Annotated in this window: 65 protein-coding genes, 1 pseudogene and 1 riboswitch (1 of these 67 only partly in view); of the genes and pseudogenes, 57 read left to right on the top strand and 9 right to left on the bottom strand. The window is 39.9% G+C overall.

What is annotated here, in order from left to right:
• The 34 genes and pseudogenes from HMPREF9421_RS09145 to nth form a co-directional block, all read left to right on the top strand.
• Positions 1–28, top strand: partial view of a DUF2829 domain-containing protein gene (locus HMPREF9421_RS09145; protein WP_000141913.1) — the 3' portion only. It extends 209 nt beyond the left edge of the window; only the last 28 of its 237 coding nucleotides appear in the window; its start codon lies off the left edge, out of view; its stop codon occupies positions 26–28.
• Positions 21–719: a 3-oxoacyl-ACP reductase gene (locus tag HMPREF9421_RS09140; RefSeq protein WP_006596737.1), complete on the top strand. Its 699-nt coding sequence runs from the start codon at positions 21–23 to the stop codon at positions 717–719. The genes HMPREF9421_RS09145 and HMPREF9421_RS09140 overlap by 8 nt, the downstream gene beginning before the upstream one ends.
• A gap of 27 nt (positions 720–746) precedes the next feature.
• On the top strand, positions 747–1,079 hold the full coding sequence (locus HMPREF9421_RS09135; protein WP_006596736.1) for a hypothetical protein: 333 nt from the start codon (positions 747–749) through the stop codon (positions 1,077–1,079).
• A gap of 177 nt (positions 1,080–1,256) precedes the next feature.
• A complete protein-coding gene (locus HMPREF9421_RS09130) occupies positions 1,257–1,826 on the top strand; it encodes a PepSY domain-containing protein (RefSeq protein ID WP_006596735.1) in 570 nt (189 codons plus the stop codon).
• 89 nt (positions 1,827–1,915) lie between these two features.
• Positions 1,916–2,590, top strand: coding sequence for a response regulator transcription factor (locus HMPREF9421_RS09125; protein WP_006596734.1), 675 nt, complete (start codon positions 1,916–1,918; stop codon positions 2,588–2,590).
• On the top strand, positions 2,562–3,920 hold the full coding sequence (locus HMPREF9421_RS09120; RefSeq protein ID WP_006596733.1) for a sensor histidine kinase: 1,359 nt from the start codon (positions 2,562–2,564) through the stop codon (positions 3,918–3,920). The genes HMPREF9421_RS09125 and HMPREF9421_RS09120 overlap by 29 nt, the downstream gene beginning before the upstream one ends.
• A 329-nt stretch (positions 3,921–4,249) precedes the next feature.
• A complete protein-coding gene (locus HMPREF9421_RS09115; RefSeq protein ID WP_006596732.1) occupies positions 4,250–4,810 on the top strand; it encodes a hypothetical protein in 561 nt (186 codons plus the stop codon).
• Positions 4,811–4,841: 31 nt separating this feature from the next.
• Complete coding sequence (locus tag HMPREF9421_RS09110) at positions 4,842–5,468, top strand: hypothetical protein (RefSeq protein WP_006596731.1); 627 nt, start codon at positions 4,842–4,844, stop codon at positions 5,466–5,468.
• Between the two features lie 73 nt (positions 5,469–5,541).
• On the top strand, positions 5,542–5,931 hold the full coding sequence (locus HMPREF9421_RS09105) for an Imm50 family immunity protein (RefSeq protein ID WP_006596938.1): 390 nt from the start codon (positions 5,542–5,544) through the stop codon (positions 5,929–5,931).
• A gap of 164 nt (positions 5,932–6,095) precedes the next feature.
• Positions 6,096–6,809, top strand: a complete 714-nt coding sequence (locus HMPREF9421_RS09100) for a hypothetical protein (protein ID WP_006596729.1) — start codon at positions 6,096–6,098, stop codon at positions 6,807–6,809.
• Positions 6,810–6,822: 13 nt separating this feature from the next.
• The gene (locus tag HMPREF9421_RS09095) at positions 6,823–7,263 is read left to right on the top strand and encodes a hypothetical protein (RefSeq protein WP_006596728.1); all 441 of its coding nucleotides are present in this window, start codon (positions 6,823–6,825) and stop codon (positions 7,261–7,263) included.
• Between the two features lie 99 nt (positions 7,264–7,362).
• A complete protein-coding gene (locus HMPREF9421_RS09090; RefSeq protein ID WP_006596727.1) occupies positions 7,363–7,647 on the top strand; it encodes a hypothetical protein in 285 nt (94 codons plus the stop codon).
• A 54-nt stretch (positions 7,648–7,701) separates the two neighbouring features.
• Positions 7,702–8,265, top strand: a complete 564-nt coding sequence (locus HMPREF9421_RS09085) for a hypothetical protein (protein ID WP_006596726.1) — start codon at positions 7,702–7,704, stop codon at positions 8,263–8,265.
• A 27-nt stretch (positions 8,266–8,292) separates the two neighbouring features.
• The gene (locus HMPREF9421_RS09080) at positions 8,293–8,988 is read left to right on the top strand and encodes an SMI1/KNR4 family protein (protein ID WP_006596725.1); all 696 of its coding nucleotides are present in this window, start codon (positions 8,293–8,295) and stop codon (positions 8,986–8,988) included.
• A gap of 152 nt (positions 8,989–9,140) precedes the next feature.
• Positions 9,141–9,725, top strand: coding sequence for a hypothetical protein (locus HMPREF9421_RS09075; protein WP_006596933.1), 585 nt, complete (start codon positions 9,141–9,143; stop codon positions 9,723–9,725).
• 238 nt (positions 9,726–9,963) lie between these two features.
• Positions 9,964–10,362 (top strand): NTF2 fold immunity protein, encoded by a 399-nt coding sequence (locus HMPREF9421_RS09070; protein WP_006596723.1) that lies wholly within the window; start codon positions 9,964–9,966, stop codon positions 10,360–10,362.
• Between the two features lie 88 nt (positions 10,363–10,450).
• Entirely contained in the window at positions 10,451–11,380 is a 930-nt protein-coding gene (locus HMPREF9421_RS09065) for a hypothetical protein (RefSeq protein ID WP_006596722.1), read from the top strand.
• Between the two features lie 83 nt (positions 11,381–11,463).
• Positions 11,464–11,850, top strand: coding sequence for a hypothetical protein (locus tag HMPREF9421_RS09060; protein WP_006596949.1), 387 nt, complete (start codon positions 11,464–11,466; stop codon positions 11,848–11,850).
• A 72-nt stretch (positions 11,851–11,922) separates the two neighbouring features.
• Positions 11,923–12,243, top strand: a complete 321-nt coding sequence (locus tag HMPREF9421_RS09055) for a hypothetical protein (RefSeq protein WP_006596937.1) — start codon at positions 11,923–11,925, stop codon at positions 12,241–12,243.
• A gap of 51 nt (positions 12,244–12,294) precedes the next feature.
• Positions 12,295–12,840 carry a DUF4304 domain-containing protein gene (locus HMPREF9421_RS09050; RefSeq protein WP_006596719.1) on the top strand — a complete coding sequence of 182 codons (546 nt, stop codon included), beginning with the start codon at positions 12,295–12,297 and terminating at the stop codon, positions 12,838–12,840.
• Between the two features lie 107 nt (positions 12,841–12,947).
• Complete coding sequence (locus tag HMPREF9421_RS09045) at positions 12,948–13,334, top strand: hypothetical protein (RefSeq protein WP_006596718.1); 387 nt, start codon at positions 12,948–12,950, stop codon at positions 13,332–13,334.
• Between the two features lie 271 nt (positions 13,335–13,605).
• Positions 13,606–13,965 carry a hypothetical protein gene (locus tag HMPREF9421_RS09040; protein ID WP_006596717.1) on the top strand — a complete coding sequence of 120 codons (360 nt, stop codon included), beginning with the start codon at positions 13,606–13,608 and terminating at the stop codon, positions 13,963–13,965.
• A 64-nt stretch (positions 13,966–14,029) separates the two neighbouring features.
• Complete coding sequence (locus HMPREF9421_RS09035) at positions 14,030–14,626, top strand: SMI1/KNR4 family protein (protein WP_006596716.1); 597 nt, start codon at positions 14,030–14,032, stop codon at positions 14,624–14,626.
• Between the two features lie 14 nt (positions 14,627–14,640).
• Entirely contained in the window at positions 14,641–15,192 is a 552-nt protein-coding gene (locus HMPREF9421_RS09030) for a hypothetical protein (protein ID WP_231911643.1), read from the top strand.
• Positions 15,193–15,251: 59 nt separating this feature from the next.
• On the top strand, positions 15,252–15,857 hold the full coding sequence (locus tag HMPREF9421_RS09025) for a DUF6707 family protein (RefSeq protein ID WP_006596714.1): 606 nt from the start codon (positions 15,252–15,254) through the stop codon (positions 15,855–15,857).
• Between the two features lie 40 nt (positions 15,858–15,897).
• Positions 15,898–16,378, top strand: a pseudogene (locus HMPREF9421_RS09020) (NUDIX hydrolase).
• Between the two features lie 7 nt (positions 16,379–16,385).
• Positions 16,386–17,114 carry a GNAT family N-acetyltransferase gene (locus HMPREF9421_RS09015; protein WP_006596712.1) on the top strand — a complete coding sequence of 243 codons (729 nt, stop codon included), beginning with the start codon at positions 16,386–16,388 and terminating at the stop codon, positions 17,112–17,114.
• 41 nt (positions 17,115–17,155) lie between these two features.
• Entirely contained in the window at positions 17,156–18,055 is a 900-nt protein-coding gene (locus HMPREF9421_RS09010) for a putative PEP-binding protein (RefSeq protein WP_006596940.1), read from the top strand.
• Positions 18,000–18,440 (top strand): ASCH domain-containing protein, encoded by a 441-nt coding sequence (locus tag HMPREF9421_RS09005; protein WP_006596710.1) that lies wholly within the window; start codon positions 18,000–18,002, stop codon positions 18,438–18,440. The genes HMPREF9421_RS09010 and HMPREF9421_RS09005 overlap by 56 nt, the downstream gene beginning before the upstream one ends.
• Positions 18,441–18,821: 381 nt before the next feature.
• Positions 18,822–20,201 (top strand): bifunctional UDP-N-acetylglucosamine diphosphorylase/glucosamine-1-phosphate N-acetyltransferase GlmU, encoded by a 1,380-nt coding sequence (gene glmU, locus HMPREF9421_RS09000; protein ID WP_006596924.1) that lies wholly within the window; start codon positions 18,822–18,824, stop codon positions 20,199–20,201.
• A 9-nt stretch (positions 20,202–20,210) separates the two neighbouring features.
• Positions 20,211–20,756, top strand: coding sequence for an NUDIX hydrolase (locus HMPREF9421_RS08995; protein WP_006596707.1), 546 nt, complete (start codon positions 20,211–20,213; stop codon positions 20,754–20,756).
• 11 nt (positions 20,757–20,767) lie between these two features.
• Positions 20,768–21,106 carry a cell wall synthase accessory phosphoprotein MacP gene (gene macP, locus HMPREF9421_RS08990; protein ID WP_006596706.1) on the top strand — a complete coding sequence of 113 codons (339 nt, stop codon included), beginning with the start codon at positions 20,768–20,770 and terminating at the stop codon, positions 21,104–21,106.
• Positions 21,107–21,133: 27 nt separating this feature from the next.
• On the top strand, positions 21,134–21,826 hold the full coding sequence (locus HMPREF9421_RS08985) for a 5'-methylthioadenosine/adenosylhomocysteine nucleosidase (protein WP_006596705.1): 693 nt from the start codon (positions 21,134–21,136) through the stop codon (positions 21,824–21,826).
• 114 nt (positions 21,827–21,940) lie between these two features.
• Positions 21,941–22,570, top strand: coding sequence for an endonuclease III (gene nth, locus HMPREF9421_RS08980; RefSeq protein ID WP_006596704.1), 630 nt, complete (start codon positions 21,941–21,943; stop codon positions 22,568–22,570).
• 25 nt (positions 22,571–22,595) lie between these two features.
• On the opposite strand, the gene HMPREF9421_RS08975 is transcribed toward nth, so the two are convergent.
• The 8 genes from HMPREF9421_RS08975 to HMPREF9421_RS08935 form a co-directional block, all read right to left on the bottom strand.
• A complete protein-coding gene (locus HMPREF9421_RS08975) occupies positions 22,596–23,189 on the bottom strand; it encodes a helix-turn-helix domain-containing protein (protein ID WP_006596703.1) in 594 nt (197 codons plus the stop codon).
• Between the two features lie 455 nt (positions 23,190–23,644).
• Entirely contained in the window at positions 23,645–24,418 is a 774-nt protein-coding gene (locus HMPREF9421_RS08970; protein ID WP_006596702.1) for a hypothetical protein, read from the bottom strand.
• 3 nt (positions 24,419–24,421) lie between these two features.
• Positions 24,422–25,297, bottom strand: a complete 876-nt coding sequence (locus HMPREF9421_RS08965; protein ID WP_006596701.1) for an ABC transporter ATP-binding protein — start codon at positions 25,295–25,297, stop codon at positions 24,422–24,424.
• Between the two features lie 53 nt (positions 25,298–25,350).
• Positions 25,351–26,100: a hypothetical protein gene (locus tag HMPREF9421_RS08960; protein ID WP_006596700.1), complete on the bottom strand. Its 750-nt coding sequence runs from the start codon at positions 26,098–26,100 to the stop codon at positions 25,351–25,353.
• Positions 26,101–26,300: 200 nt separating this feature from the next.
• Positions 26,301–27,638: a sensor histidine kinase gene (locus HMPREF9421_RS08955; RefSeq protein ID WP_006596699.1), complete on the bottom strand. Its 1,338-nt coding sequence runs from the start codon at positions 27,636–27,638 to the stop codon at positions 26,301–26,303.
• Entirely contained in the window at positions 27,635–28,372 is a 738-nt protein-coding gene (locus HMPREF9421_RS08950; RefSeq protein WP_040803104.1) for a response regulator transcription factor, read from the bottom strand. The genes HMPREF9421_RS08955 and HMPREF9421_RS08950 overlap by 4 nt, the downstream gene beginning before the upstream one ends.
• 440 nt (positions 28,373–28,812) lie before the next feature.
• A complete protein-coding gene (locus HMPREF9421_RS08940; RefSeq protein ID WP_006596697.1) occupies positions 28,813–29,199 on the bottom strand; it encodes a bleomycin resistance protein in 387 nt (128 codons plus the stop codon).
• A gap of 11 nt (positions 29,200–29,210) precedes the next feature.
• The gene (locus HMPREF9421_RS08935) at positions 29,211–30,038 is read right to left on the bottom strand and encodes an exodeoxyribonuclease III (protein WP_006596696.1); all 828 of its coding nucleotides are present in this window, start codon (positions 30,036–30,038) and stop codon (positions 29,211–29,213) included.
• 317 nt (positions 30,039–30,355) lie between these two features.
• Between HMPREF9421_RS08935 and pbp2b the strand changes: the two genes are divergently transcribed.
• The 10 genes from pbp2b (at position 30,356) to HMPREF9421_RS08885 (ending at position 42,198) form a co-directional block, all read left to right on the top strand.
• Positions 30,356–32,437: a penicillin-binding protein PBP2B gene (gene pbp2b, locus HMPREF9421_RS08930; protein WP_006596948.1), complete on the top strand. Its 2,082-nt coding sequence runs from the start codon at positions 30,356–30,358 to the stop codon at positions 32,435–32,437.
• A 10-nt stretch (positions 32,438–32,447) separates the two neighbouring features.
• Positions 32,448–33,044, top strand: coding sequence for a recombination mediator RecR (gene recR / locus HMPREF9421_RS08925; protein ID WP_006596694.1), 597 nt, complete (start codon positions 32,448–32,450; stop codon positions 33,042–33,044).
• A gap of 171 nt (positions 33,045–33,215) precedes the next feature.
• Positions 33,216–34,262: a D-alanine--D-alanine ligase gene (locus HMPREF9421_RS08920; protein WP_006596693.1), complete on the top strand. Its 1,047-nt coding sequence runs from the start codon at positions 33,216–33,218 to the stop codon at positions 34,260–34,262.
• A gap of 88 nt (positions 34,263–34,350) precedes the next feature.
• Positions 34,351–35,721 carry a UDP-N-acetylmuramoyl-tripeptide--D-alanyl-D-alanine ligase gene (locus HMPREF9421_RS08915; protein ID WP_006596692.1) on the top strand — a complete coding sequence of 457 codons (1,371 nt, stop codon included), beginning with the start codon at positions 34,351–34,353 and terminating at the stop codon, positions 35,719–35,721.
• Positions 35,711–36,322: an NUDIX hydrolase gene (locus HMPREF9421_RS08910; RefSeq protein ID WP_006596691.1), complete on the top strand. Its 612-nt coding sequence runs from the start codon at positions 35,711–35,713 to the stop codon at positions 36,320–36,322. The genes HMPREF9421_RS08915 and HMPREF9421_RS08910 overlap by 11 nt, the downstream gene beginning before the upstream one ends.
• Before the next feature lie 30 nt (positions 36,323–36,352).
• Positions 36,353–37,054 (top strand): YwaF family protein, encoded by a 702-nt coding sequence (locus tag HMPREF9421_RS08905; protein ID WP_006596941.1) that lies wholly within the window; start codon positions 36,353–36,355, stop codon positions 37,052–37,054.
• 28 nt (positions 37,055–37,082) lie between these two features.
• Positions 37,083–37,772: a YwaF family protein gene (locus HMPREF9421_RS08900; protein ID WP_006596689.1), complete on the top strand. Its 690-nt coding sequence runs from the start codon at positions 37,083–37,085 to the stop codon at positions 37,770–37,772.
• Between the two features lie 12 nt (positions 37,773–37,784).
• Complete coding sequence (locus HMPREF9421_RS08895; RefSeq protein WP_006596688.1) at positions 37,785–38,465, top strand: YwaF family protein; 681 nt, start codon at positions 37,785–37,787, stop codon at positions 38,463–38,465.
• 60 nt (positions 38,466–38,525) lie between these two features.
• Positions 38,526–40,451 carry a DUF2207 domain-containing protein gene (locus tag HMPREF9421_RS08890; protein ID WP_006596687.1) on the top strand — a complete coding sequence of 642 codons (1,926 nt, stop codon included), beginning with the start codon at positions 38,526–38,528 and terminating at the stop codon, positions 40,449–40,451.
• 202 nt (positions 40,452–40,653) lie between these two features.
• Complete coding sequence (locus tag HMPREF9421_RS08885) at positions 40,654–42,198, top strand: peptide chain release factor 3 (RefSeq protein WP_006596686.1); 1,545 nt, start codon at positions 40,654–40,656, stop codon at positions 42,196–42,198.
• Positions 42,199–42,692: 494 nt separating this feature from the next.
• Here the strand turns inward: HMPREF9421_RS08885 and thiT are convergent, their stop codons facing one another.
• On the bottom strand, positions 42,693–43,268 hold the full coding sequence (gene thiT / locus HMPREF9421_RS08880) for an energy-coupled thiamine transporter ThiT (RefSeq protein ID WP_006596943.1): 576 nt from the start codon (positions 43,266–43,268) through the stop codon (positions 42,693–42,695).
• A gap of 81 nt (positions 43,269–43,349) precedes the next feature.
• A riboswitch (TPP riboswitch) is annotated at positions 43,350–43,474 on the bottom strand.
• A gap of 101 nt (positions 43,475–43,575) precedes the next feature.
• Between thiT and HMPREF9421_RS08875 the strand changes: the two genes are divergently transcribed.
• The 13 genes from HMPREF9421_RS08875 to HMPREF9421_RS08815 all read left to right on the top strand — a co-directional run bounded on the left by HMPREF9421_RS08875 (position 43,576) and on the right by HMPREF9421_RS08815 (position 55,710).
• Complete coding sequence (locus tag HMPREF9421_RS08875) at positions 43,576–43,956, top strand: PH domain-containing protein (RefSeq protein WP_006596927.1); 381 nt, start codon at positions 43,576–43,578, stop codon at positions 43,954–43,956.
• Positions 43,957–44,037: 81 nt separating this feature from the next.
• On the top strand, positions 44,038–44,946 hold the full coding sequence (locus HMPREF9421_RS08870) for a magnesium transporter CorA family protein (protein WP_006596683.1): 909 nt from the start codon (positions 44,038–44,040) through the stop codon (positions 44,944–44,946).
• A 692-nt stretch (positions 44,947–45,638) separates the two neighbouring features.
• On the top strand, positions 45,639–47,213 hold the full coding sequence (cshA, locus tag HMPREF9421_RS08865; RefSeq protein ID WP_006596682.1) for a degradosome RNA helicase CshA: 1,575 nt from the start codon (positions 45,639–45,641) through the stop codon (positions 47,211–47,213).
• A 325-nt stretch (positions 47,214–47,538) separates the two neighbouring features.
• The gene (locus HMPREF9421_RS08860) at positions 47,539–48,285 is read left to right on the top strand and encodes a DeoR/GlpR family DNA-binding transcription regulator (protein WP_006596681.1); all 747 of its coding nucleotides are present in this window, start codon (positions 47,539–47,541) and stop codon (positions 48,283–48,285) included.
• A gap of 205 nt (positions 48,286–48,490) precedes the next feature.
• The gene (locus HMPREF9421_RS08855; protein WP_006596680.1) at positions 48,491–48,967 is read left to right on the top strand and encodes a PTS sugar transporter subunit IIA; all 477 of its coding nucleotides are present in this window, start codon (positions 48,491–48,493) and stop codon (positions 48,965–48,967) included.
• A 39-nt stretch (positions 48,968–49,006) separates the two neighbouring features.
• A complete protein-coding gene (locus tag HMPREF9421_RS08850) occupies positions 49,007–49,312 on the top strand; it encodes a PTS sugar transporter subunit IIB (protein ID WP_006596935.1) in 306 nt (101 codons plus the stop codon).
• A gap of 96 nt (positions 49,313–49,408) precedes the next feature.
• Entirely contained in the window at positions 49,409–50,884 is a 1,476-nt protein-coding gene (locus HMPREF9421_RS08845) for a PTS galactitol transporter subunit IIC (RefSeq protein WP_006596678.1), read from the top strand.
• Positions 50,885–50,987: 103 nt separating this feature from the next.
• Positions 50,988–51,872 carry an aldose 1-epimerase family protein gene (locus HMPREF9421_RS08840; RefSeq protein WP_006596677.1) on the top strand — a complete coding sequence of 295 codons (885 nt, stop codon included), beginning with the start codon at positions 50,988–50,990 and terminating at the stop codon, positions 51,870–51,872.
• A gap of 69 nt (positions 51,873–51,941) precedes the next feature.
• On the top strand, positions 51,942–52,367 hold the full coding sequence (lacA, locus tag HMPREF9421_RS08835) for a galactose-6-phosphate isomerase subunit LacA (protein WP_006596676.1): 426 nt from the start codon (positions 51,942–51,944) through the stop codon (positions 52,365–52,367).
• A gap of 16 nt (positions 52,368–52,383) precedes the next feature.
• Positions 52,384–52,899: a galactose-6-phosphate isomerase subunit LacB gene (gene lacB / locus HMPREF9421_RS08830; RefSeq protein ID WP_006596675.1), complete on the top strand. Its 516-nt coding sequence runs from the start codon at positions 52,384–52,386 to the stop codon at positions 52,897–52,899.
• A gap of 11 nt (positions 52,900–52,910) precedes the next feature.
• On the top strand, positions 52,911–53,840 hold the full coding sequence (locus HMPREF9421_RS08825; RefSeq protein WP_006596674.1) for a tagatose-6-phosphate kinase: 930 nt from the start codon (positions 52,911–52,913) through the stop codon (positions 53,838–53,840).
• Between the two features lies 1 nt (position 53,841).
• Positions 53,842–54,822, top strand: a complete 981-nt coding sequence (gene lacD, locus HMPREF9421_RS08820; RefSeq protein ID WP_006596673.1) for a tagatose-bisphosphate aldolase — start codon at positions 53,842–53,844, stop codon at positions 54,820–54,822.
• Between the two features lie 249 nt (positions 54,823–55,071).
• Positions 55,072–55,710 carry a GNAT family N-acetyltransferase gene (locus HMPREF9421_RS08815; protein ID WP_006596672.1) on the top strand — a complete coding sequence of 213 codons (639 nt, stop codon included), beginning with the start codon at positions 55,072–55,074 and terminating at the stop codon, positions 55,708–55,710.
• Positions 55,711–55,748: the final 38 nt, after the last annotated feature.

Genomic DNA, 55,748 nt, shown 5'->3' with positions numbered 1-55,748 from the left:
GACAGACTGGGTGGAAGTTCATGACTAAACGGGTCTTGATCACAGGCGTTAGCTCCGGGATTGGTCTGGCTCAAGCTCGACTCTTTTTAGAAAAGGGCTACCAGGTTTATGGGGTAGACCAGGGAGCGGATCCCCAGTTGTTGGGTGATTTCCGCTTCTTGCAGCGGGACTTGACTCTTGATTTGGCGCCGATTTTTGACTGGTGTCCAGAGGTGGACATCTTGTGCAATACGGCTGGGATCTTGGATGACTACAAACCACTTCTTGAGCAAAGCGCTCAGGAGATTCAGGAGATCTTTGAGATCAACTATGTGACTCCGGTAGAGCTGACACGGCATTATCTGACTCAAATGTTGGAGAAGAAGCAAGGGATCATCATCAATATGTGCTCCATTGCTTCTAGCCTAGCAGGAGGTGGCGGTCACGCTTATACTTCCTCCAAGCATGCTCTAGCAGGCTTTACCAAACAGCTGGCCTTGGATTATGCAGAAGCTGGGATTCAGGTCTTTGGCATTGCACCGGGAGCTGTCAAAACAGGCATGACTGCAGCGGACTTTGAACCAGGAGGCCTAGCAGACTGGGTGGCTAGTGAGACCCCTATTAAACGCTGGATAGAGCCAGAAGAAGTGGCAGAAGTCAGTCTCTTTTTGGCAAGTGGAAAGGCCTCTGCCATGCAGGGACAAATCCTGACCATTGATGGTGGCTGGAGTCTGAAATAGAGAACTGAGAAAGCAGGAGGTTAAAGCATGCACGAATATGATTTTGGTTTTTCCTTACCGAAAGGATATCAGGTATTTCTTGATGACTTAGGGGATCAGCCAGGTTATGACATTGGTGAGACGGGTATTTGTCTCTATGCTAAAGAAGATCTTACCGAACGCAATCAAACCTACCAGATTGATGAGGATGAACCAGATTTCTTTATGATCGGTCAAGATGGGGATCTGGCCTATTTCCTCAAAAAGAATGGGGACGATAGCATTTATGAAAATGATCTAGGTGCGCTAGGTTCTCTCGAAATGCAAAAGGTAGCTGAATCAATTGCAGACTTTATTAATCAGATCTTGCAGGAGGAGTAAGATAGAAATAGAAAGGGGACTGAGAAAGATAGCTGCAAAAAGCTCGTCGATTTACTCAGTCTTTTTTAAAAAATTTTTTAAAAAATCTTTTCTCATTCATTTTGGATTCATCTTTCTTAGATAAAATAGAATCATCAAGAAGAACTTGATAAGAAAAAAAGAAAGTTGGTAACTAACATGAAAAAATCAATTAAACAAAAAGCCGTTGCAAGTCTCGCAATCTTCTCTCTATCAACTGCCGCTCTAGGCTCTGTAGTAGCCTTTGCCGATACTGGAACAAGTAAAAAGACTACTTCTTCAACAGTGACTGCATCTGTCACCCTTGCACAAGCTCAAGAAAAAGCTCTGAAAGAAGCTAAGGGTGGAAAAGTGATTGGCTACGAGCAAGAAGAAAAACATGGAAAAGCAGTGTATGAAGTGACCATCTTGGATGGAAAAAATGAAAAAGAATATAAGATCGATGGCCAGTCTGGTGCTATCTTGAAGTCAAAAACTAAGGATCTGAGTCAGGATCGTGAAGATCAGCAATTAATCGGAGCAAGTGTTCAGTTGGACTTGGCTAAGGTAGAGAGCCAGCTGAAATCAAAATACTCGAATGCTAGTATCGAAAAAGTAGAGTTAGATGTAGAAGATGGTAAACTTGTCTATAGCGTTAGCTTGCGAGAAGGCAATCAAAAAATTGAGTTAGAGTTAGATGCCAATACAGGTACCGTATTGGAAGAAGATGTGGAGCTGGATCACGATTAACTAGAGTAAGATCTCGACTAGGCTTTTCCTAGCCGAGATTTTTTATGGAAGTATGGTATAATAAGGGAAGAAATTTGGAGTAAGTGGCTATGAAAGTATTAGTGATTGAAGACGAAGTAGATTTGAATCGTAGCATCGTTAAATTACTGAAAACCCAGCAGTATAGTGTTAATGCGGCCTATGATGGTCAGGAGGCCTTGGACTACATTCGTGTGTCCCAGTATGACGTGATTATTTCAGATATTATGATGCCGCAGCTAGATGGTTTGGGGGTATTGAGCTACTTGAGAAATCATCAGATTAAGACCCCAGTTCTGATGCTAACGGCTAAAGATAGCCTAGAAGACAAGGTAACAGGACTGGATGCTGGTGCAGACGACTACTTGGTCAAACCCTTTGAATTTGATGAATTACTGGCTCGGATTCGCGTCATGCTGAGACGAAATAATCGAGAAAACTTGACCAACCTGGTCCAATTTGGTGACTATTCCTTAGACTTGGCAAAAAAGACCATCCAACACAAGGGTGTTTTGGTTGACCTGACTTCCAAGGAGTATGAGTTACTAGAGTGTCTGGTGCGCCATCCCAATGTGGTTTTAAGTCGGGAACAGATTCGTGAGCATATTTGGGATTTTGATTATGTTGGAGAGTCTAATATCATTGATGTTTTAGTCAAGAATATCCGCAAAAAATTAGGTAATCCATCGATTATTCAGACAAAAAGGGGGATGGGCTATGTTTTCAAAAATGAAGAAGGACTCTAAGTCTCCCTCCATCGTTTCTAAGGTGACATTGTGGTATACCCTCTTTGTTTCTTTTCTCTTTGTTCTTATGTTTTGTGCTTCTTTTATCATTTCCGGAGCCTGGTCCAGCTATAGCTCACGTGGGGAACTGGAGCAGAAGACCATGGAAGTAGCTTCAGACCTTGAGGAATTTGAGCCCTTTGATGACGGCAATTATTTTGCACTCTACAATCAAAACATGAAGTTGGAGCAGGGTGCTCTGCCAAGTGGCTTTGATATCAATGCTGGCTTTGAGTCTGGGAAATTGTCGACGTATACCTCTTCCCAAGCAACCTATTATTATTTTGATGTCTATAATGAAAGTGAGGGCAAATGGATACGGGGCGTGCGCCTTGCTTCTGGTCTAGGAAGAGAATTAAGTATCTTTCTTCTTTCCTTGGCCATTCTAGCTCCTCTGTCCATCCTTGGGATGGCCTGGGGTGGACGTCGGATCCTTCGTAAGGCCTTTCTGCCGATCAGAGAGGTGACCCAAATGGCAGAGGAAATTGCAGAGAGCGGAGACTACAGTAAGCGCGTGTCGACCGAGCATCAGAAGGATTATGTAGAAACGTCTCGTCTTACCAAGGTCTTTAATAATTTGATTTCTTCTGTTCAGTCGACTTTTGAGAAAGAAAAGCAATTCAACCAAAATGTATCCCATGAGTTGCGGACCCCTCTGTCAGTCATCGTTTCGGAGAGTGAGTTTGGCTCCAAATATGCAGATAACCTAGAGGAGACCAAGGAATCTTTGACGGTCATTCATCGGCAGGCTAAATTAATGAAATCGATGACCGAGCAGATCTTGGAAATATCCAAGACCCAACACCTGCAGTGGTCGGATTTAAAACCCGTTTGTCTATCAACCCTGGTGTCAGATTATTGTCAGGGACAGGAAAGAAAGTGGGGCGAAAGCCCCATAGCCTTTGAAGTGAGCATTCAGCCGGACCTCTGGATTCAGGGGGATGCTGTTTTGGTCACTCGGATGCTGGATAATCTATTGAGCAATGCAGTGAAATTTACCAAGACCAAGGTTGCCATCCACTTGGTGGCTAGTCCAGCTGGTGCTGTTCTCAAGGTAGCGGATGATGGGATTGGGATAGCGCCAGACCATTTGAGCAAGATTTGGGATCGCTTCTATCAGGTGGAGGATTCTCGGAACAAGGGCCTCAATAGTGGTATCGGACTTGGGTTGTCCTTTATTAAGGACATTGCAGACCTCCATCGAGCAGAGGTGAAAATCATCTCTGAAGAAGGAAAAGGAAGTCTCTTTCGTGTGACTTTCCCACAGATCCAGGACAAGACTTCTGTCTAAGACGGTTGATTGAGCGATCAGTATGGGTTGAAAAGGGAAAATAATAAAGTGAAATAATAAGGATAAAATGAGTCTAGTAAAACCGCTAGGCTCATTTTCTGTTTTAGCTTTATGGAAAGGGAATCTTATGGTATGATAGCCTAAAAGGGACCTGTAATATGGAGGTCAAATAAAAAGTAGATGGATTATCTGTTGAGTCGGAAGGATTGCCAATGGGCCTGGGATGATTATTTTGAGGATGTAGCTAAGTGTTTGGAACTGGACTGGGCACTTGACTAGCTCTTATGTGAATAGTATCAGAGCTAGTTAGCAGAAGAAAGGATAGAAAAATGACAGTTACTATTGATGAATTAGTCAAGGAGCTAGGTTTTTGTGTGGTGCCTACAAAGGAGAAACCATTTCGTCTGGATGAGGTCCGTTTCAACCTTTTGGCATATTTAGAGAATTATTCTAAAATGGGATTTTCTTTTGTCAAAGTAGCTACTGATCTAGTAAAACTAAGGAAAGAGCAAGAGAGTTATAGGCTTGTTGGCCAGTGTTTTTTAGGATTTTTTGTGATTGGAGAAAAGGAGCAAATCTTTTTACTTTGCAATCAAGAAGGAAGGGAAGTTTTTCAAGAAGCAAGGATTTATGTCAACTCTTCCTTGCAAGCTTTTGTTTCCTCTTATTCACTTTTTCTATCAGGCATCTTTCTTTTGAAAGCAAAGTTTTATGAGATTGAGCAAGATGAAGTCGAAGAGATTGCAGCAAATTTGAAGAATCAAGTACTTGCCTTGGAAGCTCATCCTGAACAAGAATTGCCCTTCTGGGAGCACATGGTCTATTTGATAGAAGACGATGGAATTGTTCTAAGAGATGATTTCTTTCATATCCTGAACAAAGAGCAGTAAATTCAAATGGAGATATAAAGAGGATTTAAAAATGGACTATGTAGATGAGTTAACTTCAGGACGTACGCCCTTGGTAAAAAAGGCAGCGAAAAAGATTTTAAAGGGTAAATTAAAAGGATATGGACCATTCTTGCATCAGGCCTTGGAGGGCGAGATGGAAAAGCCTAGATCGTGGGAATCACAAATGTACTTACTCTACGCCATAGCCGCAACGGATTGTACAGAAGAAGTCCCCTATCTCAAGTCATTGCTGCTGAGAGATATTCCAACACCCGTAACCTACCGCTCTCTAGCAGTAGCGATTGCTTATCTAGAAAATTTAGAAACAGAGAACTTGTCTTTTGTTTATGAGTCCTTAGAATCGAATAACTCATCTCAAGCTGCAGGTGCCTGTGCAGCGATATATCAGAGAAAGATTGTGCTGAAAGATGATGATTTTAACAAAATTATGTCTTATGTAACTCAGCCTAAATATCTTGAGCATATTGGTCAAGTCATAAATCCATTTTTATTTATTTTAGCTGCATCTTATTTATATCCAGAACAGAATCGCCAGAAAATTGTAGACTTTTCCCGTCAGTTCGATATATCTACCGTCAAGGATTTAATCAATGACGTTACAAAAGGAAAGGACGGCAGGAGGGTCAGTCTATTCTAAAATCTCCTTAAAGAGCGAAACAATAACTCTAAAAACAAGACTTTTATTCATTTTTAAAAAAGGAGTTCATATTGTGAAATGGTTTGAAAAAGCAGTGGGGAAGGAAAAGATTATTCATCTGTTTGATGGGGATTTGGGCTTGAATAATGTATTTCTTGATACTGTATTATGTTACGATTACAAATTAGATCTTGTCTTTTATTTATTTGATTTGCCAACTAATTTCCCTGAAAAGTGGCAGAAAAGTGCATTTAATGCTATAAAAATTAATTTAGAGTTTTTTAATTTAGATGAAATCCATTTTTATTCTAAGGGGATTCATAAGGTGAATGGTCAACTGGAACTGCTTTTTTTAGAGAATAAGGTTGAATTCAATTTTAAAAACCAAAATGATGTGATGTTATCAGGATCTTCTGACCTTATTAGAATTGCTGAGATTGGTCCTGTGAAGATTGATACTTAAAGATGTATTCCTAGCTTACTTGCGGAGATTCTGGATGATCAAACAATCCTCCATTGCTAGGAGGGCCACCACGACTATGGGAAAAAGTGAAGGAAGAGCATGAACATTAGACCTTGACCTAAGGATAAACCTTTCTACAAGAAAAAAACTACGAGACCACGAATATGAAGTTACAGTATTTTGAATTAGATAAGCCCTATGTGGAAAATCAACAGAGGATTGAGGAGTTGATGGACTCAGCTGCGCTAACTTACAAGGAAGCTAGAATTAAGGACTATCGACAGAATTGGAAAGACCTACGAAGAGCGTTCATATATGAATCCAAATGTATGACCTCTATGGTAGAGCGCCTCTTCAAACCAGTTGTGACCAAGGATTGTTGGAAAATCATCGTAGAATGTGTAGATACGATTAGCAATCCAGCTATCATGAACCTACTTGGTGTCTATACTGTCCAGGTCCCATTTGATTTTTCTAGCTATGAAACCTTGAGTCCATTGGAACAGAAAAAGCTGCTCTTAGAGGCCTTGGTAAAAGGGGTAAAGCGCGTGTTTCAGGAACTCTCTATTCCATGCTCCTTGATAGAGGATGTAGTCAATGAAATAGAGAAAAACGATTATGAAAATAGTTGGGAGTGGAAAAGGAAGAAGATCCAATCCACGACCTATTCCATTCAAGTGGAGCATCAGCTGGATAAGGTGGATTTGTTTTGGAAGATAGAGCATAAGGATAAGAGCATCCGTCAGTTGATTCAATCCTGCCCTGCTCACGAGATGGACTATGGGGCTAAGCTTGGTAAACTGGAAACAAAAGGGAACTTCCTTTATCTGTTGGATAAACAGAATGAGGTTGTGAGCAGAATTTCTGTTTTAGAATGATAGAGCAAGAACAATGAGTAACTTAAAAAAGAGATTATCCTTATTAAAAGTTGAAAGACGAATCAAGAGTTTGAAGGGAATAAAGGATGTTCATTTTCTGACCGACAAACCTAAAGAAATTGATTGGTATGCTGGGGAGTTGAATCCTATCGATTCTCCGATTCCTTGCCTTTATGAGTTTTCTGTTGCCCACACTGCTCAAGATCTAAGTAGGTCAATTCAAAGTCTTGTTGGCAATAGCAGTCGGTTTATCCTAGTTTTTTGGGAGTTTTCACCAGTTTACGTCTTGTTTCAAATGGAGTCTTTGGATGACTTTTTGCCCTCTTATTCTACTGAATTTTCTACCAGAGACCTGACACTTTTCTTTCAAGACCAGGAAAAAGTAGTGGATCTCCATTTAGCGGAGGATAAAGTAGAAGTGAGAGTCTTGGAGAATAAATCTAAGAACCCGTAGATTCTATAATGTGAAAGCTTAACTTTGAATTAGTCGATGAAAGAGGCAAAGAGGAAAGAATGCCATTCTTGGAGAGACAAATGGTAAAGGAAGATTCTAATGTGTGAAAAAGAATATTATTATTATGGCAATAGTGAGTTTATGACAGGCCTAGGAGTTATTTATACAGAGTTTACTGGTCAGCGTGCAAGTCGACAAATTAACGTTTTGAATGGGCACTCTTATGCTTCCTCTTGCCTACAGGATTATGTTCCAGAAGTAGGGTTTCTACTCTATGATGGTCGAAAAGATGAGTTGGATTTATCAGACTCCATCAAGATTAGTCAAGAGGAATTTGAACGAATTTGGGCTCAGGCTGTCGCTAGCGGTCAGAATGATGCGTAATTGTCAGTTGAAAATAGCCAAATATAATCCAAAAAATGTGAGAGGAATCCAATAATGATGCTTAATTTGTTGAAGGAATTCGTAGAAGTCTATCATAGAAACAAGGGTTTAGGAGAGCTTGTATTTACTAGTGACTGTCTCCATGTCGAAAAGCCAGATTTGTCTGGTCAATTGAAAGAGTTCTACCAGCATTTAGACTTTGATGAAGAAGCTTATTTTAGAGGAGCTCCCTATGATCTTGCTCTAATTCCTCTCCCTCTATGTGAAGCTGCATCAGAAGGATGGCAGGATCCTAGCTGGAAAGAGAGTTATGTGATTTTTGCCCACATGATGGGCGATGAGCCAATCTTTTGTGATCTAACTAGCGAGCTTAGTCCTGTATATGGCAAGATTCCTGGAAATTCTAAGCTCTATAGTTTAGGCCCCTCTTTATCTACTTTCTTGTCTACCTATAGTCAGATGAAAAAGCTAGAAATCACCAAGTTTGAGAATGACATCTACATTGATGAGGATTTGTCAGACTATAAAGAAGGTTTTTTAACAGGAATCATGGCTATTATCGAGGAGCAACTTCCTGAAGACTATCGAAATGATTTTATAGCATTTATGCTGGGTTAAAGCAAAATAGAGAGAGATGAGAAGCAAATGGAAATGAAGAATTTTTTAAAAAGTTGTGAGGATCTGGTCATACAAGAAAGTGGGGTCTCAGCTCTTGAACTAGAAAAACTCAAAGCCAAACAGTTTCCGCAAGCTCACCTGGATTTGCTCTCCATAACCAACGGCTTGGAATTTTATGGTGGCTATTATCGTTTGTTTGGGACAGATTCTGCTCAAGCCATCACGCTGGACTCTTGGAATTCGGATGAGCTATGGAAAGATGTCTGGAGAGATTATGCATCAGACTACTATTTTTTTGGCATGTCTGCTATTGGAGATCAATTCGCTTATAGATTGAAAGATGGGAACATTCAAAGTCATCAAGTTTATTATTTAGATGGGATTACTATGGATGTCATCGAGATCTACGACAGTTTTGAAGCATTTTTCGAGAGGGAATTTGTTCTGAAAGCCCAAGTTGGGATGGAATCTATTTTTGTGTCTGCTAAGGAGCGATTTGGAAATCTAGACCTCTCCACAAGCTGTATTTATTCCCCTTCCTTAATGATTGTGAATGATTCAAGCGTTGAGAATCTCATGCTTTTACCGACAAAGGATGTCATGACTATCAATGGGGATTTGCTTGTTCAATTATCTGATTCGGAGGAGTCGATTACGAAACTGGAGCAATATCTAGATGAACTAGATAGAGCTAGGGTTAAGGTCATTTTTGATCGAGAATGAGCAAGCAGGATAAAGTTTATATAGAAAAGAATACTCTTGAGATTCATGATTTTAGTTTTTGAGACAAGCAATGGCTTATTCTTCTTGTAAAAGTGTCATTGTAAAAATAGATAGGTTGAACAAAGTATGATATTCATGAAAAGAGGTGAATGATGACCAGTTTAGATAAATATTTAGAGATCATTAAAAAAGGATTTTCCGAAAGAGAGAATCTAATGGCAATGGAGCCTCTGCATTCTATTGAAGAGATTGCACCATTATTGGACGAAACATTGACTTATAAAGAATTCATCGATATCAATCGCTTATTAAGACAAAAGTACATTGTTGAAAACCCAGAGGATATGCTGAAGGATGTGGATTTTAATCAGCTTTCGTTACCTAGCAATACGAGAGTGATTTACTTGATGGGAAGTAAATCTGATATGCTAGACTTTTCAAAATATGAACAAGTAGAAAAAATTTTATTAGTTGGGACTAGAAGAGTAAGAAAGATCATCTTACCCCAAAATGATTGTGTGAAAGCTCTAGGGATATCTTCTATGACAAATTTGGAAACGATAGAGAACATTTCTTTTCATAAAGGCATGCGTTATCCGCACGTTGATTATGGTGTAAAGTTGCCGGACTTTGATTTTATAAGGGATTTAAATCAGTTGCTCTATCTTTCATTTACACAAATAAAAATTTACCAGAATTGGATTTTATCCAGCCCTCTAGTGAGCTTCGTTTTTTAGATTTTGTTGACACGTCTATTTTTAACTACGCATCAACAGTTAGCTACCTGAAGAGTCTGAAACATCTCCGATTTTTAACAACGGGAAGAACAAATCAAAAGCAAAGGGAACTTCTTAGAAGAGAGTTACCACATGTTTGCATGCGTGAGGAGTAAAAAATGCCTTTAATACAGCTTTTTATGACCGATGTCTTCATAATAAACGAACCTTTAGTCCCGTTGTTTAAGTAGGAGGAAATATGAGCCATACGAATCTAGCAAAAGAAACCTTACTCCAGTTTATGCAGGCTATGTATACTTGGGAAAGAAAAGCCACTAGAAGCCTAAGAAACAAACCCTATAAAGAGATGTTGAAGGATGAATTAGCTACTATTTTTGATCAGTTTTGTACATCTAAAAAAACACTCAGAGCAAGGGAAGAGTCCTTATCTGTCCGATTTCCGTTTGACTATAAATTAGAAACACATCCCATCGTTGATGAAGAGCATGACGGGAATCAAGCTTATTTCTATATCAAGGAGAATCGTTCTGGTATAGAAACTCTCTATCGTTTTCAAATGGTGTTTCAAAAGGGGAAATGGTGGATTGATAAGAAAGAATGGCTTGATGATGGGAAGTGGATTAATTCTTCCTTGTGAAATACTGGATAGTATAGGAATGCAGGAAGAGATGTTCTTCAAAAAACGGTAGTAGTTAAGTGTAAGAAATGAAATTTTAGAGGTCAATATGAATAAAACACTTTCAAATCAAAAAAGAAAATTAACAACCATTAAAAATCAAGTACTAAAGGCGAGAGATTTTGATCTTGAAAAAGCACAGCTTTTTACTACTAAAGCAATTTTAGAAGCATTAAAAGCAGGCAAAAAAAGCCTTGAGATCAATTGGGAGGAAAACGGGAAAACAGAAACCTACTCCTATAAACATGTACGGATGGTTCATGCTATTAAACCATATACTTTGGTTTCTGAGTTCATTGAAAACAAGACATCTGAAACCTATCAATCTTTGCTAAATGGCTGTTTTTGTTCTGTAATGGCAGATATGGCTTCTGCTAAATATTTAGCTAAAGGGGGTTCAAACTTTGATACAGATATTTGTTTGAATATCTTATTTGCCCTTGCCTATTTAGATGATACTTATGTAGGTTTTTTAATTGATAAATTAGCCTATTTTAAAGAAGCCCAAGTTGAAAAAGGAAAACAACCTATTTTCTTTTCAGCCAAGAGTTTATTGCCTTTAGTCGTTTTTCTTTATGGAAATGGACAGGGAGACCGGTTAGCTAGCTTGCTCGAAAATGCCTATGATGCTAAATATCAACCCTTGGACTCGAACCCTTATCATAATGTGAATGATGCCTATAAACAGGTTATGGAAACTATTTTTTCAGAGGATGTTGATGTTTTTAGAGAAACAATTATATCCATGTGTGATTATCATTTAGCGAACAGCAAAGATAGTCATTTAGTAGACTTCAATACCTTACTATGGCAATATTTCCCAATTGAAATCTTGGTTTTATTAAAAGAACGTCAGAAAAGAGGGTTCCCAATTGACGGGATTAGTCATCCCTTGCTTGATGACTTTTTACCCTATTTCATGGATGACTTTCAGATATCCGAGCAAAATAAAATGATACTTGGCACAATCTTAGACTAGTTGGGTAGAATGGATGGAAATTGTCAATATCCCGTGGAATCGAAGCTAATTGTGAGGAAAAGACTGAAAAGAGGGGGAAACACGTGAATATAGAAGCTATAAAATTTGATGATGATCTTGAAATGAGCGTTTTTATACCAGAGCAACACGATTCTATTCGCCTGGTTTTGTCGGATGAGCTTGCTTTAGCAGATGAAATAATGGCTAATGACTACAAAGAAAAAATCGTTCATATGCTTGGGTCATCTGCTTATTGGTATGAGTTAGCTGAAAAACGAATCTTTTCGGAACTATACATGATGGGGCAGTTAATGGCGATCTATCTGCTCTCCGAACAGACGTCATCCGATTTTATTTTTGGCTTATTATTTAGAGTGGACGCTGAAGCAGAGCATGGAAGAGGAATGAAGATTTCACTTGAAGAGATAACTATCATTGACTATGGAGACGCTGATAGAGCATTTTGTTAGATTAGAAATGCATATCAGTAAGTTTAACGAATTGCGAATAATCCCTCCCATTAATATCAAAGGAGAATGAAGATGAAAAAGACCTACTTTGTTTATCGAGATAGTGAAGCCTTGGAAAGGCAAAGTGATGGAGCTGAGTTCTGTAAAATACCGGAGTTTTGTGATGATCAGATCTATTTTTATTGCGATGAATATATGCTCTTTTGGACGTCCATTGATGATGTGGGGGAGATAGATAAGGCTCGGGATTTTAAATTAAAGGGTCAAATAGTGCCAGCAACCCTAGAGGAAATCAGTAAGGAAGGTTTGATCAGTTCCATTCATTCTGTTAAGCAATATGCGATTGAGAACGGGAAAGTTGTAGGGATAACCTATATCCATTTAGATTCCTAGGAAAATGCAATGAGGAACTCCCCACATTCTGTTAGAAATAGAGGTAATGAAATGAAAGAAGCCAAAGAACTCTTCGTAAAAAATGGCTTTTCGCGACTAAGGCGAACCAATAACTATTATAAAATCAATCATGATTTTTACACGGTGATCTATTTTCAACGAAAATCAGATGGGACTGCCTATTTCGTTAATATTGGCATTCATCCCCTCTTCCTGGACTCGGGACTGTTAGAAGAAGTGGATTGTGCTTTAAGGACTCGATTAGGTTCTATCGATCATAGAAATGGCATGGAACAAGCTGAATTGGAAAAGGCTGTCCAAGAGGCCATCGATTTTACTGCTCAGTATTCATCGTATTCAACCGTATTTTCAAGCATAGATCCCGAGAAGGATCTTGAGAAGGATTGGTTGTTAAAACAATTCTCTATTACCAAAGTGAACTTATGCAGATTATATGTTGAATATTATGATGCAATTGACTCTAAAAAGTTGGCTTTAGATTTTGCAAACTATGGCTTATCCATTACACCTAAGATTGCCTCTGTACCTAAAAACTTCTTTAAAACTTATATTCGTTCGGGAGAAGTTTTAAAATAATACTACTAGTAAGTTGAGATTAGGAAGGGATGATGGTCAAAGGGGAGGTTTTCTCAATAAAGTAAGTAACAGTCAAGATGCTAGTCTAAACCAGTTCAGTAAAGGATATGTCGAAAAAATTGGGGGAAAAGTTGAAAAGTAGAGAAAATTTTCATAGACACTATTTAGTATTATGGAATCTAATGATGTCCATAGAAAGTAATGTTGTATCAAGTGAAGAGGCTGAGTTTCTATATCCTTTTGATATGAGCAAAGAAGAAGATGTTGTTACAGTATTTGATGCATTTGTGAAAGAGGATTTCTTGAGCCTAGAAAAAGAGAAGCAGAAGCAAGTGCTTGAGACAATTGAGGATGTTATACGGGCTGGAGATGAAGTGGTTGAGCATTTTTTTGAATATGAATTTGGCTTGGCTTCAAAAGAGCCAAGAAATAAAGTTGCCTTTCTAGAATTGGTAAAGGATATTTTAGTCTCTTATTTGTCCATCTTAGACTAGTCATCTATTTTCCTTTGAATTTAAGAATGAAATTTATGGACTTCGAGGTCGCGTATTTTAAGAGTAGTTGACAGCCTAAACTCAAGACTTAGCTGAGTGAGGATTATCTATTTAAGGTTTATAATCCTCACCTGGGAAGAGTACTTACGCAGAATAGCGGATAGATAAGAAAGAATGGTTTGATGATTCTAAATGGTTAAACTTGCCTTTGTAATGCGATTATAAATCTATATAGATCATTAGAAAATGCTTCTAAAAGGAGAAATAAGAAATGAAAAACTATTTACTGGATGAAAGGCTATTTCAGTATCCTGAATCGTTTAAAAAATTGATCGAACTCAATTTAGTTGATTTTGATTGTTGGTATCTGTTGGATTCAGACTGGGCCCTGTCTTTGTATGAGGGATTGCAGGAAAGGTACCCAACCCGAAAGTTGATTCCATTTGCTAAAAGAGGAGATTGTGATGATACAGCTTGTTTTGAAATAGGAAAGGGCAATAAGGTCCAACTCATTCATGATTTTGCTGCAGAAGGCTGGGAACAACGAAAAGAGTTTAACGATTTTTGGGAATGGGTCGAATATGCAGTTAAATGCATGATAGAGTACAATAAAGAAGATGGGATTGAATAATCGCAAGCTCTTTTCTAGGGACGAAGGAACTCGTCTCTAATGATTTACAAGGCAAGGAGAACAAATGGAAACGATCACCCAATTATTAAATGAGATTGAAAAAAGTCTCCAACAGCTAGATCATTCTTGTTTAGTCCATCTAAATCCGGGAATATCTTCTCAACAGATTCAAGAATTGTTTGAGAAAATCCCATTGCAGCCAACTCAGGACTTGCGTGCTCTTTATACTTGGAGAAACGGATCAAAAGATTGTGAGGGAATCACACTCGGTGAGCTGGCATTTTTTCCTGGATTCTATTTGATGTCTCTGGAAGAGAGTATCCAGACCTACTTGGAACTAAGAGAAACGGATGCTTGGGGCAAGTCTTGGTTCCCAATTTTTGCCAGTGGAGGGGGAGATTTTTATGCCATGAACTTGGCTCCAGAAGCTCAGGGACAAATTCTTGGTTTTTATGTATTTGAAGAAGAGGGCCAGGTCGAATACTGGTCATTGAAATCTATGCTTGCAACCCTTAAAGCATGTTATGAACAAGGTATTATTTTCCGGAATGAACAAGGCTACTTGGATATGGATTATAGGAAGCATGCTGAGATAGCGCATGACATAAATCCAGAGGTGAGGATATGGCTTGAATTCTTAAAGGAGACGGAAGAGGAATGACCAAGGAGAGAAAAATGGCAGTAGTGACTGTATTAAAAAAGATCATTAGACTCTATAAGGAAACAACGTTTATTCCCCAACCAGTGAGTTTTTCAAACGAAAAATTAAGGATCCACTCCTCAGATTTGACAGGAGAATTACTTGATTATTATCAACATATAGTGTTCAATGAGGATTTATTTTTTGCTAATCAAAATTTTAATATCATTTTGTTGGCATTAGATTCTCCTACAAGGACAGTCGAATGCTGGGCCTTACAAGATGTTCTTCAGTTTAGTGAAGGGCAATACCAGATATTCGCTACTACAGATACAGATGATATTCTTTTCTGTGATACGAAAGATGACAGTTCTCCAGTTTACGCGGGCAGGCCTGGAGATCCTAATTTCTACAAACTCAGCGAAAGTTTGACGGAGTTTTTTGAGTTCTATTTCGCTTTTTCAAATTTTTGGAAACAAAGAGAAGATGTCCCTCTGGAGGAATATATTGTAGGGACAGGTGACTTGATAGAGCGCTACCTTTCCCCAGACGTCCAAGCGACAGCGAAAGAATATCTACTTCGGTAAGATTGACTTGAGAAAAGCCTTTCTCAATAACAAAAAGTGAATTGGATAGGAGAAAAGAAATGAATGTGAAAGAACTCATCGAAGAGGTTGAAAATGATCTTGAGTTAGTATCGTATTTAAACCGGTTCCCCAAAAAGAATAAGAAGACCCGAGCTAGCTATCTCGAATCGCTGAATCGTCTGGCCTATTTACTTTATCTGGATGGTCAAGAGGAAATGGCTAAGGAATTATTAGATAGGATCATACAGATTCCATTTGAAGGGAATTATAACACTTGGACCTTTGTTGATAGTTCTCTGGTTTTATTGGCTTATCTGGAAAGAGAGGCAGAAAATCAGGTACTCGTCTATAAAAAGCTTCTTTTATCTCCATTAGAACAAGGAGAGGAATCCACTCAAAAAATTAGAAGGAGAGTTCATCAGAGATTTTTGAATGGTGATAGCTTGGAGCAAAAGCTTGCAAAAATCGAGCAAGCCTCAAGTCCTGAATCGGAAATGGAACGCCGTTTGCTATACCTGACTGATTTATTAAAAATTCACCTCTTGATTGCTGAGTCAACTTGTGAAGAGACAGATATTCAGACAAAAATCGAAGAAAATATGGAGATACTGAAGAAGTATATCAAGGAGCATGAAATCTATAGCCTCTTTCCTTTTAAGGGATAGGGTAAGTTATCGATCTTGGACTTTTAGAAAAGAGTAGAATATGGCAATCAAAAAACACTTTGGGGTATACGGCATTTGCTATGAGAATGGGAAACTTCTCTGTATTGAAAAAAACAAGAGGCCCCTATCAGCATCGTTTTGACCTACCAGGTGGTAGTCAGGAACTCGGTGAGGGGTTGACAGAAACCCTCAAGAGAGAAGTTCTGGAAGAGACAGGATATACAATTAACAGTTACTCAAATCCTAGGGTTTATGACGTGCTGGTTCAAGAAGAGGGGCAAGACTTCGCCGTACATCATATCATGGCCTTTTATGATATCGTACTCGATTTCGAGGACTCTCAAAAATCTCTTCCTCATGAAGTTCTTGATGGAAGTAATGATTCAGCGAATGCCATTTGGCTTCCTCTTGAGCAGATGACCGAAGAAAATGCCTCGCCTTTAGTATTAAAGGTGAAGGCGGAGTTACGAGGATTTCCAGAATTAGAATTGACAAGATATAAGAATTGGAAGGTAAAATAGAGGGATAATGGAACTATTTGAAACATGGAAGAAATATATGGTTCTCTATGGTCTTAAATCTCAAATCGGGACTGTTTATCGAAACAGTGATAGGACAACGAGCTTTTATGATATTGGGAATTTTCTATACCTAGCAGGGGAGCTAAATTCTAGATTTTGGGAAGATTTTGTTAGGCAATATGGTTTAGATTATAAGATTATTATTTCAGAAGACACTAAGTGGCAAGATTTTCTGCATCGGCAAGTTGGGTTAATTTCTTTTACTCGCTATTCTTTTAAGGATAAGGCAAATTTTCAAGTTGAATTTCTAAATGATTTAGTTACTCATATAGAGGAAGGTTACAATATTGTACCTATTGATAATCGTATTTATAACTGCCTTTCTGAGGAAGAATGGTCACAAGATTTACAGGGGAATTTTGAGTCCTACCAGGATTTTACTTTAAAAGGTGGATTTGGCTTTGTGATTCTTAAAAATAATGAAGTGATTGCTGGGATTTCCTCAGGGTTAGTTTACCAAGGAGCAGTTGAAGTGGAAGTTGCAACTAGACCAAACGAACAAGGAAATGGATTTGCTAAAAAGCTTGGTGCTGCAATGATTCTAGAGAGTTTAAATAGAGATATGTTTCCACTTTGGGATGCTCATAACGAGGCTTCCAAAAAAGTAGCAGAATTTTTAGGATATGAGTTAGTTGAACCTTATGAAGCTTTTGAACTAGAGGAAAGTGTCGTATAATGATATCTGATATTGCATCTTTTAAGACGAGGTGAATGAACATGCAAAATCAACTAGCTCTTAGTGGCGAAAAAATTGTTGAAAAAGTTTATCCCCATTTATTGCACCACGTCGGCTTGATTCGTGGGGAATACTTGTTGAGAGAACTAAACCAAAACATACTATTACCAAATTGTCAGCAATTTGTGAAAGATTATCTAGACACTATTTGTCATTTGTACTCAGACGAAGAAGTCTGGTATCGCTTTTCAGAGTTAACAAATGCAGAAGCAAATAGTCTAGACGGGACTAAAGAGTATTTTGACGAACACCACCCCTTATTTGGATACAGAGGTATCAGGCGTTTGTTGGCGTGTCCAGATGAATTTCAGGCTGAGACAAATGTTGTTACAGAAGTTTTTCAAACCAATCCCAATCTGTCTGTTATTTTTCCTTTTGTCAATGATGCCGAACAATTAAAACAAGCTATTACAGTATTGCGTCAGTATGGTTTTACCGGGAAAGTCGGCACGATGATTGAATTACCATCAGCTTATTTAGACTTGGACAGGATACTGGAAACGGGCATTTCAAAGATTGTAGTTGGAATGAGTGATTTGACTTCATTTATTTTTGCGACTGTAAGAAACAGTCAATGGCATGATATGGAAAGTCCCATTATGTTAGAAATGCTGAGACAGATGCAGGATAAAGCAAGGATGAAAAAGATTGATTTTGCTGTAGCAGGCTATCTGAATACTTCTTTCATACAAAAAATGAATCAGATGGGTATCGAATGTATTCTCCATTACAGCTCTATTCCAGAGATTTTTGATTTAGAAATTGACCATCCAGACCATCTTAAACATATAAAAGAAGAAAGTAAAAAATTACAAAGGAGAACCCATGACACCGCAAGAAATGTGGAATGCATACAAGAAAATCAATCCCTCTATCGGTGATGAGATAGACGCCTGGGCTTTTGGAGTGGAAGCCGATCTCTTAGCAGACTTGGTTTTAAAAGGTGAGAAGACGGCTACGGCTTCAGCCTATGACCTTTATGCAGTGGATAAGGAGCCCCTTCCCCAAGAAGGAACCTTTGATATCATTTTAGATAGCCAAGATCAGGCTATCTGCATTGTCGAAATTACCAAGGTTTCTGTTCAGCCCTTCCATCAAGTGTCTGCTGACCATGCCTTCAAGGAAGGTGAAGGAGACAAATCTCTGGCCTATTGGCGTCAGGTTCATGAGGAGTTTTTCACGGAGTGGCTGGAGGAAGCAGGTCTGACGTTTTCACCTGACAGCAAGGTGGTTTTAGAAGAATTTCGCAAGGTTTATCCATTATAGAACGAGGCTGGGCAAAAACTGTCCAGCCTTCGATGTTTAATAGGAATAATTGTATGACGCAGTGGTTGATTGCTCAAAGCACTGCTTTTAGGTGGTGGATAGGACTTGCGAAGCAAGGTTCCTAAGTATTTGTTTGCTACTTAGCTCCAAAGATGACCTATGAAGATGGAAAACAATGTTTTCTTTATCTGCAACCTCCAACAGTCTCCCAGACTGTTGGAGCTGTGCGGGGTGGGAAAATTGAAAAGGTTTGGGGAACCTTTTCAACTTTTGTTTAATTAGTCGAAGTTCTTTCCCACTCCCTTTGGTTCGGATCTAATTTTCCAAAAGGGCTAAAAAATGGTATAATGTAAGCGATATTGTACAGAAAAGAGAATGTATATGCCAAATTATGCCATTATTTTAGCAGCGGGAAAAGGTACCCGTATGAAATCAGATTTGCCGAAGGTTCTACACAAGGTTGCTGGGATCTCTATGTTGGAACATGTTTTCCGTAGTGTTGGAGCCATCTCACCCGAAAAGACTGTAACGGTTGTGGGCCACAAGGCTGAATTGGTGGAACAAGTCTTAGCTGGACAAACAGAGTTTGTCAAACAAACCGAACAATTGGGAACTGGTCATGCAGTTATGATGGCAGAGCCAGTCTTGGAAGCTCTTGAAGGCCACACCCTTGTCATCGCAGGGGATACACCTTTGATTACGGGTGAAAGCCTCAAACACTTGATCGATTTTCATATCAACCACAAAAATGTGGCAACGATTTTAACAGCCGAAGCAGTGAATCCATTTGGTTATGGCCGGATTGTCCGTAATGACAATGCAGAAGTGCTTCGCATCGTCGAGCAAAAAGATGCGACAGATTTTGAAAAGCAAATCAAAGAAATCAATACAGGGACTTATGTTTTTGACAATGCCCGCCTTTTTGAAGCCTTGAAGAATATCAACACCAACAATGCTCAAGGTGAATACTATATCACAGATGTGATTGGGATTTTCCGTGAAGCAGGAGAGAAAGTTGGAGCCTATACGCTCAAAGACTTTGATGAAAGTCTTGGGGTTAACGACCGCGTGGCCCTTGCGACAGCAGAAGGCATCATGCGTCGTCGCATTAACCAAGCTCATATGGTCAATGGAGTGAGCTTTGTCAATCCTGATGCAGCCTATATCGATATCGATGTCGAAATCGCTCCTGAGGTACAAATCGAAGCTAATGTTACCCTAAAAGGGCACACAAAAATTGGGGCTGAGACAGTCTTAACCAATGGAACCTATATCGTGGATAGTGAAATCGGTGCGGGTGCCGTTATTACTAACTCTATGATTGAAGAAAGCACAGTAGCCGATGGTGTAACAGTAGGACCATACGCTCATATACGTCCTGGTTCTAGCCTGGCAAAAGATGTCCATATCGGGAACTTTGTCGAAGTCAAAGGTTCATCTATTGGCGAAAATACCAAAGCTGGTCATCTGACCTACATTGGCAACTGTGAAGTTGGTAGCAACGTCAACTTTGGTGCAGGAACCATCACCGTCAACTATGATGGGAAAAATAAATACAAGACCCTTATTGGCAACAATGTCTTTGTTGGCTCAAATTCGACCATTATTGCGCCAGTTGAGCTCGGAGATAATTCTCTAGTCGGGGCTGGCTCTACCATTACCAAGGATGTGCCGGCAGATGCCATTGCAATTGGTCGTGGTCGTCAAGTCAATAAGGATGAGTACGCAACTCGTCTTCCCCACCATCCTAAAAATAAATAGGAGATTTTCATGCAATTTGAAGAAAAAACCATTGAGCGCAAGGAGATTTATCAAGGACCGATTTTCCAAGTGGTTACAGATCAAGTGGAACTGCCCGACGGGAAAGGTCAAGCGCAGCGTGATTTGATTTTTCATAATGGAGCAGTAGCAGTTTTACCGATCACAGATGAGGGCAAGACCATTTTGGTCAAGCAGTACCGTAAGGCGATCGAGAGGACTTCTGTAGAGATCCCAGCAGGGAAGTTGGAAAAGGGTGAAAATGCGGATCCTCAAGCAGCTGCTCTGCGTGAATTGGAAGAAGAAATTGGTTACACAGCGGATCTAGAGTTGTTGTATGATTTTTATTCTGCCATTGGGTTTTGCAACGAGCGGATCAAACTCTATGCTACGACCAATTTGAAAAAAGTGGAAAATCCTCGCCCTCAAGATGCAGATGAGACCTTAGAGCTGCTAGAAGTGACCTTGACGGAGGCTAAAGACTTGATCCAAGCTGGTGAAATCTGTGATGCCAAGACCATTATGGCGCTTCAGTACTGGGAATTATCCAATAAATAGAGGAGGATCCAATGGGAAAACCTTTATTAACAGATGAAATGATTGAGCGGGCAAACCGAGGAGAAGCAATCTCTGGTCCCCCGCTCTTTGATGAGGAAGAAACAAAAATTCTCCCGACAGGAAACAGAGGCTTTGGTTATGAACGGCCAGTGATCTCAGGGGAAGGAGATAGTGGACATGGAGCATCCTATCCTCAGGAGACCATTCCAATCAGAGTCCAACCTACAGTGACCAAGAGCCGTCGGATTGAGAACCAAAAAGATGAGGTGATTCAATCAAAATTGAATAAGATCTTATTTTGGGTCATCCTGCTCCTCATCTTGTTAATTCTTGCAATCTGGCGCTTATAAGCAGCGTCTACCAAAGGAGTGACGATTATGAAAATTGGAATCATTGCGGCCATGCCACAAGAATTAAAAATCTTAGTGGAAGCTTTGCAGAACGGAGAGAAACACCTTCGCCTAGGAAAGGTCTACTATACAGGGTCGATTGGTCGCCATGAAGTGGTCTTGGTTGAAAGTGGTATCGGAAAAGTCATGTCAGCCATGAGTGTGGCTGTGTTGGCCAACGATTTTAAGGTGGAAGCCATTATTAATACAGGTTCTGCAGGTGCCGTTGCACCAGGGATGGCTGTTGGAGATATTGTCCTTGCAGACAAATTGGCTTATCATGATGTGGATGTGACAGCATTTGGCTATAAGTATGGCCAGATGGCAGGGCAACCTCTTTACTTTGAATCCAGCCGCTATTTTGTTTCAGAGATGAAAAAAGTGCTAGCTGAGGAACAAACACCAACCCATGTTGGCCTGATTGCGACTGGGGATAGCTTTATCGCGAGTGAAGAAAAAGTCGCAGCGATTAGGGAACATTTCCCAGAAGTATTGGCCGTTGAGATGGAAGGGGCAGCTATTGCCCAAGCGGCTCATACAGCTGGCCGTCCTTTCATGGTTATTAGGGCTATGAGTGATACGGCAGATCACGCAGCTAATATCTCTTTTGATGAATTTATCGTTCAGGCTGGCGAGCGTTCTGCTCAAACCTTGATGACTTTCTTGAAGAGATTAGTATAGAAAAGCTTAAGATAATAGGACTAGCCCTTAGCTAGTCCTATTTTGCTAAGCTGATTCTGTAAAGTAACTGGTTCTTCATGCTATAATAGATTCTAGTAATGCAAAGGAGAAGTTATGGTCTTATCAAAAAAACGGGCACGTCATGTGATTGAAGAAATTATTGCCCTCTTTCCGGATGCTCAGCCAAGTTTGGATTTTCGCAATCATTTTGAATTATTAGTAGCGGTGATGCTCTCTGCTCAAACAACGGATGCCGCGGTTAATAAGGCAACTCCCGCCTTGTTTGAAGCCTTCCCAACTCCTCAAGCCATGGCGGTCGCTAGTGAAGCCGACATTGCCAAGCATATTTCCAAATTAGGTCTCTATCGCAATAAGGCTAAGTTTCTCAAAAAATGTGCCCAACAATTGTTGGACAACTTTGATGGCCAAGTCCCTCAGACACGGGAGGAACTGGAGAGTTTAGCCGGAGTGGGACGTAAAACAGCCAATGTGGTCATGAGTGTCGGTTTCGGAATTCCTGCCTTTGCTGTTGATACCCATGTAGAGCGCATCTGCAAGCACCATGATATCGTAAAAAAGTCGGCAACGCCGCTAGAGGTAGAAAAGCGAGTCATGGATGTTCTGCCAAAGAGCGAATGGCTGGCTGCCCATCAAGCCATGATTTATTTTGGACGGGCTATCTGTCATCCTAAAAATCCTGAATGTGATCACTATCCGCAATTGTATAACTTTAAAGACAGTTAAAAAGCGAGGTCTAATGACTTCGCTTTTATTTGATAGGGAAGAAAGTAAGTAAGAGCCAAGAAATCAGTAGAGTAATAGCGCCAATTCCAAGGACAAATAGAATAGGAATGAGGATTCCTTCGTAGGGAGCTTTACCCCTTTCTTCAGCTTCTTCAATCTCGCTCAGACTGCGTCCTTGTTCATAGGCGACAAGCTGGCGATAAGTACGAAGATTATGCTTTTTCTTGAATTTTTCAATGCGTAGGGCGTAGAATATAGCGACAGCAAGAATCAAGCAACTAATAGCGATGCCGTATCCATCCAAATAAAGAATTAGGGGAGTGCTGATGATAGGACTGCCAATTAGCAGTAAGCTAAAGACCACTTCATCTTTTTGATAGCGCATAAATTCTTGGTCGTGAATAATTTGTTTCATGGTTTCCAAATCTCCTTTGACTAGTTTGTCCAATGACACTTCAAAGACCTTGCTTAGTAAGAGCAGGTTTTGAATATCAGGGTAGGTTGCGCCGCGTTCCCAGTTGGAAATGGATTGACGGCTGACAAAGATGATTTCAGCTAATTCGTCTTGAGATAAGTTTTTCTCTTTACGATAGTGCTGGATTTGTTTTCCGACTTGCATAAGATTTCCTCGCTTCCTGATTTCATTCTACTCAATTTTATAAAAAAGGGCTATCAAAGTTCTTTGACATGTTGATTTCATAGGGTTTAACAAAGGGTTTTACCACTGAATTTACAGGTCTATCAATTCATATTTCCCTATTGAAAAAGGGGTCAGTACATATTGAACAATAGAACAAGAGGCTATTAGTAATTTTATTTTCATGCTCAAGGCATATTCGAGTTATCTCATGACTCTTATTCATCCAGTTTTTGATACAGGCTAGGCAAAGCCTTATTAAAGACCACGGATTTGTATTGTTCACCTTCATTATAAGACGAACTTTCTTTTCTGTCATGAGTTAGCAGGCTGAGCCTGCTTAGAGTTTTTGATGATAAAGAGAAACGTGTATCTTTCAATCGTACATTGTAGACAAGGTATACGTCATTAGATTATAGGTAGCAAGTCCTGTCACATCAAAACTCCAAATTTTGAAACTTTTTGGAACCAATGATTAAGAGAATAAAGGCATAAACGATGGTAATGCCCAGTGCTCCCAAGAATGCTTGTGGAGTGGACAAAATGTCGTCATTAAGCAATCTGTTATATCCATTCGGGAAAAGCATTGCAATGCCTCCGCCAATCATGGAAGTCATCATGCTTGCAATTGTTAAAATAATAGCTACCACTATGGTTGAGCCAGTTTTTAAATAAAGGCATAACACAGAAGCGATAGTTACTGAAAAAATGTCTTTTAAAAAGATTCCAAAAATATCCTCTAGAGTTGATAAAGTAATAGATAAATCGTTATCAAAAAAGGTATTCGACGCAAAAGGAAACTGAACGACCCTGGTGAAATAGACTGTTGTAGAAACACAGGTAAATAGAATATAAAATAGTACCAAGATTGAGAGTAAACTAAGATATTTTGAAAAAAATATGTTCTTACGGCTTAAATCTCTATATAGGAACATAGTATGATCATCTATCTCTCGTCTAAAGACAGAAATTGTCAAGAAATAGATTGCAAGAGTAGGTAAGATAAATGAATCTGCTGAACTGATCATCATATCTAGAAAGGCTATCCCACTTACTCTATTATCTCCTATTACGGAAATTTGCATGAAATTAGATTTTCCAAAAAAGGAAGCTAGAAGAAAGATAACTGGAAATAAAACGAATAGCAGGTAAATCTTGGTTTCTTTACGCTTCCAGACAGATGTGAAAATGGCAGGTAAGATTTGTTTCATATGTTACTGTCCTTTCGTAAAGATCTCTTTTAGGTGGTTCTCTTTCACCTCTATCTTCTCAATCAAGGTATGATTTCCTAATATTTTAAAAATCTCATTAACCTGTTCAGAGGATATGTTTGTCGAAATATCTAAAACGCTGCCTTCTAGAATGACGTCATCACTTAATAAAGACTGAATCCCTTCAAGATTCTTAGTCTCCTTCAAGTACACAAGCAAACTAGGAGAAGCTGCACCGTCAAAAGCGTCTGCTAACTGCCCTGCCTCAATATAGACATAACGTTCACACAAGGCTTCTAGCTCTCCTAATTGGTGGCTAGAAATAAGCATTGAGATTTGTCTCTCATTAGACCATTTTTTCAAAATATCAATTAATTTCTGAACACCAATCGGATCTAGTCCAACGAATGGTTCATCTAGGATAAGGAAGTCTGGTTCGGCAACCAAAGCAATTGCCAAGGCTGTCCTTTGCTTCATACCAAAAGAAAATCCTTTTGGTTTTCTATTTCTAGCTTCCCATAGTTCTACCAATTTCAAAGTTGGTTCAATATTTGAAAACAAATCTTCTTTACCATGTAAACGTAGATAAAATTTCAGGTTATCAATAACGGACATTTCTGGGTAGAATACTGGATCGATCATAATACCAAAGTCTGTTAATACATTGTCTTTACTATGAATATCGATCCCATTATAGGTAATAAGTCCAGAAGTTGGTTTTAGTGATTTTGCCATCAACTTCATGAGTGTCGATTTACCCGCACCATTTTTACCAATAAGACCTACAATCTCCCCCTTATTGATTTCCATACTGACGTCTTTGAGTGAATAAAAGTCATTCCCAACAAATTTTTTTGAAATACTTTCAATTTTTAGCATATCTAGTTTCCTTTCCAATTTTTATAAATAATAAATGAGTCAGCTTGCTCTTTTTAAAACTCTATTCTTTCAAAATTCTTTCTAGCTGAGAAATAGCTAGGTAAGAAGTAAATGCAAGACAAGCCAATGATGATTAACAGCGTTAAACCGAACTCACCTGCTTGTAAAGCATTTGCATAAGTGGTTGGAATCACATACTTTACTCCAATCAGTAAGGGAGCTGTGAATGCAAATAAAGTGAAGAAGATTCCTACTAAAACAGCCACTAAGGTCTTAGATTTGATGGAAACCATCGCAACCATGACGGTTGTTATAAGATTAAGTAAAACCACAGAAAGAATTGACAAGATAGATTTCTCTACTAAAATCGAGCTTGAAGGTAAGAAGTTAGAATCAACTCCAAATCTAGGTAACATAATGCCATAATAAGTAATGAAAGTTGCAAAAAAAGTTCCAAATAAATAGAGGATATAAACTAAAAATAGTCCGAGTATTTTTGCGTTGAAAATTTTAGAACGCTTAATATCTTTGTATAAAAACATGATCTTGCTATCAATTTCATCTCTAAAAACGGAAGAAATCAATATGGAAAAAATGAGTACTGGGATTGTTAAACGATACTGTGTTAAAAGAGTGATATCAAAGAAAGATAAAAAACTATTTGTATAGTCGGTTTTCATATCTTCCATATTTCCTGCCAAAAATGGAACAAGGATAGGTAATAGACAAAAGGATAAGAAGATCTTCGTATCTCTCCTTTTCAAGATAGACTGAAATACAGAGCTTGTTAATCTATTAAACATGGGCTAGTTCTCCTAACTATAATCATAAACAGAATGTGGGTGAGTTCACTAAACAATTGTAACTCGGTTTTCGTTTTCTAAGTTCTTACACACAACAGTATATTTCAAATTTAATAAAAGAAATGATCAATCTAATAAATGGTCTGTTTTTTATAATGAAAGGAATTATAAAAAACAGACCATTTATTCTAGTTTTAAAGTTATCCTTCGTACATCTTTAATTCATGAGTAAATTCATGATCTATACTTTTTGTTTCTAAAGTGACTTTAGGATATTTGGAAAGGATTTGTTTGACATTTGAAAGACCGATACCTCGTCCCTCTCCTTTGGTTGAGACTCCATATTGGAAAATATTTTTAGTAGGGATCTTATAGTCAGCAGTGGTATTATAGATAACTAAAATTTTGTTTTCATTCTCTTGAAAGTAAGTAAAACTAATTCTTGGAGCTTCTGCGTTAACTGCAGCTTCTATGGCATTATCTAAAAAGACAGATAGTATCGTAATAAAATCGACTAAATCTATTTGAGGAGTTCCGATAGGTTCAGCTATTTCTACCGATACATCAATTCCTCGATTTTGTGCTTCAATCAATTTTGCAGATACAACCGATTTCATTGCTAGGTTTTTTAAATGAACAAGTTTAGCAATGTCGTATTGACTATTGTAAAAGGATTTATCAGACTCTTTCAGTACAGCATTATAGATCCTCTCTACTCCATCTATATCTCTTTTCTTTATCGATTCATTTAAGCTGACTAATATATTTGTATAATCATGACGAAAGCTTCTCACTTCTTTGTAAAGAGATTCAATGTGATTGCTATATTTACTTATTGAATCTATCTGTGAATCTTTCATCTTTTGAATTTCTATATTGATATTTTCTTTAATAATGTGTTGGATATAAAATAGAAAACCTAAAAAGATAGGGACGTAACTGAAGATAACTATTCTTTTGTAGTATATATCGTCTATATGGGTAGGAAGCAAACCAGCATATTCAAGTGTAGGTATACTTGAGAGTATATAACTTAAGAGGTAATAGATTATCATCGTTATAGTAAAAATTTTAATTACTACTGAGAACTTATCATTCTTAACCTCTTTCGATAACAACTTGATATTAATTCGAAAAATTTTAAAAAATATAATATATACAGGAAAAGTTAAAAGTATCGGTATCCAATCCATCCATATATTTTTATCTAAAACTTCCTCTGATACTCTAAATAAAAACTGGAAATAGATAGATGATAGACTGCTCAACATATCAAAAATTGTTAAAGTAAAAAAACAGTAGAATATGTATTGTAACCAATTCCATCTTTCTCGAGATTTTAGAAAGAAAGTGATGGAAGGTAAAAATACTATTTCTCCCCAAAAGACAACATCATAATAATAGTATTCAATCAATGTCAGTAGGGCAGGTATTAAAAACAAATATGGTAATTTAAATTTTGAATAACTAATTTGTTGAAAAATAACTAACCTTATTAACCAACTAACAAAAAACACACCTTCAAACTCTAGAGTCATTTTTTATCTACCTTTTCAACTAGCCCCTTCAGTTTTAAACGTGATACAAAGCATGATTCATCATTTTCAAAGTAAACAATATGATTTGCTTTATCAATACGAACGACATTCTCTGGATTTACAACGTAAGCTCGATGACTTTGGTAAAGTCGCTTGTCGGTTTTAGCAATATCTGAGACTTTACCATAAAATTCCATGTGTCCTTTTTTAGTTGTTAAAACGACCTTATGAACTGTCGAAGATGTCTCAAAATATAGAATATCTGAGAAAGGGACTTGAATCTGAGAATGCTCTGATTTAAAGCTGAAGGAATCCTCCCCTATTGTTTTATTGACGTTCTCAGCAGCATGTATCAAAACAGATGAGATCGCTTCCTGATAATCCTGATCATTTAAGCCTTTATCAATAAAATCCAAAGCGGAGACACGATAACGATAGGTAACGGGCATGAATTCTGAGTGAGTCGTTACGAATACGATTGAAGCGCTAGGATCTTTTTCACGAATCTCACGCGCAATTTCCATTCCTTTTTTTTCTTCCCCTTTAATTTCAATATCTAAAAAAAAGAATTGGTGATTTCCTGTCTCTTTGATGGCCTCTAACAATTGTGTTGGCTTCCCAAATACCTCTAAGTATTTATACTTTAGATGATGATCTGTCATACATTTCTTGATTGCTGTTTCAATACGTGTTTGTTGTAGAAAATCATCTTCTAATACAAAGATATTTAGCATATTTCTCCCTTCTGAACCTATTGATCCTTTCATCCTAGAAAAAAATCCGTCATATTTTCTCTTTAACTTGTCTTTGAAGACACTGTTTGTTTATCGAATATGGTTTCTCATTTTTCTGTAATGATAGTTTTTGCAGCTGGATGGTTTGTCCATAATCCTTATTTTATCATAAACACTCCTCAAGGAACATTTTTGGTTAAATTAGATATGTTTATAAAAAAATCGGGCACAGTAAACTAAGAATGAATCTCCAATTTTTAAATTGCCCTAATAGAGATATCCCACCATATAGTGAAAACTTTTGGAAATGCTGACTTAATGCTATTCTTGAATTTTTTAAATTTTCTTTAGTAAAAGAAAAAAATTGAAGATGAACTGCACCCCAAAAGTTAGATTTTTTCTGTCTAACTTTTGGGGTGCAGTTCATCGCCTCCTTTTTCTTATTCGCTAAATCTTAAAAAATAACCATCTGGATCCAAAATCGCAAATTCCTGAGGATAGATAAAGCTATCTCCCACTCGAAATTCTCTTTTTGTCAGCGGACGATGGATGGGATATTCGGCTTCCAGCAGTTTTTGGTGGAGCTGAGGGACATCCTTAATGCCAAAGGAAATATTGACACCGCGCCCGAAAGGATAGGTCAGTTGGGCTAATTCTTCTTCCTTGCCTTCTTCTAGCATCAGCTGGCAGTCTTCAAGCGAAAGGAAGAGAAATTTTTCCTCTGGACGCTCGTATTGGATAGAGAATCCCAATAAGTCGCAGTAGAAGTGACGCGATTTCTCGATATCCGATACGACAAATTCAGGGATGACAGCTTGATAGTCCATTCGTTTTCTCCTTAGAGATCAATCTCCATGACAATTGGTGTATGGTCTTGACGGGCGCCGGAGTCAATCATAGCTGACTTGGTCACCTTGTCTGCAATGCGGTTAGAAGTGAGCCAGTAGTCAATTCTCCAGCCTGTATTGTTGATTTTAGATGTTTTGCTACGTTGTGCCCACCAAGTATATTGATCTGGAAGGTCCCCATGCAAGTGGCGGAAGGTATCAGTGAACCCTTTGGCTAGCAAGTTCGTGAAGCCTGCCCGTTCTTCATCGGTAAATCCTGGGGAACGACGATTGCTGGCTGGATTGGCCAAGTCGATTTCCTTGTGGGCTACGTTGTAGTCGCCTGTAGCCAGAACTGGTTTTTGCTGGTCTAGTTCTGCCAAGTAGTCTGCATATTTGGCATCCCAGATTTGGCGTTCTTCTAGGCGTTTGAGCCCATCCCCAGCATTCGGAGTATAGACCTGGGTCACAAAGAAGTCATCAAATTCAAGGGTAATAATCCGACCTTCGACGTCCATGGTAGAAGGAGCACCGATTTCTGGGAAGGTTACCCTTGGTGTTAATTCTTTTTTATAGAGGAACATGGTTCCTGCGTAGCCTTTACGGGCTGGTTCTACAGAGGACCGCCAAGTGTTTTCATATCCAGGGAACAGCTCTTCTAAGACCTCTAAGTGTTTTTTCGTTGGTCCTTTGGCAGATAATTTTGTTTCCTGAATGGCAATGATATCCGCATTCTCTGCAACCAAGGTAAGGAGGACGTCTTGCGAGAGCTTCGCGCGTGCAGAGTCACTCGTCAAGGCGGCATTTAATGAGTCAATATTCCATGAGATTAGTTTCATATCGTTTCCTTTACTAACTTTGTCGATGCTTCTATTATACCAAAAAATATCCAGTCTCCTGTTTCTTGTGATTTGAGGAAGGATCCGCTTTTTAGTAAAAAGATGTTTGTATTGTTCACACTGCTGAAAGAATAGTTGACAAGGAGTTCAGAATAGCTATTTTTTTATCTGGTCTAGCGACTCGCGTCTGGATGAAATGTGCTATAATGGAAGTTGAGTTTAAAATGGAAATATTCCTCAGATTTTCTCTAAATTTATCCTATTTTTAGGTTGTGTTGAGAGGGGCTGGGATTGAGAATCAAGATGAAAGGAGAGGTATGGCTCGAAAATCTAAACGTTCAAAAAAAGCGAATGCTAAGGTGAGAAAATTTGATAATCGGTGGATTACTAGACGACTTTATTTGTTATTCAGTATAGTCTGTACCCTCTTTTTGATTTTAATTGCTCGACTAGGGTATATGCAGATTACTCATCAAGGCTTTTATACGCAAAAATTAGCAAAAGCTACAAAAAAACATTTAACAAGGGGAAGTCTCCGGGGACAGATTTATGATGCTTCTGGTCAGCCACTGGTAGAGAATGTCGATAAGAAGGTCTTATCCTTTACGCGTAGCAATAAGTTTACTGCAGAAGAGATGCGTCAAACAGCACAGCTTCTCCTAAATTACGTAAGCGTGTCAAACCCTCAAGTCAGCAAGCGTCAAGAAATCGACTTTTATCTCGCAAACACCGAAGTCTATAAAGAAGTAGTGGACAAACTGCCCAAGGAGGAACGCATCGATACGGATGGCAACCCACTTCCAGAAGCGAAAATCTACCAGTATGCGGTGGACAGTATTGACCCAGCCAAATTGGGCTATACGGAAGAAGAAAAGAAAGCCATCTATCTCTTCAGCCAAATGAATGCGGTTGAAAACTTTGCTAGTGCTACGATTGTGACGGATCCGATGTCCGATGAGCAAGTAACGACGGTCAAAGATCATTTGAAAGAATTTCCAGGATTTGAAGTGATCACGAGTTGGGATCGAAAAGTGGTTGATAGTCCTTTGGCTTCCATCGTTGGTAGTGTGTCGACAGAGCAAGCCGGTCTTCCAGCTGAAGATGTGGACGATTATTTGGAAAAAGGCTATGCCTTAAATGATCGCGTCGGAACTTCTTATTTAGAAAAACAATATGAGTCTGTCCTCCAAGGAGAACGGGTTGAAAAAGAAATCCATTTGGACAAGAATGGCAATGTTGAAAAAATCAAAACCCTCTCCAAAGGAAGCAAAGGGAACAATATCAAGCTTTCCATTGATTTGGATTTCCAAAGAGGAGTGGAAGACATCTTGAAGAAGTCCTTCCAGGCAGAATTGGCCGCTGGCAATGCCATCTACTCAGAAGGGGTCTATGCTGTTGCCTTAGATCCAAAAACGGGTAGAATCCTTGCGATGGCGGGGATGAAACATGAAGCAGGTTCACAAGATCTGACCCCTGATGCTTTAGGGACAGTGACCAACGTCTTTGTTCCAGGATCGGTTGTGAAAGCAGCGACTTTGACAGCAGGATGGGAAAATGGGGTGATTTCTGGGAATCAAGTCCTATTGGATCAACCAATTTCCTTTTCTGGTTCAGCTCCTATCACTTCTTGGTTCACCCAGTTTGGAAGCCAAGAAATCAATGCGGTCCAAGCGTTAGAATATTCTTCCAACACCTATATGGTGCAGATAGCTCTTGATTTGATGGGCCAACCCTATCAGCCAAACATGAGCTTGAAGACAGACCAATTGGATCCAGCTATGAACAAATTGCGTTCGACCTTTGCCTCTTATGGTCTGGGAACAGAGACAGGAATTGACCTTCCGAATGAATCAACTGGCTATGTTCCCAAAGAGTTCACGATTGGTAATTACCTAACAGACGCCTTTGGTCAGTTTGATAACTATACCCCTATGCAGTTGGCTCAATATGTTGCAACCATTGCCAATGATGGGAAACGCGTGGCGCCACACCTGGTTCAAGGGATTTATGAGAATGATGCCAAGGGAGGTTTGGGCCCTCTGAAAGAAGAGATTGCAACAAAAGAACTCAATCAAGTAGCTTTGACACCCGAAAATCTAGCTATCATTAAACAAGGTTTTTATCAGGTGGTATACGGAACCAGTGGCTTAACAACTGGTAAAACCATCGGAGAAGGAGCTGCTGTTCCAATCAGTGCGAAGACCGGGACTGCAGAAACATTTGTAAATGGTGGGACCCCTGCTGTAAATACCAATGTCATCGCCTATGCCCCATCTGAAAATCCTCAGATTGCGGTGGCAGTCGTCTTCCCTCACAATACCAATCTCCAAGCGACTGTTAGTCACAGTATTACCAGAGAGATTATCAATCTCTACCAGCAAAAACATCCTATGAATTAGAAAGGAAGCTATGCTCTATCCAACACCTATCGCAAAATTAATTGAAAGTTATTCGAAGCTCCCTGGTATTGGGATCAAAACAGCAACTCGTCTGGCCTTTTATACCATCGGAATGAGTGATGACGATGTCAATGAGTTTGCCAAGAATCTCTTGTCAGCAAAGCGGGAATTAAGCTACTGTTCCATCTGTGGGAACCTAACAGATGAAGAAGAGTGTGCCATTTGTCGAGACGAGACGCGCGATCCATCGACCATCTTAGTGGTAGAAGATAGTCGAGATGTGTCAGCCATGGAGAATATTCAGGAGTACCACGGTCGCTACCATGTCCTTCATGGCTTGATTTCGCCCATGAATGGAGTCGGACCAGATGATATTAACCTCAAGTCCTTGATCACACGATTAATGGATCATGAGGTCCAAGAAGTGATTGTGGCGACCAATGCAACAGCAGATGGGGAAGCAACTTCTATGTATATCTCACGCGTCCTCAAACCAGCTGGCATCAAAGTGACCCGTCTAGCACGTGGATTAGCTGTCGGAGCCGATATCGAATATGCGGACGAAGTGACCCTTCTTCGAGCTATTGAAAATCGAACCGAGTTATAAGCGGTTACAGAAACTGGAGGAAAGCCTCCGGTTTTTTGTTTTTTAGGTGTTCTCTCTCGTTTTCTTTCTTTTTAAAGTGTGGTATACTAGAGGGACGAACTCGTATGTGAGGAGTGCTTCTGACAAGTCAATTAGGAAGCACAAAATTAAAAAAAGGATTAGGACCAAACAATGGCAAAAGAAAAAATTGTACTTCTTTATGGTGGCCGTAGCGCAGAGCGCGAAGTGTCTGTGCTTTCAGCTGAAAGCGTCATGCGGGCGATCAATTATGACAAGTATTCTGTTGAGACCTATTTCATTACTCAGGCTGGAGACTTCATCAAGACGCAAACTTTTGAAGAGAAACCTGCTGAAACAGAACGCTTGATGACCAATGAAACCATTGATTGGGACGCTAAAGCAACTCCGAGCAGCATCTACCAAGAAGGAGCGGTTGTCTTTCCAGTCCTTCATGGACCAATGGGAGAAGATGGATCGGTTCAAGGTTTCCTAGAAGTATTGAAACTCCCTTATGTGGGATGTGATATCCTTTCTTCTAGTGTGGCGATGGACAAGATTACCACCAAACGGGTCCTAGAATCTGCAGGGATTCCACAAGTTCCTTATGTGGCTGTCCTTGAAGGAGATGACCTAGAGGCCAAGATTACCTTAATCGAAAAGGAATTGACCTATCCGGTCTTTACCAAGCCTTCTAATATGGGCTCTAGTGTCGGGATTTCAAAAGCAGAGAACCAAGCAGAACTTCGCAAGTCTTTGGAATTGGCCTTTAAATACGATAGCCGTGTTTTGGTTGAGCAAGGTGTCGTAGCCCGCGAAATCGAAGTGGGATTGTTAGGCAACTACGATGTCAAGAGCACCCTCCCTGGTGAGGTGGTCAAAGATGTAGCCTTCTATGACTACGAAGCCAAATACATCGATAATAAGATTACGATGGCGATTCCAGCTGAAATTCCTGCAGAAGTTGCTGCGACCATGCGTCATAATGCAGAACTAGCCTTCCGTGCCATTGGTGGCAAAGGTCTCTCCCGTTGTGATTTCTTCTACACAGAGGATGGGGGCATCTACTTGAATGAGCTCAATACCATGCCTGGCTTTACCCAATGGTCTATGTATCCTTTACTTTGGGATAACATGGGCTTGGCCTATCCTGATTTAATCGAGCGCTTGGTAGAATTAGCCAAAGAAACCTTTGAAAAGCGTGAAGCGCACTTACTTTAAGGAACTGTTCCTAGCGGGAGTGGGAGATGAAGTCAACTCATAGAGGAGTCGCTTTTCTTCCTGCTCCCACTTTTTAGAGGAGAATACCATGAATGTAACCTTGCACGAAGTGGCTCGTGTCCTGGCTGTTCGCAATGATATCAGTCAATTTGAAGATTTTGATTTACAGAAGCCAGAATTTGATAGTCGTCTTATTGGTAAGGGGGACCTCTTTGTCCCTCTCAAGGTGGCGCGTGATGGGCATGATTTTATTGAAACCGCCTTTGAAAACGGGGCTGTAGCGACCTTGTCTGAAAAAGAAGTAGAAGGCCACCCGTATTTGTTGGTAGATGATGTTCTAGGGGCCTTTCAAAAATTAGCACAATATGTTTTGGAGAAGAGTCAAGTAGATGTCTTGGCGGTCACCGGTTCAAACGGTAAGACAACGACCAAAGATATGTTGGCTCAATTATTATCTACTACTTATAAAACCTATAAAACACAAGGGAACTACAATAACGAGATTGGCCTTCCTTACACGGTTCTCCATATGCCAGAAGGAACAGAGAAACTTGTCCTTGAAATGGGACAGGACCATCTGGGAGATATCCATCTCCTCTCAGAAATTGCCCATCCAAAAGCAGCAATCGTGACCCTCATTGGGGAAGCTCACCTGGAGTTTTTCAAAGATCGCACAGAAATCGCTAAAGGGAAATTGCAAATTGCGGACGGGATGCCAGCTGGTGGCTTGCTTCTAGTACCGGCCGATCCGATTGTAGAGGATTTTTTACCCAACCAACAAGAGCTTGTGCGCTTTGGTGAAGGAGCAGACATCCGCATTACCAAGTTGGACGAGCGCAAGGACAGCCTGACCTTTGAAGCGAATTTTTTAGAAGAAGCCATTGACCTGCCTGTAACAGGCAAATACAATGCGACCAATGCCATGATCGCTTCCTATGTTGCCTTAAAAGAAGGGGTGAGCGAAGAGGCTATCCGTGCAAGCTTTAAAGGCCTAGAGCTTACTAAGAACCGCACAGAATGGAAGAAGGCAGGTAATGGAGCGGATATCCTATCCGACGTCTACAATGCCAACCCAACTGCCATGCGCCTGATTTTAGAAACCTTCTCAACCATTCCTGCCAATCCAAATGGTCGCAAGCTAGCGGTCTTGGCAGATATGAAAGAGCTAGGGGAGCAATCCATTGATCTGCACAACCAAATGATTCTCAGCCTGTCACCGGATGTCTTGGATACAGTGATTTTCTACGGTCAAGACATTGCGGGCTTGGCTCAATTAGCGAGCCAGATGTTCCCACTCGGACATGTCTATTATTTCAAAAAGACCGCTGAGGAAGATCAATTTGAGGACCTGGTCAAACAAGTCAAGGAAAGCTTAAAAGAGCAGGACCAAATCCTCATCAAGGGAAGTAATTCCATGAATCTAGCCAAATTGGTAGAGGAGTTGGAGAATGGCGAGTAATAATGTACTAAAGAACATTCAGCGCTTGATTTCAATCACCAATACAGGCTTAGCGTTCTCAAAAGATCCATTTGATCAAGAGCGCTATCAGGATATTCGTGCCATTTTACAGGATCTTGTCAGAGAAGCGACTGATTTGAATCCACAAGAATTATCGGATTTGTTTAGACCGACAGACCATTACGACACTCCCTTGATTGATGTTAGGGCATGGATTGTCAAAGATGGAAAACTTTGTCTGGTGAAAGGTCAGGGAGAAGAGACCTGGGCCTTGCCGGGTGGCTTTGGTGAGGTTGGCTATTCTCCGACGGAAAACATTTTAAAGGAAATCCAAGAAGAAACGGGCTATTCTGCGCGTGTAATCAGATTGTTGGCAGTATTTGATACCAATCGCTACCAATTGCAAAGTCGCCAATATGTGAAATTGGTATTTGAATGTGAATTATTAGATGGAAATTTTGAAAAGAACCAGGAAATTTCCGACCTTGCCTTTTTTGAGAGAGAAAAAATGCCTGCTCTTTCTACCAAGCGCAATACAGAAGAACAATTGAACTTCCTTTGGGAGGTCTATGATGGGAAACGAGATTTGTATTGTGATTAAAAACGATCTATAAATTAAAGGAATATGAAAATGACACTTTGGGATTTATTGTTTACGAACCAAAAATCAGCCCCGCCTGAATTTGGGCTCTGGTATTTCATTCTGCCAGCTTCTTTGTTGGTGGTTGGCTACTTTTCCATCAGATTTGCGCAGTCCAAAAGCTACCAACGCTTTTGGTATTGGGCACAGTTGATCCAAGTCTTGACCATCAATGCTTGGTATATTCTTGCCCACATGCCTTTGACGGATAATTTGCCTTTCTATCATTGCCGCTTGGCCATGCTGGTGATTCTCTTTGCCCCTAAAGGGACCTATATCAAGCAATATTTTGCTCTTTTGGGAGTTTTGGGATCGATTGCGGCCTTGGTGTATCCAGCCTTTGATCCCTTCCCATTCCCTCATATCACTGTGTTGAATCTGATTTTTAGTCACTGGGCCTTGCTTGCTAATAGTTTGATTTACCTGCAGGATCATTATCAATCTGAAAAACAAGACGGTTTGAGAATTTTCAAGATCACCTTTGGCATGAATGCTTTGATTTTCTTGGTCAACCTTTTGACGAAAGGGGATTATGGCTTCTTACGGCGTCCACCAATCATTGGGGACCACGGTGCACTTTTGAACTACCTTTTGGTTAGCTTTGTGATGGTAGCTGGAATTTTCTTGGTCAACCAACGGTATAAGTACAAATACAAGATGGTTGAAGAGACTGTTATTTCCCGATCAGAATAGAAAATAGATGTGAAGGGGGAAGGAAGACATGACGCTTTGGGATTTGTTTTTTACCAGTCAACCAACAGCCCCTCCTCAATTGGGGGCTTGGTATTTCTTGTTGCCGACCTCATTGGTAGTGGTGGTCCTTCTATCTATTCGATTTGCCTCTTCCAAAGGCTATCAAACCTTTTGGTATTGGGGTCAATTGATCCAGTTGCTGATGATCAACGTTTGGTATATTGCAGCACATTTGCCTTTTTCAGAGAGCCTGCCCTTCTATCATAGTCGGATGGCCATGTGGATTATTCTCTTGGCTCCCAAGGGAAGCTTCAAGCAATATTTTGCTCTTGTTGGCGTCTTTGGCTCCATCATGGCCTTGGTTCATCCTGTCTTTTATCCCTATCCTTTTCCTCATGTATCCTCAATCAACAATGTTTTTGGCCACTGGGCCCTCTTGGCCAATTGCTTGATTTATCTGGTTCAATCCTACCAGGTGGAAGAAAGAGATGCTTGGAAAATCTGTCAGATGACTTTTGGGGTCAATGCTATTATTCAGCTGGCTAATCTCGTAACGGGTGGAAATTACGGATTTATGCGTCGTCCTCCTGTAATTGGCAATCATGGGCTCGTGCTCAACTATTTGATCGTGACGATCCTGATGACAGGAACCCTTATCCTGATCAATGCTATCGTTAAGTCCAGTAAGAAAAGAAAAAGAACATCTGAATCCATTTAATAAGGAGATCCTATGCATCATTTTTTTACAACTGAATCCACTGCACCACCTGTTATCCCGCTCCTTTGGTATGGGGTCATGGTTCTTTTAATTGTAATGGCAGTTTGGGCTTCATTACGTTACTATCAAAATGAACAATTTCGGAAGATCTTTCGAAACTTACAAATTTTCCAATTGATCTGTCTCTATATCTGGTATTTTGCTTTTCAGCTTCCCTGGTCCAATAGTTTACCCTTGTACCATTGTCGTTTGGCCATGTTTGCTGTCTTGCTGTTGCCAGACCGATGGAAGAGCAAGCAGTTTTTTGCCTTGATGGGAGTGAGTGGAGCGATCTTTGCCTTGGGCTATCCAGTCTTTGATCCCTACACCTTCCCTCATATTACAAGCTTTTCTTTCCTCCTCGGGCATTACTGTCTCTTGGTCAATTCCTTGATTTATCTCTTGAGATGCTATGATTCGAGCCTCTTAAAAAATCGAGAGATTGTTCTTTATACCTTTGTCCTAGATCTGTTTCTAGTCGGCGTCAATCAAGTCACTGGAGGGAATTATGGACTCATGGCCCGGCCACCGATTATCAAAGGGGACAGCCTCTTGGTGAATTACGTCGTGGTCTCCAGTATCTTAGCAGCAGCCTTGCTTCTCTTTAATGTATTTTTCAGTCGTAGACTTGCTAGAGAAAGAGTTGTTCGATAAAAAGAAAAAGGAGGGTGGGACAATCAGTCTCAGCCTTCTTTTAGTTAATAGGAGTTTGAAATGAAGAGGTTTTTATTAGTCCTTGCTATCTTGTGTGGCTTATTTTGTACGGTTAGTCCGGCTCAGGCAGATGATGAAGTTCGTTATTCGATTGAGTCCTATGTGGGACACCTCCACTTGCGGGAAGATAACCAGGCGACATTCACACAAGAGATTAGCTATGTTTTTTCAACAGGCTACAATGGGCAGTATGTAACTTTAGGGAGTGTAGATCCCCTTCCCAAAGGATTCAAAATCCATGAAAATCCTCAAGTTGAAGCCTATGTGGATGGTGAAAAACGAGAGATCCGTGTAGAAGAATCGGATCTCGGGGATGGACGTCTATTAAAAATCTACAATTCAAGAATCGTTGGGGGCAAAGTTACCATCAAGGTCGTATGGAAGATTGATCATATTCTAGAATTGTATTCCGATATAGCCGAGCTCAATTGGTTCCCTATTTCAGATGGGGATGAGGACATCGCGAAATTAGATTTTTATGTGGATGGCTTGGATGTCAATGAGGGAGAGTTGTATGCTCATACCGGTTATTTTAATCCACCAGCCCAGATTGAACGGACTGCGACTGGCTATCACATTCAGTTAAGGAACTTCCCAAAGAATGGAAAATTGGAACTCCACGCCTATTGGCCCATGACAGAAGCTCTGCGTCGAGGCCAATCTAATGAGATTAAAAAGGAAAAGGGAAAGGATACATTTCTAAAAAAAGAAAAATCCATTCAACAAAAAACAGTCATCTACAAGACACTATTTCTCAGAGTCATTCCAATTGTATCCATTCTTTTATTTGTCCTAGCTTTCATTCCCTGGATCCGCTATATGATCAGTACCAGAACTCGTCGGATTTCAAAAGGTGTACGATTATACGAACCACCACAGAATTTGCCACCCTTTGTCCTAGCGAAGGCTTTGTATCAACTTGATTTTGAACAGATGGTGATATATAGAGAGAAAGGACCATTAACAGTTAACCATCTCATACAAGCAAGCATTTTGGATCTCATTGATCGTGGAAATCTTCGTTTGACTAGAGATAACAATGGGGGAACCTTGACCTGTCTTCACCATGAAGGCTTGGCTGATTTTGAATTACAGTTTATTGACATGCTTTTTAATCAAGAAACTGAAATCAGGATTAGCGAGGTATTCTCAAAGTATAAAATTAATCAGGCAGCCCTTAAAAAGGATTTTCGAGCTGCAACATCAGACACACAAAGAGACCGTATTCGAAAGGTCGGAAGTGATGTTCGATCGCTTTTACAAAAGGATGCCCAGCAATTGTCAAAAGGTGTAGAAAAGGAAATTGCGAAATTAGGTCTGCCCTCTTATTTTAGAGACTTATCTGAGACGGAAGCAGCTTTTTCAAAAACAGGCTGTGCCTTACACTTTTGGCTCTTACTGATCTTAGTTGTGAGCATGTGTTTCTTATCTTTTGGATTTGGTTCACACCTCTCTTCATACTATTTTTGGATCATTTTATGTCTGGTTTTGTTATTGATTCCATTTTATATTGTTGTGAAACGTCGCGAAGATCATCTACAATCCTTGGAGAACTTGGATTCACAATTCCAATGGATGGCCTTTCGAAATATGATTGAAAGTATTCCAAATTTCAACCAAGCAGAACTTGAAAGTGTCGTCCTATGGAATCGTATCTTAGTCTACGCAACTATGTATGGTCAAGCTAAAAAAGTGAGTCAGGTACTCCAAAATCATCAGATTCCCTTGCCATATGAAGACTGGGATGCTCTTGTTTGGCTCACATCCTCTCCAAATTCCTTCCTAGATGGCTCTACCTTAATGAGCTATGCAGCTGATTCCTATAGTGTTTCAAACTTCTCTATTAACTCCTCAGATGGCAGTGGTGGCTTTGACGGCGGTGGTTTCTCTGATGGAGGTGGTGGTGGAGGATTTGGGGCCTTCTAATAGCACTTGTTTCTTAATGAAGTCTGGGATGTAGAACAAATACAGTTCTCACTCAGGCTTTTTAATTTGTAAATACACTGATGATTGAAAAAAGGCTCTATTTCCGCTATAATAGGTTAGTTAAGGTAAAAGGAGAGAACCAATGTAGAAGGATCCTACTTACTAAAAAATATGCTTTTAAAAAATAACTGAGGATGAAAAAATGACAATAACTGACGAAATTAAAAAACGCCGTACCTTTGCCATTATCTCCCACCCGGATGCTGGTAAAACGACGATTACAGAGCAGTTGCTCTACTTTGGGGGAGAGATTCGGGAAGCTGGTACTGTAAAAGGAAAGAAAACAGGAAACTTTGCTAAGTCTGACTGGATGGATATCGAGAAGCAACGTGGGATTTCGGTAACCTCATCTGTGATGCAGTTTGACTACGATGGCAAACGGGTAAACATCCTAGACACTCCAGGGCACGAGGACTTCTCTGAAGATACTTATCGGACTTTGATGGCGGTGGATGCTGCGGTCATGGTAGTGGACTCTGCCAAGGGGATTGAGGCCCAAACCAAGAAATTGTTTGAGGTTGTCAAACACCGCGGGATTCCTGTCTTTACCTTTATGAACAAGCTGGACCGTGACGGTCGTGAACCACTGGACCTCTTGCAAGAATTGGAAGAAGTATTAGGAATTGCGAGTTACCCAATGAACTGGCCGATTGGGATGGGGAAGGCCTTTGAAGGACTCTATGACCTCTATAACCAACGTTTGGAACTCTACAAAGGGGATGAACGCTTTGCTAGTCTAGAAGATGGAGACAAGCTCTTTGCCAACAACCCCTTCTATGAGCAAGTAAAAGATGATATCGAACTCTTGCAAGAAGCTGGAAATGACTTTTCAGAAGAAGCGATTTTAGCTGGTGAATTAACTCCTGTCTTCTTTGGTTCAGCTTTGACTAACTTTGGGGCGCAGACTTTCTTGGAAACCTTCCTCAAGTTTGCTCCGGAGCCACACGGCCACAAGAAGACAGATGGTGAAATTGTCGATCCTTATGACAAGGATTTCTCAGGATTTGTCTTTAAAATCCAGGCCAACATGGACCCTCGTCACCGTGACCGGATTGCCTTTGTCCGTATTGTATCGGGTGAATTTGAACGCGGGATGAGTGTTAACCTCCCTCGTACTGGTAAGGGTGCTAAGCTATCAAATGTCACTCAGTTTATGGCGGAGAGTCGTGAAAATGTGACCAATGCCGTAGCGGGAGATATCATCGGGGTATACGATACTGGTACTTATCAGGTTGGGGATACGCTGACTGTTGGAAAAAACAAGTTCGAATTTGAACCACTGCCAACCTTTACCCCTGAAATCTTCATGAAGGTATCTGCTAAGAATGTCATGAAGCAAAAATCCTTCCACAAGGGAATCGAGCAATTGGTGCAAGAAGGAGCCATCCAGCTTTATACCAACTACCAAACAGGTGAATACATGCTTGGAGCTGTTGGTCAATTGCAGTTTGAGGTCTTTAAACACCGAATGGAAAATGAGTACAATGCAGAAGTCGTTATGAGTCCAATGGGTAAAAAGACCGTTCGCTGGATCAAACCAGAAGACTTAGATGAGCGCATGTCTTCAAGTCGAAATATCTTGGCCAAAGACCGCTTTGACCAGCCTGTCTTCCTCTTTGAAAACGACTTTGCCCTCCGTTGGTTTGCGGACAAGTATCCAGATGTTGAACTAGAGGAAAAGATGTGATTCAGTAAGTCTACTTGATTGCAAAGCAATCTAAGTAGACTACGAGGCTGGGACAAAAGTCCTAGCCTCTCAATTGTCTTTGGATTATCGAGCAAGACGCAGTGGTTGAGTGGGCTCTACTACGCTGATTTTATCAGCTTTTACAGCCCTACTCAACTGTGCGGAGGTGGGACGACGAAATCGAATTCTAACGAATTACCGATTTCTGTCCCACTCTCTAACTGTCTTACTAACTTCGTTTGGCAAATAGGATCGATTTGCCAAACTCCGTGTCGTAATTCAGGAAATTTATTTGATTGTATAACAATCTAAGAACCTGTTTCCGCTATGCTGGTTTACCGAAACGCTTCACTAGAAAAAGTCCACGAATGGTATCGATTCTTGTACTTTTCCGTCGTAACAGTTAGAAAGCCGTCTAGCTAACAAGTCTCTTGGTTCACTTTGCTGAATAGAATATATAAATCGAAAAAAACCAGCTCAAGCGAGCTGGCTTTTTAATGTTCTGTAATAAGGAGTCTTCCCAAAAATTCTTGTAGGATAAAGAAGACAATCAAACTGGCAATAGTCTCGCCTAAGAAGGACGAGCTATTTACAATTAGAGAGTAGAGGTAGGCACTTTGGCCAGCTGGAGCATAGCTTCCCCAGAAGATAACACCTGCTATGTAGTGAATCAGGTAGCGTGCGAACCCTCCTAAGACGACTCCAACAGTAATAAAAGTGAGTGTCTGAACTCGTTTCTTATCTCTGATAGCCTTGTCAAGCGTAGGTTTGACAATTCCACTCAGTCCAATCAAGCTGAAGGCTACAAAGTATTCTAAGAAACCTTGGATTGGAGTCAACCAACCACCAGCTGCTTCCCCAGTTACGACTTGCAGCAACCCCCAGATGAATCCACCCATGGCACCAGCCTTAACGCCCCAGCGGAAACTGAGGAGAAAGATAGGAACCATCTTAAAAGATAGAGAAATCCAAGGACCTAAGGACATGGGTTGAGTAACCAAATCCAAAATATAAGCAATGGTCGCTAAAAGAGCAACCTCGATCATTGGTCGAATTGTAGTTTTCGACATAAAAAAACCTCCTATACCAATCGTTTTGATTGGCTCATTTGTTGCCACATCAAAACGTTGTCATAGAAGTTCTCTATTTCATTCTGTTTTGAGACACATCCCTACGCAGGTCCTAACCTGATCAGGTGGTAAGAGTTTAGGCCAGCAACGAACACCTCTGGTATCTAAGCTAGCCAATCTCAGCAATTGCTCCTCTTGTGACTCTTTCATTATACTATCAAAAAAACGTTCTCGCAACTTTTTAACTTGTAAAAAATATGGTATAGTTATTAAGATAGAAAATGCACAAGTTGTGGAGGAAAAAAACATGGGTATTTTTGCAGGTTTGATGGGCAATGCTTCTCAAAAAGACGTCGATAAGGTTGAAAAAGATTTAGGGGATATCCTGGTTCCAGGTGAGCAAGTAACTCTGGCTTTTAGTTTGATTCGTGACTTGATTGTCTTTACGGAGTACCGTCTGATTTTGGTGGACAAACAAGGAATGACAGGGAAGAAAACATCTTATAAATCTCTTCCCTATCGTTCTATTTCGCGTTTTTCAGTAGAAACATCTGGTCATTTTGATTTGGACGCAGAATTAAAAATTTGGGTTTCTTCAGCTGTAGAGCCGTCAGAAACACTTCAATTTAAGAGTGATAATAGTGTTATCGAGATCCAGCAGGCCTTGGCAGCAGCTGTATTGCGTTGATCAGTGAATGAGGACAGGACTCATCTAGCGATTTCGGGTGATCGGTAGGAGTACTGGTAGATAAGGTAAAGAGGAAACGAAATGTTCGTTGAAAAAAAGTTAGGGGATGGCCGGAGTTGGATTAATATTGATTCTGACTTGATTGCAGAAACCTCCCAGTTGTACCAAAAGTATGGTATTGATCAAGAAACCATTGAATATGCATTGGATAAAAATGAACGTGCCCACATGGATTACAACCGTGAAAATGGAACTGTGACTTTTATCTATAATGTATTGGATATGGAAAAGGAAAAGGAATATTACGAAACCATTCCGATGACTTTCATTGTCCAGGGGCCACGTCTTGTAACTATTAGTAACCGAGACAACGCCTATATTATTGCACAAATGGAACGCTATGTTGATGCTCATGAAAGTTTATCCACCTTTAAACTCTTGTTTGCGGGGCTTGAGATGATTAGTAATGCTTATTATCCGATTATTGAGCGTCTAGATAAGCACAAGGATGAGATTACTCGTCTCTTACGAAAAACGACAACTAGTAAGAACCTTTATGCTCTTTCTGACGTGGAAACAGGTATGGTCTATCTAGCATCCGCTGCCAAGCAAAATCGCATGCTTCTGGAACATATCAAGGCTCACCTAATCTACCGCCAATTTGATGATGTGGAAAAAGAACAATTTGATGATGCCATGATTGAGGCCAGACAGTTGGTATATATGACGGAGTTGAACTCTCAGGTCTTGCAGCAATTGTCTAGCTCTTACAATAACATCCTAAATAACAATTTGAATGATAATTTGACCACCTTGACCATCTTAGAAGCTCTGTTAGCGGTCTTAGCAGTTGTCACTGGTTTCTTTGGAATGAATGTTCCATTGCCGTTTACAAATGATCCCAATGCCTGGATTTATATTTCGGTCGCTAGCTTCGTCTTGTGGTTGATGTTATCACGAATCTTGCGCTGGATTGCCCATAAACGATAAAAAAAGAGAGGTAGGGAAGAAATTCCTTACCTCTTTCGTATCTTGGCTATTTCAGAAAATCCTTCATTTTTAACTCTGCCTCCCCTAAGAAGAAGAGGCAGTTTTGATACAAGTGATCGACTGTACAAAATCTTCTTGGAAATAGTAGGAGTAGATTTAAAAGTACTGAGTGGATTATAAACAATTTATAATTGGATTGAATCGTTGAATCAGTTAAATGAATGAAGCATTTTAATGATACTGAAATAACCTAGATACTAGAATCATTATACATATTTTCATATTAAAAATCAAGGAAACAATCCCAAAATAAAAGGGGATTTATTGTGAGTGAAAATTTTTAGAAAGCCTATTGTAACGCTGTTTTTATGAGGTGATTCAAAGTAAAGAAGAGACTTCACAGTCTTTTATATTATCGCAAATTTAAAAAATAAATTATACTAATTATCCAAAGGTGGAAAGAGCTTTTTTGAAAGGGGTTACGAAATAAAAACCTTTTAACCTGTTTCGTTTTACTATCTTTTAACCCTAGTCTATGGTATACTAGATAGGTTGCAAAGAAAGCAGTACTTTTCTTTAGTGGAAAAGAAGCAACACGGTCTTTCATAAAAACTGAAAGTACGTCATGACAAGAAAAGTATAAACTAAGCGCTATAGGATGGCTTCGCACCATCTTTAGAAAGAAGAATAACGTGAAATTTAATGAATTTAATCTTTCTGCTGATTTGTTAGCAGAAATTGAAAAAGCAGGATTTGTAGAAGCAAGTCCTATCCAAGAGCAAACCATTCCTTTGGCTCTTGAGGGAAAAGATGTTATCGGTCAAGCACAGACTGGTACAGGGAAAACTGCAGCCTTTGGCTTGCCAACCCTTGAAAAAATTCGTACAGAAGAAGCAACTATCCAAGCTTTGGTGATTGCCCCAACTCGTGAACTGGCTGTTCAAAGTCAGGAAGAACTCTTCCGCTTTGGTAGAAGCAAGGGTGTGAAAGTCCGTTCAGTATACGGTGGTTCAAGTATTGAAAAACAAATCAAGGCTCTTAAATCAGGTGCTCACATCGTTGTAGGAACACCAGGACGACTTCTTGACCTCATTAAACGCAAGGCTTTGAAATTACATGATATTGAAACCTTGATTTTAGATGAAGCAGATGAAATGCTGAACATGGGATTCCTTGAAGATATTGAAGATATCATCTCTCGTGTACCGGAAAATCGTCAAACCTTGCTCTTTTCAGCGACTATGCCAGATGCCATCAAACGTATTGGTGTTCAGTTCATGAAAGAGCCTGAGCATGTCAAGATTGCTGCTAAAGAATTAACAACAGAATTAGTAGACCAGTACTATATCCGTGTTAAAGAACAAGAAAAATTCGACACCATGACTCGTCTTATGGATGTTGATCAACCTGAGTTATCAATCGTTTTTGGTCGTACCAAACGTCGTGTGGATGAATTGACTCGTGGGCTGAAGATCCGTGGTTTCCGTGCAGAAGGTATCCATGGAGATTTGGACCAAAACAAACGTCTTCGTGTCCTTCGTGATTTTAAAAATGGCAACCTTGATGTCTTAGTTGCAACAGACGTGGCTGCTCGTGGATTGGATATTTCAGGTGTGACTCATGTCTACAATTACGATATTCCACAAGATCCTGAGAGTTATGTTCACCGTATTGGTCGTACAGGACGTGCAGGTAAGTCAGGTCAGTCTATTACTTTCGTTTCACCTAATGAAATGGGTTATCTCCAAATCATTGAGAACTTGACTAAGAAACGCATGAAAGGTCTCAAACCTGCAAGTGCAGAAGAAGCCTTCCAAGCTAAGAAGCAAGTAGCTCTTAAGAAAATTGAACGTGATTTTGCGAATGAGGAGATTCGTAGCAACTTTGAGAAGTTTGGCAAGGATGCTCGTCAATTGGCCTCAGAATTCAGCCCAGAAGACTTGGCCATGTATATTCTCAGCTTAACTGTCCAAGACCCAGATAGTCTTCCTGAGGTTGAGATTGCACGTGAAAAACCGTTACCATTTAAACCATCTGGTGGTGGTTTCGGTGGCAAAGGCAAGGGTGGTCGAGGAGGCCGTCGTGGTGACGACCGTAGAGACCGTGAACGCCGTGGCAATGGACGTCGTGATGACTATCGTAAAGGTGGACGTTCAAAGGATCGCTTTGATAAAGAGAAACGTTACCGTAAGGATAATAAAAAACCACGCAATACTTCAAGCGAGAAGAAAACAGGCTTTGTGATTCGGAACAAAGGAGATAAATAAAATATACAAGGGTAAACATATGTTTACCCTTGTATATTTATAAGGAGACCGAAATTCGTAAACAAAACGTTTGCTATCACTCTGTGGTAGCGCTATCAATTCTGTTAACATATTAAGAATACAACTTTTTATAAGTCCTGTCAACAGATTTGCTAAAAAAAATCTACTTTTTTTAAAAAGGTGAACAAAAAATAAATTTTTTCTACAAAAATGACCAACAAAATAAGTGATTAATATAGAAAAAATCGATAAAATGTTTGTTTCTTATTGAAAATGTTCACTATTATAGTATAATGAAAGCAGAAATAGGAAAGTAGGACGTCATATGAAAGAGAGTAGACATGTAGCAATCTTACAAGAGTTGGATAAAAATGAAGTGGTCTCTGTTAAGGATCTAAGCGATCTCCTGGGTGTAACCGATATGACAATTCGCCGGGATTTGATGGACTTAGAAGAACAAGGCTTGTTGGTACGTGTACATGGAGGGGCCCATCGAAAAATCAAGGATAGTCTAACAGAAGTCTCCCATACAGAAAAGAACATGTTGAACGTGGAAGAGAAAAGGGAGATTGCTCAAAAATGTGCGGCTTTGATTGATGAAGGTGATACAATTTTTATTGGAGCAGGGACCACTACAGATTTTATTGGCGATTATCTTGATGGAAAACATGTCAGTATTGTCACCAATTCCTTGCCTATTTTTGAAAAATTAAAAGATCAACCGAATTGTGATATCATTTTAGTTGGAGGACGCTATAGGGTCAAGACACAGACCTTTGTAGGACAGTTTGCAAATAAGCTCTTAAAGGAAATAAAAGTTTCGAAGGCCTTTATCGGGGTTAATGGGATCGACGGTCATACAGCAATGACCGCAAACGAAGAAGAAGGAAATGGCAATAAAATTATTCTTAACAATGCCATTGAAAAGTATGTAGTAGCAGATAACAGTAAGTTTGATAGCTATTCTTTCTATGCTTTTTACCGTCTAGATGATTTAGATGCGGTGATTACAGATCATTCTATCTCTAAAAAGGTGCGAGAAAAATACAATTCTTATACAAAAATTTTGTAAAGATTCCTAAAGAAAGAGCTAAAAGACCAGGATCAAGCAGATTCTGGCCTTTTTTCATATCCTTTAATGGGAGAGGGGTTGCAAATAAATCTATAAAAAATAAACAAAAAAGAACAAAAAATTACATATTGTAATTGACAGCGCATTCATATAGTGATATACTTATAGTGTAAATAAAAAAGGTAAAAGTGGAAGGGGTGAAAAGATGGGATTAAATCAACTGTTTAATCGGGAATTAGTCTTTTGCCTAGATGTTGCGAATCAAGAAGAATTGTTTGACCAGGTTGCAACTTTATTGGAAGAACGTCAGATTGTGACAGATTCTTATCGAGTTGCATTAAAAGAAAGAGAGGAATCGTTCCCTACAGGCTTAGATATGGAATTTCTAGGAAAGGATTTGCCGAATGTGGCCATTCCTCATACGGATATCATCCATAACCTGACAGAGAATATTGTAGTCGTTCGATTAAAAAATCCGGTAACCTTCCACAATATGATCGCACCTGATAAAGAAGTAGAAGTTTCGCTTTTATTCTTCATCATTAACAATTCTAGTTCTAGCCAAACAAACATTTTGGCGCACTTGATGGATTTCTTTACGACAAACGGAAATCTTGAAAACATGTCGAAGTTGGAAAATGAAGAAGACTTATATCGCTACATTACAGAAGCGATTGCTTAATAGTAACAAATAAATATATTTATAATGGAGGTCATTCAAATGATTAAAATTTTAGCTGCCTGTGGTGCAGGGGTTAACTCAAGCCACCAAATCAAAAGCGCTCTAGAAGAAGAGCTTTCAAACCGTGGATATGATGTACAATGTGATGCGGTAATGGTAAAAGATGTCAATGAAGACTTGATTAAAGGCTATGATATCTTCACGCCAATCGCCGCAACAGACCTTGGTTTTGACCCTGGTATTCCAGTAGTTGAAGCTGGTCCAATCTTGTTCCGTATTCCAGCTATGAGCGCTCCGGTATATGACAATATCGAAGCAACCATCAAAGAACATGGCTTAAGCTAATTTGTTCATCTGTATTTTGTAAGCGGTTCCTATGTCGGGAGTTGCTGATATTCATAATTTTGTAAAATATAAAAATATAAATCGGGAGGATTTATTATGAATGGCATTATCGATTTTGCCAATAAGTTTTTCAAACCCATTCTAGATATGGGTGCACCGATCATCATGTTGATCGTCTTGACTTTATTGGCACTTTTGTTTGGAGTGAAATTCTCCAAAGCGCTTGAAGGTGGTATTAAACTTGCCATCGCCCTTACTGGTATCGGTGCGATCATCGGTATGTTGAATGGAGCTTTCTCAGCGTCTCTTGCAAAATTCGTTGAGAACACTGGTATTCAATTGAATATCACAGACGTTGGTTGGGCACCACTTGCTACCATCACTTGGGGGTCTGCCTGGACACTTTACTTCTTGCTAGTTATGTTGGTTGTCAACATTGTCATGCTTGCAATGAAGAAAACAGATACACTTGATGTCGATATCTTTGATATCTGGCACTTGTCTATCACAGGTCTTTTGATTAAATGGTATGCTGATAAGAATGGTGTTAGCGCAGGAGTTTCCCTCTTCGTTGCAACTCTTGCGGTAGTCCTTGTAGGGATTATGAAGATCATCAACTCAGACTTGATGAAACCAACATTTGATGACTTGTTGAATGCACCTAGCTCTTCACCAATGACATCAACTCACATGAACTACATGATGAACCCAATCATCATGGTTTTGGATAAAATCTTTGACAAATTCTTCCCAGGTCTTGACAAATACGACTTTGACGCAGCTAAATTGAACAAGAAAATTGGTTTCTGGGGATCTAAATTCTTCATCGGTTTCCTTCTTGGTATCGTCATCGGTATCATGGGTACTCCACATCCAGTTGCTGGTGTTGAAGGTGCTGAAAAATGGGAACTTGTTATTAAAGGCTGGTTGTCACTTGGTTTGACTGCCGGTGTCTGCTTGGAATTGTTCTCATTGATCGGTTCTTGGTTCATCGCAGCGGTAGAACCATTGTCACAAGGTATTACAAACGTTGCTACTAAACGTCTTCAAGGACGTAAATTCAATATCGGTTTGGACTGGCCATTTATCGCTGGTCGTGCAGAAATCTGGGCTTGTGCCAACGTACTTGCACCAATCATGTTGATCGAAGCAGTGCTTCTTTCTAAAGTCGGAAATGGTATCTTGCCACTTGCAGGGATCATCGCTATGGGTGTGACTCCAGCCTTGTTGGTTGTAACACGTGGTAAATTGATCCGTATGATCGTATTTGGAACACTCTTGTTGCCACTCTTCCTTCTTTCAGGTACTCTTATCGCACCATTTGCGACAGTATTGGCGAAAAGTGTCCATGCCTTCCCAGAAGGAGTTGATAAAGCTCAATTGATCACTCACTCAACTCTTGAAGGACCAGTTGAAAAACTTCTTGGTTGGACTATTGGTAACGCAACTACAGGAGACATCAAAGCTATTGTTGGTGTTGTTGCCTTCTTAGCATTCTACGTTGGAATCTTTGCATGGTACAGAAAACAAATGATCAAACGTAACGAAGCATACGCAGCAAATGCAAAATAATCCGCTCCTAAATATGTAACTTGATAAAACTAGGGTATCAATTTTCCAGATATGGAGGGGTAGCCTAGTTTTTTCTCTAAAATAACATGCTAAGGAGTGAAATATGAGGATAGCTTTAAAAAATAATGATCTGGAAGTTTGTTTCAAGGAGTTAGGTGGTGAGCTGGCCTCTATCAAGGATCAGGATGGTATTGAGTATCTTTGGCAGGGTGATGCTCAGTATTGGAGTGGTCAAGCCCCAGTTCTCTTTCCTATCTGTGGTTCGGTTCGAAATGATACGACCTTGTATCGTCCTCAAGGTGTTGGGAAGATCCCTCGCCACGGGCTAGTTCGCAAGAAAAACTTTGAGCTGGTAGAGCAAACAGAAGATCGGGTGACTTTTGGGATAGAAGATACGGAAGAAACCTATCAGCAATATCCCTATCATTTCAGATTAGAAATTTCCTATCAATTGCTAGGTAAGAAGATTCAAGTTACCTATCGGGTTTACCATCTTGGTGATGAAGGAGTCATGCCGTTTTTTGTTGGTGGCCATCCAGGATTTAATTGTCCGTTAATGGCAGATGAAGGATTTGAAGATTACTACCTGGAATTCGAACAAGAAGAGACCTGTAGTATTCCAAAATCCTATCCGGAGACAGGCTTGTTAAACGTCTTTGATCGGACGCCTTTCTTACAGCAAGAAAAAATCTTGAATCTCAATTACGACCTCTTCCAAAAGGATGCCATTACCTTGGATTGTTTACAATCAAGAAGTGTGACACTCCGTTCTAGAAAGCACGAAAAGGGGATAAGTGTCCATTTTCCAGATTTTTCAAACTTGATTATCTGGACAACACCAAATAAAGGACCATTTATCGCTTTAGAACCTTGGTCTGGTTTATCCACTTCCCTTGAAGAGAGTGATTATCTAGAATATAAAAAACAAGTTCGACTCTTACCAGCAGGTCAAGTAGCAGAACTTGTATTTGAAATTGAAATTTTATAGAAAATAATGTTGTTGAATTTAGAACTTTCTATATTTGATTGAAAAATGAATGAATTGAAGGAGTATAATATGTCAGTTATTATTGGTGCGGATGCAGCAGGTATTCGCTTAAAAGAAGTAGTCAAAGAATATTTGGAATCAGAAGGTTTCCAAGTCGTGGACGTGACAGAAGAAGGGCAAGATTTTGTCGATGTGACCTTAGCTGTTGCAAAAGAAGTGAAACAAGCAGAAGATAATCTGGGTATTGTTATTGACGCTTACGGAGCTGGTCCATTTATGGTCGCAACTAAAATTAAAGGAATGGTTGCAGCAGAGGTTTCAGATGAGCGTTCCGCTTACATGACTCGTGGCCACAACAATTCTCGCATGATCACCATGGGGGCTCAAATCGTGGGTGATCAATTGGCCAAAAATATTGCCAAAGGTTTTGTAAACGGTAAGTATGACGGCGGTCGCCACCAAATCCGTGTCGATATGCTTAACAAGATGTGCTAAGGGGAGGAGTAAACGAATGAAAATTGCAATTGGATGTGACCATATTGTCACAAATGAAAAAATGGCTGTTTCTGAATTTTTGAAATCAAAAGGCTATGAAGTCCTTGACTTCGGAACCTATGACCATGCTCGGACCCACTATCCAATTTTTGGGAAGAAGGTTGGGGAAGCAGTAGTGAGTGGTCAAGCAGACCTTGGAGTATGTATTTGTGGAACTGGTGTTGGGATTAACAACGCGGTTAACAAGGTCCCTGGAATTCGTTCAGCTTTGGTCCGTGATATGACAACTGCACTTTATGCCAAAGAAGAACTCAATGCCAACGTCATTGGTTTTGGTGGGAAAGTAACTGGTGAGTTGCTCATGTGTGATATCATTGAAGCCTTCATTCATGCAGAATATAAACCAAGTGAAGAAAATAAGAAATTGATTGCCAAGATTCAACATTTAGAAACTCATAATGATCACCAAGAGGATGCAGATTTCTTTACAGAATTCCTTGAAAAATGGGACCGTGGTGAATACCACGACTAAGAGGTGAAGATATGATCTTAACTGTCACCTTGAATCCTTCCATTGATATTTCTTATCCCTTGGAAGAATTAAAGTTGGATACTGTGAATCGTGTGTCGGAAGTTTCTAAGACTGCTGGTGGGAAAGGATTAAATGTCACCCGTGTCTTAGCTGAGAGTGGTGAAACAGTTGGAGCAACAGGTTTTGTTGGGGGGACCAATGGTCAATTCATCAAGACCCATCTTCCACGAGATGTCCAATCCTTCTTCTATGATATTCTTGGAGATACACGGAACTGTATCGCTATCTTGCATGAAGGTAATCAAACAGAAATCTTAGAAGCGGGCCCAGAAATTATCCGGACAGAAGCTTTGGGATTCCTTCACCATTTTAAACTCCTCATGCCGACAGCAGATGTAATTGCTATTTCGGGAAGCCTTCCTACAGGTCTACCGGTGGACTATTATGCGAGCTTAATTGAGATTGCAGGAGAAGCAGGACGTAAGGTCGTACTTGATTCATCAGGAAAATCTTTAGAAGCGGTTCTTCACTCACCATTCAAACCAACGGTGATTAAACCCAATCGCGAAGAATTATCTCAACTCTTAGGACGGGATGTTTCAGCGGATTTTGAGGACTTAAAAGAAGTTTTGAAAGACCCACTGTTTGAAGGAATCGAATGGATTATCGTCTCCTTAGGTGGAGATGGTGCTTTTGCCAAACATGGTGATGTCTTCTATAAGGTGGACATTCCAAAAATTGAAGTCGTCAACCCAGTGGGATCTGGTGATTCAACCGTGGCTGGTATCTCTGCTGGTCTCAGTAGCGGGAAGAATGACGCGGCACTTTTGACCCATGCCATGGTCCTAGGGATGCTAAATGCCCAAGAAAAGATGACAGGGCATGTCAATATGGCCCACTATGATGATTTGTATCAACAGATAAATGTAAAAGAGGTATAAGATGGTATTAACAGAACAAAAACGCAACTATTTAGAAAAATTGAGCACCAAAGAGGGCGTAATCTCAGCCTTGGCCTTTGACCAACGCGGCGCTTTGAAACGCCTCATGGCTCAATATCAAGATACAGAACCAACAGTGGCTCAAATGGAAGAATTGAAGGTCTTGGTGGCTGAAGAATTGACGCCATTCGCATCTTCTATGCTCTTGGACCCTGAGTATGGACTTCCAGCGACTAAGGTTTTGGATGCGGAAGCAGGGCTCTTGTTGGCTTATGAAAAAACAGGCTACGACACTTCAAGCACCAAGCGTCTACCAGACTGCCTCAACCTTTGGTCAGCTAAACGCATCAAAGAACAAGGTGCAGATGCGGTGAAATTCTTGCTCTACTATGATGTGGATAGTGCAGATGAACTCAACCAAGAAAAACAAGCCTACATCGAACGCATCGGTTCAGAATGTATGGCAGAAGAAATTCCATTCTTCCTTGAAATCTTGGCTTACGATGAAACAATCGCTGATGCAGGTTCTGTCGAATATGCTAAAGTGAAACCTCGCAAAGTCATCGAAGCGATGAAAGTCTTCTCAGACCCCCGCTTTAACATCGATGTTTTGAAGGTAGAAGTTCCTGTCAACGTCAAATACGTAGAAGGCTTTGGCGATGGGGAAATCGTTCATAGCCGTGAAGAAGCTGCAGCCTTCTTTAAAGAACAAGAAGCAGCAACCAACCTTCCATACATCTACTTGAGTGCAGGTGTTTCTGCTAAACTCTTCCAAGAAACCCTTGTCTTTGCGCATGAAGCAGGAGCGAACTTCAATGGAGTTCTTTGTGGCCGTGCAACTTGGGCTGGATCTGTAGAAGCCTACATCAAGAATGGGGAAGAAGCAGCTCGTGAATGGTTGCGTACCGAAGGTCGTCGCAACATTGAAGAGCTCAACCAAGTCTTGGACCAAGTCGCAACTTCTTGGAAAGAGCGTATTTAATTCCTTTGTTCCTAACGTATCAAATAGTCTTTCTAGAAACCTCTAGAAGGACTATTTTTGTTTGTATAAAGGAAGCATCTCGGACTATCATCAAAAATTGGTTCTCAATGTTCATAAATCTGATTAAGCTTTTTTTCACTATTCAAATGGCTTCTGATTTGTAAGGGGTTATGTGATAATTTCACTTTACAATCGAAAATCAGAGTGTTTTACAGTATAATAGTTTTATTAGAATGAAGGAGTTGGCGTATGGAAAGGATTGTATATAGAGAAGCGAGACTAGACGAGTACAAGATGATTGGAAAAGTCTGTGCTGATGCTTTTATGAATTATCCATTTTTAACCGTCATTAAAGAAGATTTAAAAAAGCCGGAATACTTTCCAGCATTTATTGAGCTACTGCATACCTTGTTAGTCAAGCTCTACATCAAAGGAGAAACTTGCTTAGTTGCTGAACGAGATGGAGAAATCATAGCAGTGGGACTCTTGCAACAAAAAGATTTCTCGATGATTTCTTATCTACTAAATGGAATTTTCAAGTTATTTCGATATATCACACCGTTGAATTTACTGAAATACCTAGATCTCGTAGAACGTTCAGAACAGCATTTGAAAAAATCCGGAAACTTCGACTGGTATTTAATGATGTTAGCTGTAAGCCCAACTGTTCAGGGCCAAGGGGTTGGTAGTCATTTTCTCCAAAACGGGATTGAACCTTATATTAAGGAAAAAGGATGTAAACGTTTGGGCTTGATTACGAGTACGGAACAAAATGTCTTTTTCTATGAAAAAAATGAATTCGTCTTATTAGATTCCATGGTGCTAGACTATGGAAACCAAAGCGTTGGAAATTGGGCTTTTTTAAAGACCCTTGATGACGAATCTTAGATGTTTTAAAAAAAGGAGCTCATGGGAGCTCCTTTTAG

The organism is Streptococcus australis ATCC 700641 (assembly GCF_000186465.1).
GTDB classification, from domain to species: domain Bacteria; phylum Bacillota; class Bacilli; order Lactobacillales; family Streptococcaceae; genus Streptococcus; species Streptococcus australis.
This window is presented reverse-complemented; position numbering and strand designations above follow the sequence as displayed.

Bases quoted from the DNA above. Each gene is read 5' to 3' on its own strand.
- lacD (WP_006596673.1), top strand. From the start codon at position 53,842: ATGGTATTAACAGAACAAAAACGCAACTATTTAGAAAAATTGAGCACC.
- HMPREF9421_RS09095 (WP_006596728.1), top strand. From the start codon at position 6,823: ATGAGTAACTTAAAAAAGAGATTATCCTTATTAAAAGTTGAAAGACGA.
- HMPREF9421_RS09100 (WP_006596729.1), top strand. From the start codon at position 6,096: ATGAAGTTACAGTATTTTGAATTAGATAAGCCCTATGTGGAAAATCAA.
- HMPREF9421_RS08850 (WP_006596935.1), top strand. From the start codon at position 49,007: ATGATTAAAATTTTAGCTGCCTGTGGTGCAGGGGTTAACTCAAGCCAC.
- HMPREF9421_RS08895 (WP_006596688.1), top strand. From the start codon at position 37,785: ATGCATCATTTTTTTACAACTGAATCCACTGCACCACCTGTTATCCCG.
- HMPREF9421_RS09140 (WP_006596737.1), top strand. From the start codon at position 21: ATGACTAAACGGGTCTTGATCACAGGCGTTAGCTCCGGGATTGGTCTG.
- HMPREF9421_RS08970 (WP_006596702.1), bottom strand. From the start codon at position 24,418: ATGAAACAAATCTTACCTGCCATTTTCACATCTGTCTGGAAGCGTAAA.
- HMPREF9421_RS08915 (WP_006596692.1), top strand. From the start codon at position 34,351: ATGAATGTAACCTTGCACGAAGTGGCTCGTGTCCTGGCTGTTCGCAAT.
- macP (WP_006596706.1), top strand. From the start codon at position 20,768: ATGGGAAAACCTTTATTAACAGATGAAATGATTGAGCGGGCAAACCGA.
- HMPREF9421_RS08860 (WP_006596681.1), top strand. From the start codon at position 47,539: ATGAAAGAGAGTAGACATGTAGCAATCTTACAAGAGTTGGATAAAAAT.
- HMPREF9421_RS09080 (WP_006596725.1), top strand. From the start codon at position 8,293: ATGGAAATGAAGAATTTTTTAAAAAGTTGTGAGGATCTGGTCATACAA.
- HMPREF9421_RS08965 (WP_006596701.1), bottom strand. From the start codon at position 25,297: ATGCTAAAAATTGAAAGTATTTCAAAAAAATTTGTTGGGAATGACTTT.
- HMPREF9421_RS08855 (WP_006596680.1), top strand. From the start codon at position 48,491: ATGGGATTAAATCAACTGTTTAATCGGGAATTAGTCTTTTGCCTAGAT.
- HMPREF9421_RS08885 (WP_006596686.1), top strand. From the start codon at position 40,654: ATGACAATAACTGACGAAATTAAAAAACGCCGTACCTTTGCCATTATC.
- HMPREF9421_RS09115 (WP_006596732.1), top strand. From the start codon at position 4,250: ATGACAGTTACTATTGATGAATTAGTCAAGGAGCTAGGTTTTTGTGTG.
- lacB (WP_006596675.1), top strand. From the start codon at position 52,384: ATGAAAATTGCAATTGGATGTGACCATATTGTCACAAATGAAAAAATG.
- HMPREF9421_RS09010 (WP_006596940.1), top strand. From the start codon at position 17,156: ATGCAAAATCAACTAGCTCTTAGTGGCGAAAAAATTGTTGAAAAAGTT.
- HMPREF9421_RS08845 (WP_006596678.1), top strand. From the start codon at position 49,409: ATGAATGGCATTATCGATTTTGCCAATAAGTTTTTCAAACCCATTCTA.
- HMPREF9421_RS09085 (WP_006596726.1), top strand. From the start codon at position 7,702: ATGATGCTTAATTTGTTGAAGGAATTCGTAGAAGTCTATCATAGAAAC.
- HMPREF9421_RS09050 (WP_006596719.1), top strand. From the start codon at position 12,295: ATGAAAGAAGCCAAAGAACTCTTCGTAAAAAATGGCTTTTCGCGACTA.
- HMPREF9421_RS09120 (WP_006596733.1), top strand. From the start codon at position 2,562: ATGTTTTCAAAAATGAAGAAGGACTCTAAGTCTCCCTCCATCGTTTCT.
- HMPREF9421_RS08840 (WP_006596677.1), top strand. From the start codon at position 50,988: ATGAGGATAGCTTTAAAAAATAATGATCTGGAAGTTTGTTTCAAGGAG.
- HMPREF9421_RS09090 (WP_006596727.1), top strand. From the start codon at position 7,363: ATGTGTGAAAAAGAATATTATTATTATGGCAATAGTGAGTTTATGACA.
- nth (WP_006596704.1), top strand. From the start codon at position 21,941: ATGGTCTTATCAAAAAAACGGGCACGTCATGTGATTGAAGAAATTATT.
- HMPREF9421_RS08910 (WP_006596691.1), top strand. From the start codon at position 35,711: ATGGCGAGTAATAATGTACTAAAGAACATTCAGCGCTTGATTTCAATC.
- glmU (WP_006596924.1), top strand. From the start codon at position 18,822: ATGCCAAATTATGCCATTATTTTAGCAGCGGGAAAAGGTACCCGTATG.
- HMPREF9421_RS08985 (WP_006596705.1), top strand. From the start codon at position 21,134: ATGAAAATTGGAATCATTGCGGCCATGCCACAAGAATTAAAAATCTTA.
- HMPREF9421_RS08960 (WP_006596700.1), bottom strand. From the start codon at position 26,100: ATGTTTAATAGATTAACAAGCTCTGTATTTCAGTCTATCTTGAAAAGG.
- HMPREF9421_RS09110 (WP_006596731.1), top strand. From the start codon at position 4,842: ATGGACTATGTAGATGAGTTAACTTCAGGACGTACGCCCTTGGTAAAA.
- HMPREF9421_RS09035 (WP_006596716.1), top strand. From the start codon at position 14,030: ATGGAAACGATCACCCAATTATTAAATGAGATTGAAAAAAGTCTCCAA.
- HMPREF9421_RS09125 (WP_006596734.1), top strand. From the start codon at position 1,916: ATGAAAGTATTAGTGATTGAAGACGAAGTAGATTTGAATCGTAGCATC.
- HMPREF9421_RS09070 (WP_006596723.1), top strand. From the start codon at position 9,964: ATGAGCCATACGAATCTAGCAAAAGAAACCTTACTCCAGTTTATGCAG.
- HMPREF9421_RS09040 (WP_006596717.1), top strand. From the start codon at position 13,606: ATGAAAAACTATTTACTGGATGAAAGGCTATTTCAGTATCCTGAATCG.
- HMPREF9421_RS08935 (WP_006596696.1), bottom strand. From the start codon at position 30,038: ATGAAACTAATCTCATGGAATATTGACTCATTAAATGCCGCCTTGACG.
- HMPREF9421_RS08875 (WP_006596927.1), top strand. From the start codon at position 43,576: ATGGGTATTTTTGCAGGTTTGATGGGCAATGCTTCTCAAAAAGACGTC.
- HMPREF9421_RS09065 (WP_006596722.1), top strand. From the start codon at position 10,451: ATGAATAAAACACTTTCAAATCAAAAAAGAAAATTAACAACCATTAAA.
- HMPREF9421_RS09025 (WP_006596714.1), top strand. From the start codon at position 15,252: ATGAATGTGAAAGAACTCATCGAAGAGGTTGAAAATGATCTTGAGTTA.
- pbp2b (WP_006596948.1), top strand. From the start codon at position 30,356: ATGGCTCGAAAATCTAAACGTTCAAAAAAAGCGAATGCTAAGGTGAGA.
- HMPREF9421_RS09135 (WP_006596736.1), top strand. From the start codon at position 747: ATGCACGAATATGATTTTGGTTTTTCCTTACCGAAAGGATATCAGGTA.
- HMPREF9421_RS08870 (WP_006596683.1), top strand. From the start codon at position 44,038: ATGTTCGTTGAAAAAAAGTTAGGGGATGGCCGGAGTTGGATTAATATT.
- HMPREF9421_RS08890 (WP_006596687.1), top strand. From the start codon at position 38,526: ATGAAGAGGTTTTTATTAGTCCTTGCTATCTTGTGTGGCTTATTTTGT.
- HMPREF9421_RS09075 (WP_006596933.1), top strand. From the start codon at position 9,141: ATGACCAGTTTAGATAAATATTTAGAGATCATTAAAAAAGGATTTTCC.
- lacA (WP_006596676.1), top strand. From the start codon at position 51,942: ATGTCAGTTATTATTGGTGCGGATGCAGCAGGTATTCGCTTAAAAGAA.
- HMPREF9421_RS09015 (WP_006596712.1), top strand. From the start codon at position 16,386: ATGGAACTATTTGAAACATGGAAGAAATATATGGTTCTCTATGGTCTT.
- HMPREF9421_RS09005 (WP_006596710.1), top strand. From the start codon at position 18,000: ATGACACCGCAAGAAATGTGGAATGCATACAAGAAAATCAATCCCTCT.
- HMPREF9421_RS08920 (WP_006596693.1), top strand. From the start codon at position 33,216: ATGGCAAAAGAAAAAATTGTACTTCTTTATGGTGGCCGTAGCGCAGAG.
- HMPREF9421_RS09130 (WP_006596735.1), top strand. From the start codon at position 1,257: ATGAAAAAATCAATTAAACAAAAAGCCGTTGCAAGTCTCGCAATCTTC.
- HMPREF9421_RS08975 (WP_006596703.1), bottom strand. From the start codon at position 23,189: ATGCAAGTCGGAAAACAAATCCAGCACTATCGTAAAGAGAAAAACTTA.
- HMPREF9421_RS08825 (WP_006596674.1), top strand. From the start codon at position 52,911: ATGATCTTAACTGTCACCTTGAATCCTTCCATTGATATTTCTTATCCC.
- HMPREF9421_RS09045 (WP_006596718.1), top strand. From the start codon at position 12,948: ATGTCGAAAAAATTGGGGGAAAAGTTGAAAAGTAGAGAAAATTTTCAT.
- HMPREF9421_RS08950 (WP_040803104.1), bottom strand. From the start codon at position 28,372: ATGCTAAATATCTTTGTATTAGAAGATGATTTTCTACAACAAACACGT.
- HMPREF9421_RS09030 (WP_231911643.1), top strand. From the start codon at position 14,641: ATGGCAGTAGTGACTGTATTAAAAAAGATCATTAGACTCTATAAGGAA.
- HMPREF9421_RS08900 (WP_006596689.1), top strand. From the start codon at position 37,083: ATGACGCTTTGGGATTTGTTTTTTACCAGTCAACCAACAGCCCCTCCT.
- HMPREF9421_RS08995 (WP_006596707.1), top strand. From the start codon at position 20,211: ATGCAATTTGAAGAAAAAACCATTGAGCGCAAGGAGATTTATCAAGGA.
- HMPREF9421_RS08905 (WP_006596941.1), top strand. From the start codon at position 36,353: ATGACACTTTGGGATTTATTGTTTACGAACCAAAAATCAGCCCCGCCT.
- recR (WP_006596694.1), top strand. From the start codon at position 32,448: ATGCTCTATCCAACACCTATCGCAAAATTAATTGAAAGTTATTCGAAG.
- HMPREF9421_RS08955 (WP_006596699.1), bottom strand. From the start codon at position 27,638: ATGACTCTAGAGTTTGAAGGTGTGTTTTTTGTTAGTTGGTTAATAAGG.
- HMPREF9421_RS08940 (WP_006596697.1), bottom strand. From the start codon at position 29,199: ATGGACTATCAAGCTGTCATCCCTGAATTTGTCGTATCGGATATCGAG.
- HMPREF9421_RS08815 (WP_006596672.1), top strand. From the start codon at position 55,072: ATGGAAAGGATTGTATATAGAGAAGCGAGACTAGACGAGTACAAGATG.
- thiT (WP_006596943.1), bottom strand. From the start codon at position 43,268: ATGTCGAAAACTACAATTCGACCAATGATCGAGGTTGCTCTTTTAGCG.
- HMPREF9421_RS09055 (WP_006596937.1), top strand. From the start codon at position 11,923: ATGAAAAAGACCTACTTTGTTTATCGAGATAGTGAAGCCTTGGAAAGG.